Raw genomic sequence first — 55,793 nt, 5'->3', positions numbered from 1 at the left:
CCTTGTCGAAGAAACGCCGGACGGAGTTATCCTGCGCACCGTGGAGCAGGCGGTGGCAAAGGCGCAAGCAATCGCCAAGCGCTACGCACAACAGCCCGGCGCGTCGGTCGATGACTTTCTTGCCGTACGGCGCGAGGACAGCGGCGAATGACCCATGTCGTTCTCGATGTCTCGGCGATCCTCGCACTGTTGAAAGGCGAGCGCGGTGCCAGCAAGGTCGGCAGCGTGATTGCGGATGCCTCAGTGTGCGCGATCAATCAGGCGGAGGTCATCAGCCACTTTGTTCATCTAGGCGCGCCGCTTGACGACGTGCGGGCGATGCTGGCGGCCCTGCCCTATACCGTCGTCGCGGCGGATGATGCGCTCGCCTGGGATGCCGGTAACCTGCGCGCTGCCACCTCATCGGCCGGGTTGTCGCTGGGCGATCGCTTCTGCCTCGCTTTGGCCAAACGCCTCGGCGTCGCGGCGTACACCGCCGACAAAGCGTGGCGCGACATAGCAGGCGACGTGGCCGTGAAGATCGTGACTATCCGGTAGGTTGTGAGGTGCACACCGAACCGCCCCCATCTGCCGCACTTGAGGCGTGGCTCGATGCCAACGGGACGATCGAAGATCGCTACGGTCACCTCCTGCTCGAACAGATCAAGCCAATCGACAAGAGTCTGATCGACGCTCTTCGCCCGTATTTTGAGTCAGCTCATCTCGACGCGCGCGAACATTTTCATAAGCAGGTCGGCATCGACCTTCACCCGGACGCTGGGGCGGCGGGAGCCCATGCCTGCTATCCAGACTGCCTGCCGGCCGTCGCCCGGCGTGGCCTATTTGGCGAAGTAGTCGCCGGCTTGGTAACCCAGGCCTATGCAGAGGAACTCGTCGGCGAGCATCAGTGGTCGGTCCCGATCTTCCTTTTCCGCTTCCATGCCGATGTGGAGAGCTATCTGTGGGACCTTCGCTACGATCCATCCCGCAAGCGCCAGGTATTCGGTCGCTTCGGTTCCGACTTCGTCGGGGTACGGCTCGACGCGGCCGGGAACGTGGTCCGGGTCATCGTCGGGGAAGCAAAGTGGCGCGCCTCCCTTACCAACTCGGCCGTCGCCGCCCTCCTCCATGGCGAGAAGAACCTGAAAGATCCGACTACGGGCAAGAATGTCCACAACGGTCGTGGCATTTGGTTTGAGGTGAATCGGGATAGCGTCGTTCCGAAGGGCTTGCGTCAGCTGCAGCGCCTGCTGGAGCTGCGGGATCCCGTGAATCATGCGACCGCCATTGCGTCCATGGACGCCGCGATCACCGCGACCGTACCCACGCTTGCTCGGACGAACCTCGTTGTGATCGCCGGCAACGCCGCAGCGACCCGCAAGAAACTGAATGTGCTGATCCCGTGGAAGAAGCCGCCGGCAGACTACACCGCCCCGCATGACTTGCAGGTTGTCGAGTTGATCCTTGAAGGCGGTGAGGCGCTGATCGACGGGCTGTATACCTCTATGTGGAAGCCCTGACGCCATGTCCGAAGAGATGCGGCGTGCCGTCGCAGAGCAAGTTCGCACTTCGCTGGCCATCGAAAACGCGTTATCCCGCCCACAGGCTCGCGCCTTCGTGCGTTGCTTGCAGACGACCTGGCAGGTTCCCACGATCCATTGGTCGGCGCGTGAGTCTGAGAGTCAGCTGAGTGACGCGCGCCGTCTTCTTCATGCGGCGCACATTTTCCGCACAGTGGATGGGCCGACGTGCCCTGGCGCTATCGACTGCTATCGCCGCACGGGCGAACTGCTTGAGTGGTTGGCGCGGGCAGATGACGGCCTGCGCACGATCGTACCAATCGAATTGCTCGCGGCCGGTGCCTACCAACTTGGCGGTTTGCCGGCGATGGCAGCCGGCTTGCTCGCCCAGGTGCCGTCCGATCAGGATGGGGTCAGCCTGCTCGCTGCCTTCCTGCGCGCCGACTTCGACGATGTCATCGCGCGCGCCGCTAATTTCTGGAGCGAGCACCCACATCTCACCCAGCCTGACCAGGGAACGTTGCTCGCAACCGCGCTCCTCGAATCCGACGAAGCCGGCGAGGATGGCGATCGCGTCACCTGGTACTTCACCATCGAATTAGTTCGCACTGTCGGCCTCATCGCCGACTGCCTCCGCCGCGGTGACGATCCACGCCTGGATCGCGCAATGGCCAAGTTGCGCGCGCTCGACGAGATGGCAGCTCGGACCTTCAGCGACGATGCAGCGCTCGTTCTTTCCCTGATCCGGGATGTGGCCGATCGCTTCGTTGCCGCCTCCATCTACAAACCCCTGCGCGCATTAGCTGTGCTCCGGCCAGAGCGGCTTTCCAAGCTCACCGATTACGCGCGTGACCAATTCAGTCGCGGGCGCGGTATCCTTTGGACATCGCAGCTGCAGGGACTGGAACGGCTACTACGCGACGACTCCTTCGCGCTTTGCACGCCGACCGGATCAGGCAAGACGTTGGTGGCCAACATGGCGATCGTCAAAGAATTGCTCCTGCGTGCGGAGCCCGCAGCGATCGGACCGTTGGCGCTTTATATCGTTCCCTCTCGCGCGCTGGCGAACGAGGTCGAGGCGAAACTGACCTCGGAGCTTGGTCGAGAGTGCCTGATTACGGGTCTGTATGGTGGCGCCGACTGGGGCATCACGGATGCCTGGCTGACGACCGACCGTCCGGTGGTGCTTATCGCTACGGTCGAGAAGGCTGACGCGTTGATGCGCTATCTCGGGCCCATCCTCATAGCGCGCATCAAACTCCTCATTATTGACGAAGCCCATCAGGTCGTACCCGACGCTGACGAGTCCACCCGCGTAAGCTTCGCGGAGCATAGCAATCGGGCCATCCGGCTCGAGACGCTGGTTTCGCGTATCGTCGCGCGACAGCCGGAGGTCGTACGCATCGCGCTCACCGCCGTTGCAGGGGGGGGCCGCACAGCCCGTTGCGCGCTGGATCGAAGGCCGCGGGGATGCTCAGGCCGTTGGCGTCCGCTATCGCAGCACCCGCCAGGTTATCGGGGTGCTGGAGACCGCAACGAACGCATCAGGTCGTATCCTGCTCGACCTCATGAACGGCCGCCCGCTTTACCTCCGGGGCGAGGAAGACCCGGTGTATCTTCCCCTCCGCGTTGCACCGATGCCTCAGCTTCGCTCGCAGTGGCGCAACAGCCTCAATCGCTTCAACACGTTGAGCGTTTTGTGGACCGCCCTGCATCTCGTAGAGGAGGATCAGCGCATCCTGATCTCGGTCGCGCAAGAGCCCGAACAAACGATGCGCTGGTACAAAGAAGCGCTTGAGCTGCCAGCTTGGCAGGCGATCGTCAATTTTACGCCGCCCCGGGGCCGCCGTGGTGAGCGCTTTGACGAGGCGCGAGCCGCTTGTCAGGACTATTGTGGAGCCGATAGCTTCGAGCTTTTCCTGTTGGAACGGGGAATTGCCACCAGCCACGGTCAGATGCCGCAGCGTCTCCGTCGGTTGATGGTGGAGATGATCGATCAGCGTATTTGCCCGATAACGGTCGCGACGGCGACATTGACGGAGGGTGTGAATCTTCCGTTCGATCTCATATTTTTGACCTCACTGAAGCGCACATCGTGGGATCCAGTCGAGGAGGAGCAGATCATCGCTCCGCTTAGTACGGCGGAGTTTCGCAATCTTGCCGGACGCGCTGGGCGACCTGGTGCATCGCGAGGGATTGAAGGACTGACCCTGGTCGCTCTGCCCCGCCAAATTTCAACCACTGCCACTGCGAGCCGCCCCATACAGCGTCGTCAGCTGGCAACCTTGAGTACGGAATACGACCAGCTGCGTGATGCGCTTGTAATAGAAGAGCGTGATGCCGATAGTGTGCCCAGCCCCCTGGCGATGCTGCTGGAACTGATCTGGGATCGCGCGCATCGGCTGCTGCAGGTATCGCCAGACGACTTCCTCAACTGGCTCGAGGCGACGGCGCCCACGACCGTCAGCGCAGCAGCCGGCACTGGAGCGACCGACCCTCGTGCCCGACTTGCGGATGCCATGGATGAGCTTGATGGCTTGGCGTTGGCGGCCGTGGAGGAACTTCAGCAAAGCGATACTGCTGCAATGTCGCGCGCGCAGATCGAGGCACATCTGAAAAGCGTTTGGGAGCGCACGTTCAGCGCAACAGCAACCGCCCAAGAAGCATGGCTTGAACAAGCATTTATTCGTCGCGGTTCCGGCGTAGTCACCCAGCTCTACCCTGACCGTGCCGAACGCACTCGCCTCTACCAATTTGGCTTCACACCGGTGATTGGTCGCCGGTTCGAGGGAGTAGCGACCGCGATACTTGCGGAAATCAGCAAGGCGGTAAACTACGGGACCGCTAGTCCAGAAGAACGGATCGACGTGTTCGAGCGGATCGGCGATCTCATCAAGGACGATCGCGGCTACGGTTTCCGCGTCCGCCGGACCGATACCGATGAGCGTCTGCTTGACCGCTGGAATGACGTCCTTGGGTGGTGCCTCAACGAACCTGATGTAACACCCCCTGCCCCCGATCAACTGCGATCTTGGCAGCGTTTCGTCGCCGACAACCTCGAATACCGTCTTGGTATGGCGTTGGGAGCCGTCGTTGCGCAGGCTTGGTCGCTGGGGGCAGCCGATCCGTTAGCCATCCCTAGCTTGAGTGATTGGAAGGCTACGACCGGTCTTCCGTGGTTCGGCTTTTGGGCACGGGAACTCCTACGCTGGGGTACGCACGATCCATTCATCGCCTTCTGTCTATCTCAGGGTTTGGCGAAGACACGGGATGAAGGCGCGAACCGCCGCGCCGACTTTAATCGCTGGCTGACATCTGCTGAACCAGCCCTCGAACCGGACGCGTTCATCGATCCGCAGCGCTTCCTCGAGTGGCAGAGGTCACTCGCCAGGAAGGCCACCGAGGACAAGCCGACTGCGCAGTTTGACGCCGTGCTGACCGGCACCAACGGACAACGCGGGCACTATGCCGTGGTACCCGTACTGCGGGATAATGAGGTTGTTTGGATCGACCCAGCGGGCTTTGAGCTTGCGATCACTCCGTCGGCACATACACTTAGCCGAAAAGCACGCCGGAGCGACTACGCGCTCAACACCGGTTCGGCTAACCCCACCGTGTCACGGCGCTTTCGTCCGGCGTAGTCCCTCGCGGCGTTCCCTAAGAAGCCAAACTTAGCAAATCGACCCAGCCAGTCTTTTGGGCATACCTCTGAAAGACTGGAGCGCGCTCAGTCTCGTTTCCGTCAAACGACGTTCAAAAAGGACTGGACATAACAAGACCGTTCATCAAGCACTGAGGTACGTTCGTCCGGGCCTATCTCCGCGCATCGATCGCTGAACAGGACGCCAACCGCGCTCGCGCCGCGCTGGATGCGTTCGCCGCCTCACATGGCCTCCGGATCGCAGCGCGCTATGTCGAACACGAGAGCGGCACTCGCCTAGCCCGACCGGAGCTTTTTTGACTACCGGACGGGCTGGACAACGACATCGGTCTAGCGGCCCACTGGACCCAACGTGCGCCGCAAGAGCATTGACGAAGCGTGGCGTCCTGCGGGCGTGGCCCAGCCTTGCCGTGATCCTGCGTTGAGCGCCGCGCCTCGATGCAGACTGTGGGACTTACACGAAAAACTTGGTAGCGCTGCATCATGCCAAAGGTAATCATCGCCGATAACGTCAGGCTGCCTCTCGCCGAGCTTTTCGGCGGAAGGCTCAAACAGCGTCGCCTTGCTCACAACATGACGCAAGCCCAACTCGCCGAGCGGACCGGCAGCACGGCCGCCTACATTTCGCAGGTCGAGCGCGCACAGGCCAATCCGACGCTCGATCTCATGGCGAAGATTGCCGAAGTTCTCGACACCGATGTGTGGGATTTGCTTCGTCCGAACAACGACTAGGAACCTAATCACTCCGAATTAATCGCTTCTTGCATCCAAACACGGCGTTGTTCCTTTTACGCTGGCCTCCTAAATCCAATTGGGTAGCAATCGACTGCTTCGAGCAACCGGACAAAGCGGTATCTGGTCTATCGTATGGAGTGTCGGCGTGAGCGATGGTAAAGCGATGCGACGTCGCTTCGGTCTGAGGATCGCGGCGCTGGCAGATCGATCCGGGCTCTCTGTTGAAGTCCTGGCGGCGCGGGCGACACTTTCCGTGCAGCGCATCAAGGATATCATGGGCGCGACGTCAGACTGCGTGACGTTACGCGAGATGACGCTGCTTTCTAATATCCTCATCACCCCCGTCGCTGATCTTCTTGCTCCTTCTGACCCGGTCGGGATCGTACCGTTCGAGAAAGTTGAACAAGGTGGAGCGCGACACGCGTAGCTCCTGGGCGACATCGGTTGCCGTCGCCCCCGGTGACTCCAGCCTCGATTTGATCGCAGGCAGATCATCTGGGTCGAGAAGCCGTTTGCGCCCCCGCGACGCTGTCTCGGGATGTGTTTTTAACCCGTGCAAATAACGATGGTGCCCATCAAGGGCGCGGATCAGCGCGTGAAGCTTGTCGTCAGGTGCGGGTTCGATGACAACGCCCGCCGCTACGATCTCGAACGCGATGCCGCGGCGGAGCATCCGGTCGATAAGGCGGATCAACGTCGGGGTGGAAAGTGTGATACACGACAGATCATAAACCACGACCCTGTCGCCGGCCTCAAGTTGGAGACCGCTGCGTGCGAGCAGATCGCCCAGCTTGTTGAAGCTCTGACGGCCCGCAACGACGATGAGCGCCTCGGAGTTCATGGCGGCCTTCTGATCGTCGATCGTCGCCGATCCTTGGCATTCCGCGAGGAACGCGACGACTTTTCCCACCCCTGCCCTCCTCTCGATGAACGGCGCCAGCGCCACCGTGTGCCGGGCGCGAATTCTGTAGGTCAACCATAGGCTCCGAGCAACACGGTGCGCGTCGAAGACCGGCCTGACCACGCAACCGCCGGCACCCAGGAAGGCCGTTAAAGCGACTCTGCCGAATTTCCATCTTGCGTCATTTTCGTTTTAGAGTTTATTTGGACTGCACCAGATGGACGGAGCATCATGCTTCCAGCGGCACTCACAGCGAAGGCAATCCAGCTCTGCGCAGCCATGGTTGGACCCGCTCAGCCAATCTCGGCGGGGTCCTTTCCGGTTGCCGTGATCAGCGGCGCTACCTTGCTGCGAGAGCCGCAGAACCTCGCGGATGCGGAAGCGACGGTACGCGACCTTCTCGCCCTCAGGGCCGACTTCACCGCGGGTCCGCTCCAGATCGCGGGGCGCCATTTTACGACCTTCGGGGTCACTCCATCGACGGTGTTTGATCCATGCAGTCTCGCGCGTGTCGGCGATGGCGGCCGCGGATCGCCGCTCGCCGGTACCGAAAGCGTATCAGATGTGGTCAGCCTGCTTCGCAAGGCGTTCGGCGCCCGCGTCACCGATACGATCCGACCGGCGAATGCGACATATGGGGCCCGCTACAGCTGGCACAAAGTCGGACAAGCCGTCGACTTCGTGCCGGCTGGCGGCGTCGGGACGATCGATCGTTGCCGGATCCGGGCACTGATGGCCCAGCACGGCATCCGGATCATCGAGCTCCTTGGCCCAGGCGATCAAGGGCATTCCAATCACTGGCACGTCGCGTTCGCCCGCCCGGGACAGACCATAGACCGGACGCAGCACATCGAGGACGGCGAAGACTGGTTCTTGGACGTCGCGCGGAACGGTAGCGGGCAGCAACCCGCCGGAACCAGGCAGCTGGACGCGGTCCCCGAGGGGTCGGTTGCCGAGCCGAGACCTGCGGCGTGGGACGTCTTCGCGACGACCGGTCCTCGTTCGCTTCAAGGAGGTGGATGATGCTGGCACGGACTCTCAAGACGATCTCGCAGAGCGCAGCGGGCGTCGTGATCCCCCTTGCCGGCGTGTTGGCGATCGCGGTGCCACAGCCGGCACGCGCGTCCGACTGGGGTTGTCAGGTCGTTCTGTGTCTCGCGACACCGGGCTCGCCGACGACCTATCCCGCCTGTGTGCCACCAATTACGAAGCTCTGGCAGCATCTCGCGATCGGTGGCGTGTTCCCCAGCTGCATCGGCGTCGGCATCCGGACGCGTCAAACGAAACATGGCTACAGCCTCACCGTCTCTAAGTCAGATGGAACGACGGCACGCTACCAGCTCGACACGCGCTACCAGACGGTGACGTCCCAATGAGCTACGACGTACCGGTGTCAATCGGCGTCCAAAAAGGACCCCCTATCGGCGTGCAAAAGGGACCCCCTTCGTCGAGCAGCGTAACGGGTATGACGGGCGCACTGTTCGTGCTGGTTGCGGCGTAGGGCGGGCGTAGCCCGACCGGAGGCGCAACCAGCACGAAGCGTTCTCTGCCGGTGCCCCAGGCTTCAGCTTCGATGTTTGAAGCGCCAGCTGTCGTTGCCGGTTTCGACGATGTCGCAATGGTGGGTAATGCGGTCGAGCAGCGCGGTGGTCATCTTGGGGTCGCCAAAGACGGTCGGCCACTCACCAAAGGCCAGGTTGGTGGTGACGATGACCGAGGTCTTCTCGTAGAGCTTGCTGACGAGGTGGAAGAGCAGTTGACCGCCCGAGCGTGCAAACGGCAGGTAGCCAAGCTCGTCGAGCACCACGAGATCGAGGCGCGAAAGCTGGGCCGCCAGCGTGCCGGCCTTGCCGAGGCGCGTTTCCTCCTCGAGCCGGTTCACCAGGTCCACTGTGTTGAAGTAGCGTCCGCGGGCGCCGGCTCGTACCACATTGGCAGTGATGGCGGTGGCGAGATGCGTCTTGCCGGTACCCGTTCCACCGACCAGCACGACGTTGCGTTGGCCCGGAAGAAACGAGCCGCTGTACAGCGAGCGCACCAGTCCCTCGTTGATGGGAGTGTCGCCGAAGACGAAGGCGTCTAGGTCCTTCACCGCGGGTAACCTGGCGGCCGACATCCGGTAACGGACCGAGGCTGCATGGCGGTGCGTCGCCTCGGCACGCAGCAGGTCGGTCAGGACCTCCATGGTCGTGCGCTTGCGCTGGAGACCGGTAGTGACCGCCTCGTCGAAGGCGCCAGCCATGCCCTTCAGCCCCAACTCGGCCATGGCCGTCATCATCTCATGCCGCTGCATGGAGACCTCGCAGGCTGTCATAGCGGTTGCAGTCGGCACGGGGCGGATGGCGCAGCGCCAGATCTTCTGGCGTGACAATAGTCAGCGGTCGCGGCGGTTCGCGCCGGCGGGCCAGGATGTTGACGATGACGTCGTCGCTGGCGACGCCGGCCAGCAATGCTTCGCGCACGGCCACTTCTACCGCCTCCAGCCCGTCGTCGAGCACCGCTGCCAGCACCCGCACGAACCGCCGGTCGGCATCGTCGCCGGTGCCAAGCTTGCGCCGCAGTCGTGCCAGCGCAGGCGGCAACTCCCAGCCCTGGAACGGTGCGCCGTTGCGCAGGGCACCCGGCTTGGTCACCAGCACCGGCAGATAGTGCCACGGGTCGTAGATGGTCCGGTCGCGGCCGAAGAACCGGGGATGGTCGGCGACGACTTCACCGTCGCAGCGCACGACGATGCGGTCGGCATAGGCGCGGACCTGGACGGCACGTCGCACCACCCTGGCAGAAACGGAATAGCGGTTGCGGTCGAAGCTGATGAGGCATGTGCCGCTTACCGCATGCTCGCTCTCGTGGAAGCCGTCGAAGGGTGCGACAACAGGCTGGAGCACCGCCCGTTCTGCTGCCCATGCCTGGGCGACCGTCAGCTCCTTCTGCTCGGGATGCTGGTGCAACTCTGCCCAGCGCCGACACTCCGCCTCCAGCCAGCCGTTCAACTCCTCGAGGCCGGTAAATCGCAGGCGCGGCTGGAAGAAGCGACCGCGTGCGGTCTGCACCTGGTTCTCGACCTGACCTTTCTCCCAGCCCGACGCCGGCGAGCAGGCGGTCGGCTCGACCATGTAATGGTTGGCCATGACCAGGAAGCGACGGTTGAAGACCCGCTCCTTGCCGGTGAACACGCTCGTCACCGCCGTCTTCATGTTGTCGTAGATGCCGCGCGTCGGCACGCCTCCGAAGAAAGCAAACGCCCGTGCATGCGCGTCGAACAGCATCTCCTGTGTTTCGCGGGGATAGGCTCGCACATACATGGCCCGCGACGCGCACAGCCGCACATGCGCGACCTTCACGCGCATCGGCTTGCCCGAGATCTCCACGTCCTCGTGGTTCCAGTCGAACTGATACGCCTCGCCCGGTCGGAACAGCAGCGGGATGAACGCCGGCGCATTCATCACGTCGCGCCGCCGCGCTTGCCGCCAGCGGGCGGCATAGCGGCGCACCGCATCGTAAGACCCGTCGAACCCCTCGCGCAGCAGCAGGTCATGGATACGCGTGAGCCGCAGCTTCTCCCGCCGGGGCCGTGCCTCATCCTCCTCCAGCAACGCATCCAGTCGCGCCTGAAACGGCCCCAGCTTCGGCAGCGGCTGCACCTCTCGCCGATAACCCATGTCCGCTTCCGGCGCCCGGATCGCCTTGCGCACCACCTTGCGCGACAGGTGCAGGTCCCGCGCTATCGCCTTGATGGCCTTGCCCGACGCGTGCTCGCGCCGGATCCTCAACACCGTCTCCAATACCAGCATCCCGATCTCGCCGCCTGACACACCGCCAAGCGAACAGCCTAGAACACCAGGATGAGGGGTCCCTTTTCGACGCCGATCACCCCGCTAACGGGGTCCCTTTTCCACGCCGATCCACAACGTACCGGCCATCATCGCCTTGGCGAAAGCCTGCGCTCCCGAGATCGCGACCGAAGCGATCGTGCCGCTCGTCCTCACCGAGAGCGGCGGCGAGCCGTTGCAGATAAACGTGAACAAGGGTCCCCGTGTTCGCGCAAGAACAGTTCCGGAGGGAGCGGCGCTGGTACGCCGCTATATCGCGGCGGGCTACACGGTCGACGTCGGCCTCGCCCAGATCAACTCAGCAAATTTCACCCGTCTCGGCGTGACGATCGAGAGCGTGTTTGAGCCATGCAATAATCTTCGTCTTGCCTCGGTGATCCTGCAGCGCAGCTACGACACCGCCGCCCGGCATTATTCGGGGTTGGACGCGATCTCTGCGACGTACTCGATGTACAACACCGGGTCCCTCACCCGTGGTCTACGCAACGGCTATGCAGGCCGCGTCTGGTCAGCCGCGGTGAACCTGGGGTCCATTGAAACCGCTCCAGCCCTGCCAGGAGTTGACACTGCTGCGGCGACACGCGCGGCTTCGGCGGCACACCCAACGCTGACAGCCCAAGACCAATGGGTCGTCGGCCCGCTTTCGCCTACCACAGTCACGGTGTTCAAATGAGCGGCGCCAACAGCATCGTCCGGGACGACCGAATGCCTGTGGTTCCAGCCGAGCCGGCCGGCTTCGAGCTACCACCGGCCCTGGCCGGGCGATACGACGTTCGTGTCGTTGACGGTGCCGATGGCGAGCAGCGGATCGGTCTCTTCCGGCCCACTGATCGCGATGGACCCTCGATCGAGATCACGAACGATCGCATCGTTGCGCGAAGTGAGGACGCCGAGACGGTGGCCGCCCTCGTGACAATCGCGCAGCATAGCGGCTGGGATCGCATCGCGGTCGACGGGTCGCCGGAGTTTCGGCAGGCCGTTTGGGAGGCCGCGACCCGCGAAGGACTTAGGGTCAGTGGCTACGATCCCAGCTTCAACGAGCAAGAGCGCGTGGAGCAGGCCAGACGCGCATCGAAGGAGCGCCGCGAGCGCGACGCTCAGCAGGGAGCCGCTGCCCCGCCGCGCATTGACATTGTCGGCGAAACACATCCCAAGGCAGCGATGACTCCGCCGGAGGCGGATGGCCGCGGCGCGCTGCGCGACGATGACGGAAACGCGTTATCGAGCGGCGACCGAAAGCTCCTCCTCACGGTCAGCCGGCATATCGAGGACCGCAAAAGTCTCGATGCGCCCCTGCGTCCAGGCATGGATGCTTTCGATCGCGACGTTCGATCGGAGCGCCTCGATCATAATCGCGAGGCAGTAAACACGTCTCTGGAGCGCGCCCTCGAGAGCCCAACGCTGGCTGCGGCGTTCGAGCAGGTGGGATACGGGCCGGACCGGTTGCGCTCACTGGACATGGTCGACGAAAGCCATGGCGAAATCGCCGACGCGATCGCTCGCGTGCGATCGGGGATGCACCGCGAAACCCCTCATCTAGAGGCAAGCGAGCCACAGCGCGCCACCAGCGCCATTGCCGATGAACTAGAAGACGCCGCCCGCACGAAGCATTCGGCCGCCGGCAGCGGAACGCTGATCGACCGAGAGCCGACTGTCGGGGAACGTCAGGACCGCGACGCGAGTGCGAGACAGCGCGAGAGCGAAGAACTGGCGGAGATCTTTCTGAACGGGACCATCGATCGCGTCTCGGCCGATCCACGGCTCGCCGGCGCGCGCGAGGCACAGGCCGCGATGGAGCTCCATATCGGCGAGGTCTTCGGCGGTGATGCGGGCCGCATGGCAACCGCTAACCTCGAAAGCCGACAGATGATTTCGGACGTGCTGCGGCGGGGGTTCGAGGTTTCAGTGCGTGAGCCGACCCCGGTTCGACAGGTCGAGCCGATCCAGATCCGATCCGACATGGAGCGGTAGAGCTAGCGATGGAGACCCCTATGAAGTTTACGTCGAACATGGGCAGGCTGATGTCCGATCGTCGTGCCCGGCAACTGATCGGCGTCGCCGGCATGATTGCTCTCGCCGCGATCGCGCAGCCGGCACTTGCCCAGAGTAGCGGAACCGCAATCGAAGGCGGGCTCAACACCATCAAGGACTGGATGGTTACGGTTGCCGGCGTCGTCGGTGTGATCGCGGTCATGGCAGTCGGTTATGCGAAACTAACGGGCCGCATGGACTGGGGACGCGCCGTCACCGTGCTGATCGGCATTGGCATCATCTTCTCGGCGACGACGATCGTCGGCTGGATGAGCTCGGGTGGCTGAAGCCGACAAATTGGCGGAAGATAAGGTCTTCCTCGCCTTGACCAGGCCGTCGGTCTTCATGGGACTGCCGCTCGAGGCGATCATGCCGATCATCATGGTCTGCATGGTCCTGTGGGGGATCATGCATAACCCGTTCTATCCCCTGGCATTGTTCGGCGCGCTCTACTTCCCGGCGCGGATGGTCGTCCACTACGACTACAATGCCTTTCGGTTGTGGGGCCTTTGGTTCCAGACGGTTTTCCTGTCGAAGAACCGGAAGTTCTGGGGTGGCGGGAGCTATTCTCCCGTCCGCCTCGGGAAGGCCGTTAGACGCAAGCAGTTCGGCAATGACTGACACCCGGCTGCAGCACAAGCGCGTTGCCGTGCGCGAGACGGACGACGTCAAGTTCATCCCCTACACCCGGCACGTCGACGACACAGTCGTAGCCCTCGAAGACGGCTCGCTGATGCGACTATATCGCGTCGACGGACGGCCCTTCGAGACGAGCGATATCGCCGACCTCAACACCTGGCACACCAAGCTCAACATCACCTGGCGATCGATCGGTGACGATCGTGTCGCATTGTGGACGCATCTCGTTCGAACAGCGACCGATCCGGTCCTCGGCGGTGACTTCCATTCGGATTTCGCCCGGCGGCTGCAAGATCGCTACTCTGAGGCGTTGAGGGAGAAGGTCCTCTACCACAACGAGTTCTATGTTGCGGTCATCGTGCGGCCATCGAGCATGGCCGGCGACCAGGTAGCGCGCTTCTTTGGACGACGGAGTAGCCCCGACGAACTCGACACGCGCGCGTTGGCGATCATGGCGGACAAGTGCCGCGACTTTGAAACGCTGCTGGCGGACGCCGCCCCCGAGCCACTGTCACTCTATGAACATGACGGCATCCTGTTCTCGAAGCCCATGGAGGTGCTGCACTTCATTCTGACGGGCGACCGCATCCGCGTGCCCCTGCTGGATGGCCGTCTGGGACAGGCGCTGTACCAATCCCGCGTGGTGTTCGGCCGGGAAGCGGCCGAGATCCGGCTGCCGCACAAGTCGCATTATCTCGGGATGTTCGGCGTCCGCGAGTATGTCGCGAGCACGCGAACAGGGCAGTTCAACAGCCTGCTCAAGCTCGATTTCCCCTTTGTGCTGACGCAGAGCTTCGCCCCGCTGGTAAAACAGGCCGCTAGCGAGCGCTTTTCCAAGAAATACAAGCAGATGACGTCGTCGGATGATGCCGGCGTCAGCCAAGCGATCGAGCTTCTGGACGGCCAGGACGAACTCATGGCGAACAGGTTCGTCATGGGTGAGCATCACCTGTCGATCTCGGTAATCGACGACGATCCGAAACGGCTGCTCGAGCGGCTATCGATCGCGCGCTCGGCCGCGGCGGATACCGGGATGGTCATGGCGCGCGAAGATGTCGCGCTCGAGGCGGCGTTCTGGGCACAGCTGCCGGGCAATTTTCGAATGCGGGCACGTCCAGCGGTGATCAACAGTCGCAATTTTGCTGCGTTGAGCCCTTTCTACACGTTTCCTGCAGGACGCCGATCGGGCAACCATTGGGGTGAGGCGGTCACGCTGCTTAAGACGCGCGCCGGGTCGTCCTTCTGGTTCAACTTTCATCGCGCCGACATCGGGCACACGCTGATTATCGGCCCGACCGGTGCGGGGAAGACCGTGCTGCAGAACTTCCTTCAGGCGCAGCTCGAAAAGACCGGCGCACGGCAGATATTCTTCGACAAGGACCGCGGCGCCGAAATTTTTGTCCGAGCCTGTGGAGGCACCTACCTGACGTTGCGCAATGGCGAGCCAACCGGCTTTGCGCCGCTAAAGGGGTTGCCACCTACTGCGGAGAATATCGCCTTCCTCCGTCAATTCGTCCGCGTGCTAGTTCGTCGTGAGAACCGGCCACTCACGGTTGCCGAAGACCGTCTCATCGATGACGGCATCGACGCCGTCATGCGGCTTCCCTCATCCGCTCGCTCAATGGGCGCGCTGCGCGAGATGCTCGGCTACGCGGACGCCGAGGGGATCGGCGCCAGGCTCGAGCGGTGGTGCCAAGGCGGATCGCTAGGCTGGGCCTTTGACGGCCTGGTCGACGAGGTATCGTTGTCGGCACGGTTCGTCGGCTTCGACATGACGCAATTCCTCGAGAACCCGGAGATCCGCACGCCTACTATGCTCTACCTGTTTCACCGGGTGAACGAGCTGCTCGATGGACAGCGGGTCGTCGTCGATATCGACGAGTTTTGGAAAGCGCTGCAGGACGAAGCCTTTCGATCGTTCGCGCAGGACGGACTGAAGACCTTCCGCAAGCGCAACGCGTTCATGGTCTTCGGCACGCAGTCACCCGCGGACGCGCTGCGCTCTCCGATCGCCCATTCGATCATTGAGCAGACGGCGACCAAGATCCTCCTGCCCAACTCGGATGCGAAGCGTTCCGATTATTGCGACGGGCTGGGACTGACGGAAGCGGAGTTCCGGCTGATCCGCGAGGATCTGACGCCGGAGAGCCGCTGCTTTCTCGTCAAGCAGGGCCACACCTCCATCGTTGCCAAGCTCGACCTCGGCGGCATGCCAGATGAGCTGAAAGTCCTGTCCGGACGGGCAGAGACCCTGATCGCCATGGATGAAGCGATCGCCGTCGCCGGCGACCATCCAAACGACTGGCTGCCACTATTCTACGTTAACGAGAGGAAAAGCTGACATGCGGATCAAACGGACCTTGCTCGGCCTCGCAGCATCGGTCGGGGTGATCGGACTCGCCGCGCCCGTCGCGGCGCAGGGCATCCCGGTGTTCGACACGACGACGTATCTCCAAGCGTTGCAGACCGCCCGTCAAACCCTGACCATCGTCGACCAAGGAAGGCAGCAGATCCAGACGGCCGCCAACCAGTTACAGTCGCTGCAGAAGCTCACCAACATGAGCGAGATCGCCTCGACCCTGAACCTGCCTCAGGTGCGCAACCTCCTCCCCGACGCCAATACCGACGCAGCAACGTTGCTATCCGGCAACCTTTCGAGGCTGGGGCCGCTCGGCAACCTCGCCTCGAATATCCAGGCAAGGTACCGTCTTTCAGGAACCGGATCGTCCGACGCGGACGCAGCCTATGATCTGGCGTTGCGAAACGCCACGGGGGCCGCAGCGACGACCGCGGCACTCGGCGAAAACACCCTGAACGTGACCCAAGCACGGACCCAGGGCCTCGATCAGCTCCGCCAGCAATTGGCGAGCGCCCGCGATCCGAAGGATGTCATGGACCTGCAGGCGCGCATCGCGGTCGAACAGGCGCAGCTCCAGAACGATATGCTCAAGATGCAGGCGGTCCAGATGGCCCAAGCCGGTGCGGCAAATCTGGCCGCAAGTGCTGCGCTGGTATCCGCAGGCCGCAACGAGTCAGCGTTCTTCGAGGCCAACACGATCCGGAGGTAACATGCGTCGGTTCATTTCATTATGTGGGCTACTGACCGTCTGCGCGTGCCAACAGCAAGTCTCCATTCCCACCGCCAAGCAACTTATCGCCGATCGATCGCTGCTGACCGAGTGGCAGGGCAAATGTGACACTGGCGAATACAGCCAGCTTTCGCCGGCGCGAAAGGCCGAGTTCTGCGCGACCACGCAGGAGGCCACCATCTCCGTCGCACAGATGCAGGCGGGCAAGAAGGATTCGGATTTCTTCAAGGCGAACACGCTGAGGAAGTGATGCTCGTGCGGTGTCGGTTCGCAATATCAGGACGGGTTTAGCATGGCCGCTCCCAACATCATGACGTTGTTCACGACCATGTATGGGTACGTGGAGAGTGCCATTGCCGGTGCCGTCGCGACCTTCGGTTCGGGCCTTGTGAGCTTCGTCGCGGCGCCGCTTGCACTTGCGGCCACGATCTACTTCCTGTTGCTCGGCTTCGCTGTCCTGCGGGGTGCTATCCAGGCGCCACTCCGGGAGCTCGTGTTCCAAGCTGGAAAGGTCGGCTTCGCGCTCGCGGCGGCCAGCGCGGTCGGCTATACGACCTTTGTCGTCAACATCGCGACCGACCTGCCAGCCCAGATCATCGCGGCAGGGTCGGGGACGCCAGTCACCAATCCGGGCACGACGTTCGATACCTATGTTGCCGACACCGGCAAACTCGGTCAGCGAATGGTCGACGCGAATACAAAGGTCCAGGCGCAGGCTTCGCGCGGCCTGACTGACTTCCGGACGCCGCTCATTCAGCTGACGTGTTCATTGGTCACCTATATCTGCATCGCAATCCTATACGTCTTTGCGTTTCTGTCGGCGTCGATTGGTTTCTGCATCGTCATCTTCGCCACGCTGTCCGTTTCGATCTGCGTTGCGCTCGCGCCACTTGCTCTTGCCTGCTTACTGTTCAACTCCTCGCGGTGGCTGTTCGATGGCTGGTTGAAGCAGACCACCAACTTCGTTCTCCTGATGGTCATCATGGCGATCATGACGAAATTCATCACCGGCCTGCAGGAGGCCGCGATGGACGGCATCCTGGGTTCAATTGGCGACGGTACCATCTTTGTCACCACCGAGAATACGTATCTGACACTCAGCGCCGGGGTCATGGTCGTGGCGACGATCTCCTGCTCAGCGATCTATATCGTCGGCTCGATCTTCTTTTTTCAGTCCCCCGCCATCGCCTCGGGGATCGCCGGCGGCGCCTCGTCCAGCGGCCATGGCTTTCTGATGACGGGTGCGAACATGATGGCCAATCGCCTGATGTTCCGGCGCGCGACCCAGGCTGCCACTCCAGCCAATCGGGCGGCGAGCGGCGGTTCGATCAATCGCGCGGCATGACCATAGCGATGAGCATCGTCCAGATCGGATCCAGGCCGCTGGATCCAGCATCACCAGCATTGGAGATCGTATGAGAGGCTTAGCCCTGGTGGCGATCGGCACGATCGCGCTTAGCGGATGTGCCGGCGCGCAACTCAAGAAGCCGGCGGTCTGCGACGGCAAGCATCGACGGCCAGCGAACGCCTACGGCAGCGTTCTTCCGACGCTGCCGATCCCCGTGCCTGTATCGCAAGCGGCGGCACGATCAATGATCGCCCCGCCATCCGGCTCCGCGCCACCGCAACAGCCTGCGTCTGCCCCCGAGATCCCGACGCTACGAGGCTCGGGCACGCCTTCCTCATCGTCGGGCCGCGAGATCCTAGGTCCGGCGGCCAAGCCCCGCCTGTCAAACCGGATCGTCGCTCGATCCTACCTTCCATGCTGATCAGGGGGACGACGCCATGCCGGCGGTGAAGGCCGAGAAGAAGGACGAGTATTTTCAGACGTCACGGACCTGGGAATACGATCGCTTCCGCGCTGCCGCAGGACGCGAGAAGCTCGCTTGGATCATCGCGGCAGTCGCGGTGGTATTGGCGATTGTCGCGGTGGCCGCCGTCGCGATGCTGACCCCGCTCAAGACGGTTGATCCGTTCGTGATCCGCGTCGACCGATCCTCGGGTGAAACCCAGATCGTCACGGCCCTGAAGGGACCGCAGCCCCGCACCTACGATGAGGCGGTCAATCGCTACTTCATCGCGCAATACGTCCGGCTACGGGAGGGCTGGCTCAACGATGCAGCACGCGAAAATGCCTATGCCGTCATGCTGATGAGCGATCAGAACGAAGCACAGCGTTATCTGAACAGCGTCCAGTCAAGCAACAGGAATGCACCGTCCAATATTTATGGTGACAAAGGCTTCGTATCGATTTCGATCCGGTCGATCAGCTTCCTCAGCCAGACCGTCGCGCAGGTCCGCTATTCCAAGATCATTACCTACGGACAGAGCGCTCCCATCGCACAGAATTGGAACGCCATCCTGACCTTCAAATTCACGACAGCCCCCGAGCATGAGAAAGATCGCAACATCAATCCGCTCGGCTTCCAGGTCGTCAACTATCGCTCTGATCCGGAGGCGTGACATGAACGAGCCATCGAACTCCCGGGTGAACCCGGATCGTGTCGTCGTCCCGTTCCTTCCGGCGCTGCGTCGGAGGGTCGAGGAGCGGCTGTCGCCTTCGATGAGCAAGCTGACCGTGACGAAAGCGGGCGCGACGAGCCGGTTCTGGCGAGGGATTGGAAGGATATGGCATCGGCTAGTCGCCTTCTCAGCGGTCGGGCTCATCGCGTCGACGATGATCCCTCGTCCCGCGACCGCCTCTGAGGTCCCTCGCCCGGGGTCGAAGGACACCCGGTTGCGAGACGTCAATTACGATCCCGATCAGGTTGTCTCGATCGTCGGCAGTTTCCGCCATGCCATCGAGATCCGATTTGGACCCGGTGAGACGATCACGCAGGCGGCGCTCGGGGATACGGTATCGTGGCAGATCGCGCCGGTCGCCAACATCGTGTTCCTGAAGCCCCGGGAACGCGCCGGGCCCACCAATTTGATTGTCGTCACCAATGCGGCAGGCGTGGCTCGCACCTATCACTTCAATCTCTCGTTGGGGACGGCCGGCACGATGTACGGCGTCCGCTTTCGTTATCTGCGCGAGGAGCGCGCGGTCGCCGCTTTGCAGGCTCAGGTCGCAGAGGCGCAGGCCGCCAAGGCGATCGAGTCTGGTATTACCACAGCGGCGCTCGACCATGCCGTGATCGAGGGTCAGCGGAACCTGAACTATACGGTGCAGGGCGACGTGGCACTGCAGCCTAGCGAGGTATCGGACAACGGTGAGTTCACTGTTCTGCGATATCCGGGTCATGCCGACGTTCCGTCGATCTTCGCGGTCGACGTCGATGGTACCGAAACCATCGTTCCCTACGACGTGCGCGAGGATTTCGTCGTGATCCATGCGGTGTATCGGGAGTTGCGGCTCCGTCGCGGCACCGCCGTACTGTGCATCTTCAACGAGGCCCCTCCCCGCAACGTCCGGGGTGACCGGACCGGCACCGTGTCCAACGTCGTCGAGCGCAAGGTGAAGGACCAATAGCATGGCCGAGACCATCATCGATCGTGGCGGGTCGATCGGCCCCGAGCCGATCGCATCGCAACAGCCGGACACCATGGTGGCGCGTAGCGGCGGCTGGGGGAATATTGCCCTTCTGAGCGCTGGGATAGGGCTTGTCGGCGCAATTAGCGGCATAGCCATCGGGTACGGTGCCTTTCATCGACCGGTGAACGCGACCAACGCTGCCGCGCCTGCGAAAGCTAGCGATCGCAGCGTTGACGAGGTGATGGCCAATCCAAATGTCCAGCGCGCCGCGCTCGCCAATCAGCTCGGCCAACCTGGCGCTCCCGCAACCGATATCTTCGGTCGTCCCATCACGCCGGCGACACCGACGGTCGACGCGAGCGGCAATGCGAATCCTGCGGCGGGTGTCGTGGCGAACCAGGGTCCGACCGCAAGTGGCCAACAGACGCCCGCTCAGCGCCGCGCGGAACAGGCAAGGATCATGGCGGATGCAGCGCGCCGATCGCCGATCATGGCGTTCGGTGCGACGGGTCCGACCCCCGAAACATCCGGATCGGCAAATGACGCGACGAGAGCTTCGCAGGATCCCGGTGGGGTCCAAGATGGCAGCGACCTCCAGACCGGGCGGTCGATGGTCGCTCGTCGTGATGTCGGCGCGAGCGGCTTCAATGACCAAGGCGAAGGCACTGCAACGGCAAAGGGCGCTACGGACCTCGGCGACCAGCTGAGCCATTCCGGCATTCAGACGGTGCGCGCGACGATGGTGGGCGACCGCAGTCTCCTCCTCAGCGCCGGAACCGTCATCCCTTGCACGCTGCAGACGGCGATAAACTCGACGCAGGCGGGCTTTGTGTCATGCGTCATCAATCACGACGTCTTCTCGGAAAACGGCCGCATCGTGCTGCTCGACAAAGGCACGAAGGTGCTCGGCCAGTATGCAGGCGGGATCACGCAAGGTCAGGCGCGCCTTTTCGTTCTCTGGACCCGGGCACTCACCCCTCGCGGCGTCGCGATCAACCTTGGTTCGCCGGCGTCTGACAGTCTTGGGCGCGCGGGATTGCCGGGCGGGGTTGATACACAATTCTGGTCCCGCTTCGGCCTTGGCCTCGTTATTTCGGTCTTGGAGGACGCCTCCAACATCGCGAGCCGGGCGGTTCAAGGGGAAGGAACCTATTCGACGCAGGTTCCGGGCAACACCGCCAATACCGTTCTTCAACAGACGATGCAGATCAGGCCCGTCTTGAAGAAGAACCAAGGCGATACGGCGGCTATTTTCGTCGCGAAGGATTTTGACTTTCGGTCGGTCTACGAAGTGCGCCTGAGGCGCTGATATGGCGTCGGGTTCAGCCTCGCTGCTCTACGCTCATAACGCGGCGCCGATCATTCGCCATCTGGAGCGCGCCGACGTCACAGAACTCGTCATCAACGAGCCCGGCCTGATTGGACTGGAAACTCGCGCGGGTTGGGAGTGGCACGAGGAGCCTTCGCTCGACAGTTCGTCTTTGATGACGCTCTCGCGGCTCATCGCCGGCTGCACCAAACAGGATGTCAGCGCTGAGTATCCGATCGTATCATCGGTCCTTCCAGGCGGTGAACGAGCGCAGGTCGTCGTTCCACCCGCAGTCGAGCAAGGCTTCATCTCGATCACGGTACGCAAAGCATCCGGTGTCTCGATGGACCTCGACGATTTCGATCGGGCCGGTCTTTTCAGTGAGGTGCGTGCCAAAGGGCTTCACGAGGAGATCGATGCGGCGTTGCTCGCGCGGCGCGCGGCCGGTGATTGGAAGGCGTTCTTCCGACTGGCCGTGGAAGCGAAGAAGAACATTCTGATTTCCGGCGCCACAGGATCGGGCAAGACCAGCTTTTCGAAGGGGCTCATCAAGCTGATCCCCGACCATGAGCGGATCCTGACGATCGAGGATACGCGCGAGCTGGTCGTGCCGCAGCGCAACCGCGTCCACATGATGTACGCCAAGGACGGCAAGGGGCTGCAGAAGGTCGGGGCAAAAGAGTTGCTGGAGTCTGCCCTTCGCATGCGCCCTGATCGCATCCTCCTCCAGGAGCTGCGCGATGGAACGGCGTTCTTCTACCTAAGGAACGTCAACAGCGGTCATCCCGGATCGATCACCACCGTCCACGCCAATACGGCCGAGGGCGCGCTCGAGCAGCTCACGCTCCTGGTGAAGGAGTCGGACGGCGGAAGCGACCTCGACCGCCATGACATCAGAGCATTGCTGCGGTCGCTGGTGGACATCGTCGTGCAAATGGACCGGCTGCCCCCGCGAGACGGGCAGCCTGCGCGCTATCGCATGACGGAGGTGTGGTTCGATCCGGCGGGTAAGCCGCGAGACTGAGGAGGGTCGCGCGTGAGCGGCAAGTGGGTCCGGAGCAGCGAAGGGTCGCAACCCGGCGCAATCATCTTTCTAACGGTGATCGGCCTTGCGTTCAGCGCGGCGATCGGAGCCGTCGCAGTCCTCTGCCGCGCGCATCTTCTCAGTGCCAAGACACCGTGGCTGAAGGTCCCGGCGGCCCTGTGGTCGATGCGTGCCTATCCGATCATCTACAAGCCGTTCATCGTCGGTTTCGGGATCGGACTGGTGCTCACCGGATTTCTGATCGCGTCTTCGCTCTTCCGGCGGCAGACCCTCCATGGCGAGGCGCGCTGGGCGCGGCCGGGCGAGGTTCGCAAGGGCAAGCTGCTCGGCAAGGCAGGCATCGTCCTGGGCAAGTTCGGCGGAAAGGTGATGCGCTTCGACGGATCCGAGCACGTGCTGCTCGAGGCTCCGACCAGGGCTGGCAAGGGCGTTGGCGTCATCATTCCCAACCTGCTCGACTGGCCCGACTCCCTAGTAGTTCTCGATATTAAGCAGGAGAATTGGGACAACACGGCCGGCTATCGCCTGAAGGAGCTGGGCCAGCGTGTCGTCCTGTTCAACCCGCTTGATCCATCCGGACGGACGGCTCGCTACAATCCGCTCAGTTATATCGATCGTCGCAATCCGGTCGAGGTGATCAACGAACTGCAGAAAATCGCGGTCATGCTGTTCCCCGATCCGCTGACCGGCGACAAGTTCTGGGCCGAGGGGGCACGTACGGCGTTTCTTGGCGTCACGGCCTATATCGCTGCGACGGCCGACGATGGCGAAGACGCGCTCCCCTTCACGTTCGGTGAAGTCTACCGGCAGTTCGCAGCTGGCGACGCGCAGCGACGGTTCCCGAAGATCATCGAGCAGCGCAAAGCGACCGGGAAGCCGCTGTCTGGGGGCTGCGAATCTGCCATCCGTGATTACACGTCGTCGTCGGCGAACACGTTCACGGGGCTTCGTCAGTCGGTGACGGCCAAGGTCAATGCGTGGCTGAACCCCTATGTCGATGCCGCCACTTCGGAAAGCGACTTCGATCTGCGCGACTTCCGAGATGAGCGTATCTCGCTGTATCTCGGTGTCTCGCCCGACGACCTCGATCGCGCCGCGCCGATCTACGGCTTGCTGTTCCAGCAGCTCGTCGACCTGAATGTGCGCGAACTGCCAAAGGGAGATCGGCACCGGGTGAAGGTGCTTCTCGCGCTCGACGAATTCGCCAGCCTCGGCAAGTGCTCCGTCCTGGCGAACGCCTTCAGCTACGTCGCCGGCTATGGTCTCCGGCTGCTTCCGGCCTTCCAATCGATCGAGCAGATCCAAGGCGTCTACGGCGACAAGGTGGCGGCCGACATCGAACGCAATTGTGCCGTGCGGCTCATCCTCCGCCCGGCAGGGCTGTCCGATGCGAAGAATATCTCCGAGCAGCTTGGCACGTACACGTTCAAATCACGATCGCGCTCGATAGGGACCTGGGGAGGCGGGGGTGGCTCCACGTCGCTGTCCGATCAGCGCCGCCCGTTGATGCTTCCCCAGGAGGTTGAAATGTTGCCAGAGGACGATCTCATTGTCTTTCGGCGTGGCATGTATGCGACCTATGGCAAGAAGGTTCGATACTATGCCGAGAAGAAGCTCGCGGCACGCACACGGATCGCGCCACCTGCCATGCCGATGATCCGGCTCGATCCCGCGGTGGCCCGCAATAGCTTGAGGGTCATTCAGGCAAGCGAGTCCGGCGCGGAGGACGCTGCTGCGATTGCCGCTTCCGGCCTCGCGTCGCCGAATTCAACCCATGGGAGCTCTGATCAACGGCGTACCTTGCTCAGTCGTACCGCCGTGGACGCAGCCTTGGCTGTGCCTCCAAGCGCACGAACAAAGGAGCTGTTCGATCATCTGATCGCACTCAACATTCGGGTCGCTTAGTTTCTCGGCAATCGCCGATGGCCAGATAATTAGACCCTCAAAGATCAGCATGGGCGACGCGATCCCACACGCGGTCATTCACGACTTTTCTTCGGCCCGAGCTTCTTCATGACCGCGGGCCAGGTCAGCGATTACACCGGTGCGGCGGCGCTGCTCGACGACCCGCACAAGGGCGCAGTGGCTGCTCAGTGATCGCGGCTATGACGCCGTCGGGTCAGGAATGCTCTTAACGCCAAGGGCATTAAACCCGGCATCCCGCGTCGAAGGTCGGGTAAAGAGTCGCTCAGATACGACTAAGCCGCATCGAGATCATGTTCGGCCGTCTGAAGGACTGGCGCCGTGTCGGCTCCCGCTACGATCGGTGCCCAAACGCCTTTTTCTCCGACGTCGCCTCGCGGCCACCATCATCTCCTGGCTGCGATCAACGAGTCCAGACCCTAGCTACTCCCCCCAGCTAGGTCGATAGGACGCCAAGTCGCACCGTTTCGCTTCGCGAACCGTGAAAAGCTTTCCGGAGTGTGACGCTCGATCACGTTGGCTTCATAGTCGACTACAACGAAGATTGGGTCTGCGGCGTTCGGGACCACGTCGCCCACGGCAAGCAAATAGGAATGCGTCAGCCCCCCGTAGAACTGCATGGTGATCATGACACAGCCAGGTTTTTCGCCCTCCGGTGTCTTGGTGGCGACCAGGAGCAGATGATGGTGTGCGAGCACCGGGAAAGCTTCGGTAAATTTCTTGGCTTCCTCGATCGAAAGCTGAACGACGCTGCCAGTTCCGTAGCGCGCATAGTCTCGGGCGCTGGCAAATGCTGGCGTCCGAACAGCTGCGTCTCCAAACAGATGAGCACAGACGTTTACGCCTATTTTGACCAGCACTCTGTCATAGGCAACGGGATCCATGGTCTGGCGAAGATGGATTCCGGGCGTGTCGGTACTGATTGAGGTGGCGTCAGCGGGGACGACGAGCTTCGGGTGGTTTTGACGGATTAGGGTTAGCAGGCTGGCGACAGCCTCGACATCTTCCGCCCGGCAAGTCATCGCCCCCCTGCCCCTACGAAAGACACGCGCGGTAAGAGTTCCGGTTGTTTCGGTATTTGGGTACTCGAGCGGCTCGAGCCAGACGGCCCCGCGCGGCGCTGCTGCGGCGCTGTCGACCTCGCCCGGCTGGTAAGCGACGCCGTCCCAGCGCAAGAAAGTCAGACGGTAACGCACCTCGACACCGTCCCGCAGCTTTTCACAAAGCGTAAGCAGGTCGGCGAGTGCCCCAGATCGCGAATCAACTCGTTCGCCGACGCCGCGTCGGTCGCGCTGACAGTCATCCGTTCGGGCGGTACGTAGTTCACTTGCGGCCAAACCATTGACTGGCCTCCGCTGCCAAGCTCCTGTTCAAGAAGCAGACCGGACTGTGGATCATCAAAGTAACTGACCGGCGCGTAAATAGAGGGCGCGGCAGTCCTTTTGCCCCGCTTTCGTGACCGGGTCTGCTTGAACAAGCGGGCGATCGCCAGAGGAGAGGCGCGCATTACCTTCGTTTCCATGGGAGAGAAAACGTCAGTATTGCAGACCCCGCAGACGACATCCTTCAGCAACCACTTGCCGTCGTCACCGCCCATGCCCGCCGGGACGACGTGCTCTTCAGTATAAGGGCCGTCGGAAGGACAGTAGATGCAGGTCACGCTTGATCTCCGTGGTGAGCAAAGCTTGTCGGTCGTTCCGTGCAGTCTCGCCTGCCGTGCCGACAACGCTTACATCCAGACAGCGCAACCGATTGAGATCCGTTTCAACACCCAAGCGCTCAGCCCGACAACGCCATCTCGATCCTGTCTTCGCTCCAGTAGGGATCGATGAACGGACACTCGTAGCTCGGGCCGACATGATCGAGCTTAGCGGAGGCGAAGAAGCCTCTGGCGGCATCGTGGAGCGTTTCGGGAATAATTAGGAACGCCGGTTCCGTCTCTGCAAACGGTAGGTCGCCGACGTGTCGCCACTCGCGCTCCCACTCGAAAAGGTAGGTCGAGACACCATAGGTGCCGGGCAAGTCCACAAAGGGCGCCAAATTCCAGACCGGAGCGGCCGGATCGCCGGCTGCGCTATGGACCAGGGCATTGATCGCCTGCGCCTGCGGCGTATCCTTATAGGCATAGAGGATCGGCCCGCCGCCTCGCTCGACCAGAAACTCCTTGCGAAAGCCGATCCCGTGCTGACCTCGCGCGTCAGCCAGGCGCTTGAAGTGATGAAGCGGCACCTCACTAAAACAGACCGAGCGCTTGGCGTGCGGAAGATGGCGTCCGGCACCGAACGCCTTCATCGCGACAATGCGCCGCTCGTACAGGATCGCAATTGCGTTATCATAGGCCGATTTGAACTTAGACTCCTTGGCGAAGTGGACTACGTATTTGGACATGTCCTTCCATGCAGGATCAATTGTGCCGATCAGCGGCATCGCAGGGGCCATGGGCTAGGCGAACCGGAGCGGCATCGTGCAACTGCCATGGCTTACCAAGCTCCTCGCGCGACGGTCGCCGGCAGCCGCAGGTCACGAACCAGCCCGTCATTGCTGCCGATCGTCAGCGATGGCTTCTGCTTACCTCGACGCGTGCCGAACCATGTTTCAGCGATGTGGATAATATCGGTGTTGATAGGCCGGTCTAGGACGTGATCGATCAAGCGCTCGCTCAGCTCCGGATCGGGCATCGTAAAGTAGTCGCCGGCCTTCTTTAGCTGGTTGAGGTCGGGTGCTTCATCGGATAGCCGCTTCTGCAACATTCGGCGTGGAATGGCCACTTCCTGCTGCACGTCCTGGAACGCTTCTTGGTACAAGGGAGACATGAAGTCGATCACGTGGGTCTCGGTTTGGACCCACATGTGGAAGCCGTCTTCGTCGAACTCTACGGTACCTCCCCCATCCCGCCCGAAGAACATGACCTTCTCGGGTTCGACGCATAGCGCAAAACCTCCGGCTACCGCCCTGGCCGGTATCTTGTAATGCTTGTTCAAGATTAAGGCGCCGATGCAGGCAAAGAGCGTGCACGCCTTGCCGGGATTGCCCTCGTCCTTGATCGTGCCGTGGATCACCTGATGGATGCGGTTGAACTCGGATAACGGAAGCAGAAAAGTGCTCATACAGTCTTATATGTGATCGCCCCAGGCCAGTGCCTAGAGCTGACGGCTTCCTGCGGCACTGACGAGAACCGGCAGATTTCGAGAAGCGGGTGTTTTGGTTCAGTCCGACCGATCTCACAACGCTGGCTGCCTCTACTTTACAGGCGGCCTGAGTTGGCTAGCGTGGCCCGGGAGGGGAATGGCTTGGCACCTGAGATAGATAGTGATGACTTCGCACGGCGCTTCGCGCTGCGACCTGGTCAGCTCATGTGGTTTCTGGGCGCGGGTGCGTCTGTCTCTGCGGGCGTGCCCACCGCATGGGACATGATCTGGCAGTTCAAGCAGATCCTCTATGCGGCGCAGCGGCGGGTGCCGCTTTCGACCATCGCCGACACCGGCAATCCGAGTGTGCGTGCGTTGCTCGACGCCCATGTCAGCGGATCGGGCAGCTTACCAGTCCCCGGTGCTCCGGACGAATATGCGGCGCTATTCGAAGCAGCTTATCCCGCCGAGAAGGACCGTCGAACGTTCATCGATGGCATGATCGGCGGCGCAAAGCCTGCTTATGGCCACCTAGCGCTCGCTGCCCTGCTAAAGGCGGGGCATGCTCACCTGATCTGGACCACCAACTTCGATCACCTCGTCGCGGATGCCTGCGCACAAACCTATGGCACCACCAAGTCGCTCAGCGTCGTGGCCCTTGATGCGCCTGATCTGGCAGCCGAGCAGATTGCAGCGCAGCAATGGCCTATCGAGGTCAAGCTGCACGGCGATTTCCGGTCCCGCCGGCTCAAGAACACACCCGACGAGCTCAGGCAGCAGGATGCACAGCTCAGAGAGGTGCTCGTCGATTCCTGCCGCCGATCCGGTCTGGTCGTCGGGGGGTATAGCGGACGCGATGCGTCCATTATGGATGCGCTCGAGGCAGCACTCGAACGCCCCGGCGCCTTCCCGGGAGGCTTGTTTTGGCTGCATCGCGGCGAGGAGCCACCCTTCGAACGCGTCAACCAGCTGCTCGAACGCGCCCAGGCGGTTGGCGTCGACAGCGGGCTGGTCCGTATCGAGAATTTGGACGAAGCGCTTCGCGATCTCGTGCGTCTGTTGCCTGACCTCGACTCGACAGCGCTCGACAGCCTGGGTCAGAAGCAACGCTGGTGGACAGCCGCCCCGGCGCTGACCGGCAAACATAACTGGCCTCTCGTCCGACTAAATGGGATCGAGGTCGAATCCATACCGACAAACGCCCGCCGCGTCGTTTGTGGAATTGGTGGGGCGGCAGACGTCCGGGATGCAATACTCGCGGCGAAGGCTGATCTGATTGCTACCCGCACCAGCGGGGGAGTCATTGGGTTCGGCTCGGACCAGGAGTTTCGCCGCGTCTTCGCCCCCTACGATATCACGGACTTTGATCTGTCCGTCTTTGAGGATCGGCGACTGCGTTACGATTCCGGTGAACGAGGCCTGCTGCGAGAGGCGCTGGTTCGTGGGCTGTGCAGTGTACATGGGCTTGATGCCCAGCGGCGGCGCAACGTCCATATCCTGGCACCGCACGACCCGGCAGATGAGCATTGGGGGTCGCTGCGCAGCTTGGTGGGACCGCTCCAAGGTCGGATCGACGGCGGCAAGGTACGATGGCGGGAGGGAGTAGCGGTCCGCTTGGATTGGGCGGACGACCGCTTGTGGCTCTTGGTTGAGCCCCGGATCGATACGGACGACGATGGCTCAACCGCAAGCCGGGCCAAGGCGGCCGACTTTGCGCGCGAGCGAACAGCGCGCCGCTACAACCGGGATGCGGATAAGCTCATCGATTTCTGGACGGGACTGTTTGCCGGAGAGAATGTGCGGGCACTGGGGATTGGAGATGGGATCGACGCTTCGTTCGCCGTCGGGCGACGAACCGCGTTCTCGTTCAGGGTGACGCCATGAGCAGCGAAATTTCGCCCCACGTCTGGTATCCGGAGCCGGAACTCCTCTTCCATCCTGAGCGCAGCGGCGATCGAGATATTCATCCGCTACGCGGCCTCAAGAGGTTTGGTCCCTTTTCCGCCTCGCAGGTGCCCAGTCCCATTCGGGTTGCCACCATTGCGCCGGCCGGAGAGTCCACCCGCCTGTTCGGCTTCATGCAAGAGCTCCACCGGACGTTTTCGCCACGTGAACGAACCGATTATCTTCCCGAGTGGCCGGGCTTCTCGGCCGTGTTCAACACGCGGGTAACCGCGGCACCGGCCAAGTGCCGTGTCGAACTTGAGCCGGCACTGGACGCCGATCTCGCCGCGAGCCCGGCGCCGCATACTCTGCTGGCCGACCGCCTTATCCAAGCAGTTCGCTGCTTGGAGGCGTTTCGCACGGAGTTCGACGTTCTGTTCGTCTACCTGCCCGATCGCTGGGAGGCCGCCTTCTTCGGCCACGACGATGACTTCGACCTGCACGACTATCTGAAGGCCTTTGCAGCAATTCGCGGGATGCCGATCCAGATCGTGCGTGAAGGGCGCGCGCTCTCCTATTCATGTCGAGCGAGCGTGATGTGGCGTATCGGCCTCGCAATCTATGCCAAGGCTGGCGGCATTCCTTGGAAGTTGGCTGACACCAAGGCGGAAACGGCCTTCATCGGCATTTCCTATGCCGTTCGTAATGACGACAGCGGTAGTCCACGTTTCGTAACCTGCTGCAGTCAGGTTTTCGATGAGGACGGCGCCGGATTAGAATTTATCGCGTTTGATACCAATGAAATTCAGGTACAACGGGAGAACCCGTTTTTGTCTCGTGCCGAGATGTTCCGAGTGATCACGCGGTCGCTCGAACTCTACAGGCGACGACACGGGGGACGCTCACCTCGACGCGTGATGATCCACAAGACCACCGAATTCAAAAGCGACGAGATCGCTGGTTGCTTCGAAGCGCTACCGGTCTGCGAAGCGGTCGATCTCATCCAAGTCGTTGATGAGGTCGGGTGGCGTGGTGTCTGGTGGGAGCAGGACCCCAACAATCCACGCCGCAATCAGGCCGCCGCATATCCGGTCAAACGGGGAACGCTGGTACAGCTCGGCCCACGAGACGCGCTGCTTTGGATACACGGCGCGGTAGACGGCTTGGGCAAGCGGCCGCACCTTCAGGGCGGGCGGGGAACTCCCAAGCCGATCCGGCTTGTGCGCCACGCCGGACATGGCTCGTGGGATGACACGGCTATGGCGGCATTGGCGCTTTCCAAGATGAATTGGAACAACGACGGACTCTACGATCCCCTACCCGTGACCATGAGCTACGCCAAGGTCCTAGCGCGGGTTCTTAAACGAATGCCCCGCTTGGGGAGTACCCCGTTTCAGTTCCGCTTCTTCATGTGACGCGCTCATTGACATGTGGCGCACGGCTTCAGCGTCTCTTCCTCAGATTGTACGTGATTCAAAGCTATCGATCACGGAGTATTTCTTCCCTCGCGCCGACGTTCTTCGGATCAGATGCCAACTCAGGTCTGTCGCCGACACTCAGGCGATCTGAAATCGTCTGATGCAACGCAGCCAATCCGCTTGCTAGGCTCTGCTCAGGCAGCGCAACACCCTCCCGCCTTGCCGCCGCCATGATGTCCATCGCACCAGCGAGCTCCGGCTCAGCGTAGAGCATTGCGCCCTCCCCCGCTTGCCACACCTCGACCAGCGCCTCGGACCGCGCGCGCTGCGCCTCGGCCGATCGGTCCGCCGCTATTGTCGAGCGCGGCAATGGCGGCATCACAGCACCTCGACGCTCCAGTTCGTCGCGGGTGATCGCAGCCAACTTGTATCGCAGACGGCGGCCTGCGCGATCGTCTGTCGGTGACGGGCGGTACTGGCTAATCAGAAGAGCGGTCAGCGCCGCAGTATCGACCGTCCGCGCCTTCTCCCGCCAATCCACGATGGCGCGGCGGGTTGAAGTGCGGTCTGCGGGTTGGCTGATGACGAAGAGCTCGAGCAGCGGATCGTCGAGGACATCGGCCGGCAATGGAGCGGCGTTGCCAGCGGCCGCGGCATGCGCCCAGCCCGCGACCTGCGCAACACGGGCGAACCCCTCCCCCATCTCGCCCCGGGTCTCGGAGACTTCGGACGCGAGATGCTCGAGATTAGGCTGGAGGTCCGTCGCGATGGCCTGCGCAGCATCGATGGTCTCGAGCCTTGCAAGGATGTCGGCCTGATTTGCTTCGAGGCGCTTGCTGCGTTCGCCGATCTCTTCGACCTGGTCCTGCATCAGTGTCAGCGCGTCAAGAATGGCGGCTAGGGCGGCAGTCTGACTGACATCGCTCATCGCGTCGGCCCTCCCCTACCAGGGCTTCGATCCCGCTCCCGCTCGCGGGCCATCCGCGCGCGTTCTCGCTCCTGAACCTGACGCATTACCTCGTCGATATCGGTCGGTGCGGTTGCCGGATCGTGGCGGGTGATTGGTGTCCGAGTTTCCTCCTTCTGCCGCTCGGGGTCGACGGGTTCGGGCGAGCGGACCGCATCCGTCTGATCGCGAAGACGACGTGCCTCGATCCGGTCCCTCATCGCGCTGGACCGGGCGATCGCGGCGGCGATCGGGTCCGCTGGCGCATCGCTTGCCTCCGCTTCGAGTCCACCAAGTCGGGTGTCCAACGCCCGCAGCACGCGGAGCGTATGGGCGGCCTGGATGGAGTTCGGTTCGGGGTCGGGCAGAACCTCGACGAACCGTTGCAGGCTTTTCGCGACCGTCTGGTTGACGACCGACGGGGTGGCACTGAGCTCGGCGATCGACTGCAGATAGGCGTCCCTGACGACGGCCTGTTGCTCGGTAAGGATAGCCCGAACCGGATCGGCTGTGGTCGCGTTCGCGAAGCGTTGTGCGCGCGCGAGGCGGTTCGTGTCGAGCCGCGGTACCTGGCCGTTTGCTCGCACTTTCCTGGCAGCGATCGGCTCATGCTTGGGGTCTACCCCCCTCGCCTTCGCCGGCGTCGCATTCGCCTCTATGCCGCGGTCGCGCAGCTTCTGGGCGAAGCGCTGGCGGTAGCGGAAGAGGTCGTCACGGGTGGGGTGAAAACGTCGACCATCATGGTCGCGCCGTGCGAAGGTCAGGTGAACGTGCGGATGATCCCGGTCAATGTGGAGCGACGCGACCCAGGACCGGTTCGCGAATTCCTCCCGCGCGAAATCCAGCGCGGCCGCCTTGAGGCGTTCGGGATCGGTACCCGATGGCATCGAAAGGATCATCGATAGCGACGTCGCGCCCTTGCGGCGGGCATCGTCGCCCATCTCCCATTCCTGCCAATCCTGCGCGAGCTCCTGCATGGCGCGTCCGTCACGGAGCACCTCCTCGTCGCTCGTATACAGCGCCAATTGCTTGTCGGTGCCGTGACCAAGGCGACTGATGTAGGCGAAATTGGCGAGCACGTGCCCGCTGCCATGCTGACGTCCCGTGATGCGAACGAGGACCTCGGGGACCCGGCGTGCGGTTCGGTCCATCGTCGCGATAGCGCGACGACTGACGGCGCCTTGGGCGCCCGCACCGAATGCCTGCTTCGTCGCATAAGGTTGGCGACCGCCACCCGGTCGGCTCGTGGCCTTCGGGAACATGGAGGCGACCGCGAGCCTCAGCATTGTTCCGCCCTGCTTTGCTGGTGGAGGCGACCCGCCCCCGCTGCCGAGCCTCTGCTTCTTCGCTGGCGCGAAGATCCCCGCCATCGTGTCGAGCGTGCCCGGCGACAGGTTGAGGCTCACGCGCGCGGTGCTCCGAACGCGCCGGTCCAATACGCGACTTCGCCCCCGACATAGGCGGACAGGCTGCGCCGAGTGGCGTGCAGAACGATCTTCAGGTCGGCGCACGTCTCCAGAAAGGGTTCCGCAATCCGCGCGATGTCGAGGCTGCTCTCGGGCTGGTTGGCGGCATTCATGGCATGGACCGCCTGGTTGATGTTGCGGCCGATCAGAAGGATCTGCTTGCGGACTTTTCCGACCTCCTCCTTCATGGCCGGGCATAGCCGGAGCTGCGCGGCCTTGTCCCAGAGCTGCCAGCGCAGGGCGCGTTTGATCCACTCGTTGCGGGACAGGCCGAGCGGCGCGCCAACAATATCGATCGCCTCGATCTCGCGCCGGTTGAGGCGGACCGTCACCCGGACCTGCTCGTCTGAATGACCCTCGTGATCGAGCCTACCTGCCGCCCCCGCGATGGGCAGGTCATCATGTTCCGACGCAAGCACCGTGCGCGTGAGGATCTGCGCGATCCAGGCGCTCCGGGTCTGGCCATGGGCGGCCGCGACGCGGTCGATCTCCGCGATCAGATCGTCCTTGAGCCGAAGACTGATCACCACTTTCAAAGCCCCGTGCAGCGGTGCCATCGAGCCAATGTATTACATTGGTGCCAGATGGCATATCCTGCCATCCCTCATAATTGATCCACCCTCGTACAAAAACCAATTAGATGGAGTGAAATCACTCCAGACGCGGAGTGGGCTGTATTGCCGAGGTTATTGCAAGCACATGGACGCCTGATATGTTCGACAGTCGAACGGCCTTGGCAGTCGTCATTGATGCCGGTCCGGTATCGACACCGTCGATCTGGACAAGATCAATACCCTGATACCTAGTAATCTTGGAGAGGGTCGGCCATGTTTGTGCTGTCCACGAATTGCAGCACAAGAGAGAACGCCACATGCCTCGTGCGAAATCCAACACCGGTGATCTGGCGGCCATCGCGGCGAGACGCGAGGCGCTGCTTGCCGAACTGGCGCGCGTCGACGAGCAGGCGAAGCAAGCGACGGAAGCGGCCCGTGACGCCGGTCGTCCTGTCCTTCTGGCCGCGCTCGAGCGGGTCAAGATCGCTGCCATCGAGAAGTCCGACGCCCGCACGATCGCAGCGGCGCTCGCCTCCCATGGCGGCAAGGCAGTGGCTGAACGACTGGCCGCGCTCTCGGGCTGATCGGTCGGCCGGGGCGAGCGTATTCTGGAGGATCGCATGTCCGACCAACGGCGTGTCAGCGGCAGCCGTTCGCGGATCCGATCGCGCGAAGGGAACAGGGCATCAGAGCGGCGTTCCCGCGACCCCCTCCCCCTCTCCGCTTGCCGGCGACCAGTCCCCGGAGCTCGGATAGCTGTCGTGAACGGTCGCTCGACGGATCGTCGGTAGCACACCCGTCGTAGCGGATGCCGTTCCCGCGATCGCACCAGTCCGTCGCAGCGAGGACGGCACCGGCTCCCGGCAACCAAGGCTCCTCGGCCGCTAGCCTCGCGCCTTTCACCAGCCCCATCGCGGTCGCAACGGGTACGATGGCGGGACATGGGCGATCGTGCGGAGTCGCTGACGTTGCCTAGATCATGACGACCAGGCGATCCGATCGAGGCTATCGGCAGATAGCGAGCTCCGTTGCCGCTGGTCCGCTTCCCAACGGCCGCTGACCCGCGTTTGGCGTGCACGCGCAAGCCCCAACGCGACGCTACCTGACACAGGAACGGTCACCCTGCGGCCGATCAATCACACCGATTCGTCGCTCGGCATGAGGAGCGACGGGGATGGTCCCTGGCGGTCAGCCCCCCTCCCCTTCCGGCCGGTGTATGACGCCGGCTGTGCTGGCGGAGTGCCATCGACGGGGCGGTCGCGATCATGGCCGGGAGACTTACCCCCTCCCCTCCCCGGTCAGCTTGTCGTCACTTCCCGGCTTTTGCCTTCCGCGCCTCTTCGGTCAGGGCCAAGTCAAGGAGAAGCGTCATTGCCTCACCCTTTGAAACGCGGTTGCGCCAGACGAAGTCCTCGAAGCGAGCACGATCCTCGGGACGGCACCGGACGTGCACCGCGTCGGTAAAGGTCGGCTGCCGGACCTTGGGCGCCGGCCGCTGCGCCGGTGCGGGAGCCGGCTTTTCGGAGCGAAAGCCCAGCCCCTCCCCTGCTGATTTGGCTGCGGCCAGCTGTTCAGCGGTGGGGACCGGAATGTCATCATCAGCGGCGAAGCTGGTGATCGATCGACGCGATGCCGCAGGCTTCTCGCTCATGCGCCCAGTCCTTCCTTGAGCAGCGTCACTACGTCGAACGCGAAGGCGTTAGCGTTCGCCTTCGCGCTGTCGAGTGAACCGACATCCGCCGCAGTCATGTCGTCCAGCGTACCGCCCATACTGAACAGGCCGCGGAATGCACCGCGCTCGGCGATAGCGGTCGAGATCATCGGGACGTCTGCATCTTCCAGATTGCCGACGACGGCTTTCAGGTCACGCGGCCACAGCCTCGTCGAAGCAGGCGTCCGCGTCAGAACCGCGGCAAAGGGCAAGGGGCGCTGGCGCGCGGTACCGGCATTGCGAATCGCCTTGAACGCGCGCGCAGCTTCCATGGCGTCGAGTTCGGAGCCCTGGATCGGGACAAGGGCGAGATGCGACATCATCAGTGCGTTGGTCGCCCGCGCGCTGGCCTTCCCTTCCAGGTCGACGATGACATAGTCGGCGCGTTTACGCGCCGCGTCGATCGTACTGATGATCTCGTCCTCATCGATCTCGGGTACCACCTCGATATTGTCAGGCTTCCCGTCCTTCGCCGCCCAGCGTGACAGCGGGAAATTCGGGTCGGCGTCGATCATCACGACGCTCGACCCTTTCGAAGCGAGAACCGTCGCGAGAATGAGCGAGGTAGTGGTCTTCCCCACCCCGCCCTTCGGGGACAGCATCGATATCACCGGCAACAGATGTCTCCTCAGGTTGATCGGCGGATGTGCACATGTGACGCACCAACCACGCCGCGAACGTGTGACCAAAGTTGCACAAGCCCCCATTGGTGACAAGTGCGCGATGGTCGCTTGCGCACTTTATTGACATGTAAGCCGTGTGAACATGGGCACCGCGTGAGCATTGCGGGCGTTGGATGGCTGGCAATGGGTCAGGCACCGGACGCGGCTTGCACTCGCGTCCGACAAGCGACCACAGTGCCGCGTTCCCGACAGCATCGCCCTGTGCGCCAGGGGACCGCCTTCGCTCGGCGATCGGACGGCACGTTCAAGCGCCACGTGTGAGCATGCTCACATTGAGTACATGCTCACGAGGAAACTCGCAGAGGCACTCGCCCTCCCCTGCCCTCACGCCTGCTTAGGACGACCAGCGTCTATTCCACGCAACCGCGTTCAGCCAGCGATGGGAGTTGACCGAGTTTCGCCGACCGAGCAATCAGCGCAACCAAACCGCCGAGGCGTTGTCCGATCGCCTTTCGCGACCGGCGACGTCAGCGATCCCAGTGCAGCCTTGGTGTGGTCGTAAGCTCACCGCGGCGACATGTTCACACCGCACTCATGTACACATGGCTCTGATGTTCACCCTGGTCACACGTTCACATAGCTAGGACGTTCACCTTGGCGACATGCTCACCGCCTGAATATGTTCACCTCGATACCCGTGGAACGGCCTCGCCACATCATTGGCCATCCTGTCACCGCCCGCACCCGAACCGCGCGGCGCTGCCGCGGGGAGGGGGGGCAGGTCGTCGGCGCTCTGCTGGTGAGTGCAGCTACCTGGGACGAATAGGCTCCTGTACTGGCGAGAGGCGCAACCGCGCTTCAGCCGCGACGATCCTCCTTGAACCTGTCGACAATGCGCCCATGTTCACGCTGTGAACGTTTGCGCGCGCCGTTGTGCGTATCACCGCCCCGCGAGAAGACCCTGCGGCAGAGAGCAAGCTGGACCGAATTCCTACCGGCTCGCGGCTACTTGGTCGCGAGGTTTATACGTTCACCGCGCTGACATGTTCACGCCGTGCACACGTCCCAACCTTCAAAATGCTCACACCGTGAACGTTAGCCATGTGCTCACTCGGTGCACATTGTACACTTTGCGCACATGGTCGTCGGAGGCATGGTGCACCGGCTTGCCTCGGTGGCGGCCACGTCGCCGGCCGGAATGGTCGCTGCGCCCAGGCAATAACCAACGGTCGCCCTGACCATCTAGCCGCACACCAGCCAGACATACGACGCCGATCGCAGAATGGCGTCGCCCACCAGCAGCGTTGCGTCGGCCGGAAACGACGGCCGATAGCTTTGGCCGCGCCGGATCCAGAGGCCATCCAAGCTCGGCAGGGTTGACAAGGGGAGGTCGCCCAAATGCGATGCCGCGTCATGCGCGCCGACTTTGCGAGCCAAAGATGCGCCGAAAGAAGCTGACGAACGCTCGGCAGGTGCCGCCGCACAATTTCGACCTCGATGTCGCGCGGCCGCTTTGCCACTACACCTCTGCTCCGTGCAGCCGGCGGCCAGGAAGCCGGCGGCGTGCCCCGCGGGGCACGCCGTCGCTTCGGAACCGGGTGTTGGAAACCAAGAGTGAGCTTGGCGCGAACGCCTTTAGCCGGGCGGCCTGGACATACGCGTCCGCCACCCGGTCAATCGAACCGGCTCTCACTCTTCGGGGTTTCCACGCCCCGGCCCGCGTCTCCGCAGGCGCCTCATCCTTACCGAACGGCTGCACCGCGGCGCAACCCGCCATTGTCCCGCTATTCTGTGGTATCTCTTGAAGAAGCCTTCTCCCTTGGGCCAGCGCCCGCCGCGATCGCCTAGAGACCGACGACAGGGAGAGAAAATCGCGAGGATCCCCCCTCAAGGTCTGACGGCTCACTCCTCCCAGAGCGGCTTGGGATTGCGGCGACGCTTGGCCTTTGATGGCCGGGGGAGGGGGGATGCCGCATCGAGCTCCCGATTGATTGCCGCCAGGTCCGAACGCCACGCCTGGATACGAGCCGATTGGTCATGCATGGAAAGCCTCCGTCTGTTCGAGTGAAGACGAGGTGCCGCTGGACGGTCGGTTGGGGCCGGGGTCCAGGACTGCGCCAGCAGCCGCGCGAGCGGGGCGTGGGGGAGCCGATTGTCTCGGCCCTGGAGCGCCAGCGGAACGGGCCGGGAGAATTGGGGGAACCGCGCATCCTTGACGCCGACCCCGGCCGGCCGTCACACTGGGGAGACGTCGACGACAGCCTCTTCTTTTCTTCCCGTTGGACGCGGCGATCCGCGAGCAAGCGACATGCCCCAACGAGGTAACGAGCCCAAGACGGCCCCGATATGACGCGGCCGTGCAGGTGCAGCTTCGCCGGGTTGACCGAGCGCGGTCACGGCATCGCTGCGTGGGTCACCATGATCGATGGCGACAGCTCCCCTGACCATCGCGATCCTCGGCCTGGCGCCTCTCGCCGGATCGGACGCACTGGGCGCGCTGCCAGCACCGGACCCCGGCGGCAGGACCGCCGGAGCCCGACCGATCAGCGCTCGTCGGCGCGCATGATCGTCAGGACGCGTACCGTCACGGATGGGTCTGAGGGGTCTTCCGAGCCGGCGGACAGGTCGGCGTTGTAATAGTCGATCTTCCACATGCAGGCTGCGCCTTCAAAGTCGAACGTGCCGAGGTCGTGTTCGCCATAAGGGTCGTTCGCGCGCGTGAAGGCGTCATAGCCCCGGATCGCTCGGAGGAGTTCGGCGCGCTTGCGGAAGTTGCGGAAGATGCCAACGTCGCCGATCAGTTCGGCGATCCCGCTGGTCATCATGACCCGGTCGGTGCCGGGCTGGGTGATGTGATCGCGCAGCCGGTCGTTGAGGCGCGCGATCGCGCTGGCGGCATCGGCGGTACTTGCAGGCCGGGGGGTGGCATCGGACATGACGGTCTCCTTGACGCTCGAGCCCCGGTGATCGGGACCTTTCGACACGCGGCAGGACCGCCGGGGCATAGCCGCCCGGCGCACCCGAAGGGTCGAAACGGCAGTGGAGAAGCCCGCGCCAGCGGGCTTGCGCCGGGCTGCGCCTCGGCGAGGACGTGCGCGCCAGGAAAGTCCCGGATGATCGCCGGAAGAGAGTAGGGGGCCGCCCTGCCAAGCCGCCCCACCATGCTGGACGAAAGCGGAGCCGACCCGCTATCCTTCATCGATGGAGACCGGCGCCGACATCATCGCCCTGTGGCCCCGCTGGCTGGAAAACGTCGGCGAGATGCGTCGGATGAACGCGCTCGTTCGCGTACGCTGCGCGGTCTGCGGGACGATACTGCGCGTCGACCTCGACGACATCGTTGCCCGCCATGGCGTGGGCTATTCGCTGGTCGACAAGCTGGAGCGCTGCCGAATGGTCGGCTGTGCGGGCTCGACCTTCTATCTCGCATCGCGGACCTACGGGCAGGCCTGGACGGCGCTGCTGCGCGATCCGGCGTTGCTCGGGAGCTTCGCGACGTTGCCACCGGTCCGTACCGCGCTCGGTTGACGGCCCACAGCGATGTGCACCAACTACCGCCGCACCAAGGGCTTCGATCAAGTCTGCGAGGAGTTCTACGAGACGCGCATCCCCGTACGCTTTCCCGAGCGTCATCAGGCACCCAATCTGGAGCCGCAGCCCGAGGTTCGTCCCACCAATCGCGCGGTCGTCTTGCGCGCGCAGGAGGACGGGGTTGCGCTGACCTGGATGCGCTGGGGATTGATCCCCTTCTTCCATAAGGGGCCGGTCAGCGGCTGGAAGGCTGCGACGTTCAATGCCCGTGCCGAGGGCGTGAAGACGGCGCCGTCGTTTCGCGATGCCTTCAAGCGACGCCGCTGCCTCATCGCTGCCGAAGGGTGGGTCGAGTGGAAGGGGGAGGGCAAGCCGAAACCCAAATTCTACGTCGCTCCGCGGGACGGCGCACCGATCTGCTTCGCCGGCCTGTGGGATCGGGCGAGGACGCAGGACGCGGGCGAGATCGAGAGCTTCACGATGGTGACGCAGCCGCCGGGCGCGCTGAGTGATCTCCATGACCGCGCGCCGGTTGTGTTGCGGCAGGAGGATTGGGCGCGTTGGCTCGATCTGGAGGCGCCGGTCGATGACCTGCTGACGACCGAGCCCGCCGATCTCTATAGCATCCGGCCGTTTCACGAGGTCACCGGCGGCCTGCTCTGAGGCCGTCAGGTGGTCAGCCGTCGGCCTCGTCGATCAGCTTCTGCACGCGGGCGATGGGGGTATCGTCGATCGGTCGGATCGTCTCGTCGCATCCCGGACAATCGATCGTCCGCGCGAGGCGAAGCGTCTTGAACGCGATGTTGAGTGTCCGACCGCACGCCGGGCATTCGGTTTGCGCGGCGATGTCATCGAGCTCGTGCGCCATCGCGCGACGATAGCCGGGATCAGCGGATCTGGTGAGCCGGTGAACCGCTCCACCGGGCCCGGGCGGGTTCGATGCCCGCCCGGGCCCTTGGTCGAGACGGGGAGGGGAGGGGGGCCTTTCAGCCCCCGGGATGTCAGGCAAAAGGGTCGTATTCGTTGACGATGATGTGCGAGCTGTCGTGATCTTCGGCGGTGATGACGGCGTATTGGGTGCCGATGGCGATGACCATGGTGGCGACCATGAGGCTGCGGGCGAGGCTGAGGGCGGATTTGCGGGCGATCCAGATGTCGTTGAACATGTCCGAGGCTCCTGTGAAGCCGACGGGGTTCATCCCCGCTCGACAGGCGCCCGACAGGACGGGGAGGGGCCGCGATCACTTTTCGCCGGCACGGCAAAAAGCCGTAGCGAAGCGCCCGGACCCTTCACGGGTTGATCGTACAAGGACCCGCACCGGCCCAAGGATTGCGCCTCCAAGAGCGGGGTGAACCTCGTCGGCCGGGAGCGTCGTGGCTGAAGCACTGGGCCGCCCTCGACGTTCACCACGTCGGCGATCCGGTCGCTCCCTTTCCTCGCGCGCCCACTCCGCGTGCCGCGATGGCAAGACCAGTGCTATGCGCCAGCGATCCTATTGCGCTCGACAGGCACAGCGCGCCGGTTGCCTGCGATCGGCCCCGTTGTGCGCCACTGCCTTCGTCAGCTGATCGTCACCCGGATGGGCCGAGACCCGTCAGGGGCTCGGTGGAGCGTCAAGCGGAATAGAGCGGCGGTCCCGGCGACAGCCGGGAGACGTCGACGATGTGTTCTGCTACGGGGACTGGAACAGCAGCGTCATACCTGCGGTGCGTTGCCGGTCGAGGTCGGATACTGATCCTTCGCACCGGGCAAGGGGAGGGGGTACCGCCGGCATGGGTGCCCCACCCGCCTGCAAAGCATCGATCAGTCGAAGCCCTCGCGCGGCGGCTGCGCGCTCGGCGGGACGTAGGTGGCATTCTTGACCGTCTCCTCCTGACGCAAAACCCAGTCGAGCGGACCGGTAGGCCAGAAGCGGGCCGGCGCGATGACGCGGCCATCGAACTCAAGCGGCGTCGCGTAGCGGGTGGCGACAGCGGCGAGCACGTTCAGGATGATGAGCGTCAGCAGCAGCCAGAGCAGGCTGCAGAGTGCTGTCCGGCCCATGCCGGTTGCGCCTCCGAACCAACCCAGGCCGCTCGTCATCGTGACCGCGAGGCCCTGCGCGGCGAGAAGGCCGACAATCCCCGCCGGCACCATCAGCTTGAGACGCAGGATCGCCGACCAGAATAGTCCGGCGATGAGGTGGGGCAGCAGCAACACGCCGATGCCGATGGCGATGAGCCGCGCATCGTCGGGAAGCGCTGCAAGGAAGGCAGGATCGAAACGCATCAGCGCAGCAGCCAGGACAAGCCCTGTGCCACGGCAGCGCGGGCACGTTCGCGCTTGCCGACAGGCGGGGGCGGTGCGGGAGCGGGATCTGCGTCAGGAAGGACGGAGGTCAGCGCCTGCTCTGAATAGTTCAGCACCAGCATGTTTCGGATACGCGCGGCGGGGAGGTAGATGGCGCCGCCAACCGGCTTTGCCTCCTCCACCACCAGTCCGGCAGCGACCGACGCGCCCGCATCGTCGCGCCGCATCATCGAGCCCCAGCTGCGCGGCAAGCTGAGATGACCCTTCTCCTTGGGTTTGCCGCCGATCATGTAGATGAAGCGATTGGGCTCCGACAGGGTCAGCGCCTTGATCTCGCCGTCGTCCGACAGACGGATATCGGCGATCCCTCCCGCGTAGCCGAGGCCGCGACCGTCTTCGACCGCGTCGGTGAGGACATAGGCGAGCTGGAAATAGCCATGGTTCGTCGGATCGATGATGTGCTGGAATGCCCAGCCCTGGGTGTGGCTGTCGAGCCCGTCGAGCACCAGCGCCAATCCCCTGTGCCGGATCATGACGGCGACGAGATAGGACAGAAAGATGAGGATGAAGGCAAACTCGATCAGGCCGAGCGGCTCGCCCGGGCCGAGGTCGCGGGCATTGGGACCTGAGGTCGGGCGGATCATCAAACCGGCGACGACGCGATAAGGCGAGACCAGCCCAGGTCGTTCGGGCCCGCTGAGAATTGCGACGATCCCGTCGCATACGATCGCACCGAACAGATGCGCCGCGAGGCTGATGCCACCCGCCAGCGCGAGGCTGTTGAGCGCGGTAAGCGGTTGATCGGGCCGTCGTACGCCGTGGCGTCGGCCCAGATTGTTCCAGAAGATAAGCCCGGTGATGCCCGGGAGCAGCCACAGCAGTGCGGTAAGAAGGGAAAAGGTGAGGCTCAATGCGAGACGTTCAGCGTCGCGTGGTCTCGTTATTGGTTACCGCCTGGGGCGCGTCGACTGCGGTGCCTTCGCGACGGGTGCGTTCGGTCTGCGCCTGCGACAGGCGCCGAGCGAGCTGGAAATAGCCACCCGCGGCGGCGGCTGCGCGACCGATCGCGCGCTGCTGCCTGACGTTCGTGACGAGCATTGCATCATCTCCCGGCCGAGGGGTCTTGGCCGCTTGTGGTCAACATAACGCTCGAAACGGTAAAAAGGTAGAGTGCGGGATCACGTCATCGGCGCGAGCACGGTCCTTCGACCTGCCACTTGGGCATCGTGTCTCAACCGACAAAGGTTAGGAAGGGATGCCTGGCGCGAGGCAGCACGAAAGAGCCCGGGAGCCGAAGCTCCCGGGCCGCCCGCCCCGATCAGAAGGGGATGTCGTCGTCCTCATTGTCCTGCGCGGCGCCCTGCTGCTGCTGGCGGGACTTGCCGTAGGAGAGGAAGGTGACCTCGTCGGCGATAATTTCGACGCCGAACCGCTCGATGTCCTGTTGGTCGGTCCAGCGGGTGTAGTGGATCCGACCGCGCACCATCACCTTCTGGCCCTTCTCGACATATTCGGCGACGGTCTTGGCGACACCGTTGAAGCAGGTGATCCGGTGCCATTCGGTATCCTCGAGTCGGCGGCCGTTTTCCTTGAGGACCTTGCCCTCACTGTCGCGCTTCGGCCGCGAGGTCGCGAGGCTGAAGCTGGTGATCTTGGTGCCGCCCTGGGTGGTGCGGGTCTCGGGGGCGGCGCCGACGTTGCCGGCGAGGATGACGAGGTTCTGCATGTCGAGGTTCCTTTGTCCTGCTCGAGGGTTCGTTCCCTCGGCTGAACACCGTCAAAGACGGCCAGGCCGGTGGCTCCACCGGAGCGCGCAGACGCGAAGGGAAACCCCATGGCGAGGAGTGGTGCGGGCAGCCGCGAAGCGGCAACTCGGTCCGAAGCCATGCGGGTTGGAGCCGATGGACGGCCGGCTTAGGTCGTTCAGTGAGGAGAGGGGATGGACCCTCTTCAGGCAGTCGAGCGGAACCACGATATTCGTGAAACCGCATCCGGCCTGCGACCTCGCTGCCACCCCCGCCCCGGATTCGGGCGGCACCTTCGATCGTCGTTCCCCCACTGACCTGCGCTGCAATCGCATCGAGGGCTGGAGCGATCGAACGGTTGCGGGCCGAACCGGAGCAGCACCATCATCCTTCATACCAATGCATGTCGAGGCACGTTGCCGACAGGGGACGTCAGGGGCGAGCAGGGGGGCGCGGCTGCGACACCGACCCTCCCAACGCCACAGGCATACGCGCCTTGGCCGAACCGCGCCCGAAGTCGAGAATGTTCCCTATACAACGACGCTCCGCGCAGCCTGGGGCGATCGAGCAACGAACGCGGACGTCTGATACCTCCTCTCGACAGGGGGTGGGAAGCCTGGTGCCGACCCCACGCGACGCCGGCTTCTCCGACGTCGGCGGCAGCCCGGTCTCTCCTATGAGCCCCGCCGATCAGTTGCGAGCAGACCTCAATACCCGGACCCGGGTTCGCCGAGCGGTCGGGCAGGCGACCTCCGCTCGACGATCCCCTGATCCGATGAACGGCTCGATCGCGCGGCCGAACCGGTCGGCGCGTGTCGAGGGGCGACAACCAACCGGCCGATGGCGCGCTCGCGCCCGCCGTCCGCAATCAGGCCGGCGTGACGGCGCCCTTCGCGCGGCGGGGCTTGCGCGCCGGCACGGCCGACGCCGCGGTCGTCTCGGCCGGTGTCTTGGGCTTGCGACCGAGGCCGATCTTCTTCGCCATGGCACGCCGCGCCTCGCTGTAGGCGGGCGCGACCATCGGATAGTCGGGCTTCAGCTTGTAGCGTGCGCGATACTCATCCGGGGTCAGGCCGTGCGTGGAGAGGTGCCGGCGCAAGGTCCGATAGGGCTTTCCGTCGATCATCGAGATGATGCGATCGGGTGAGGCCAGGGATTTGCGCACGGTGACGGCAGGAGCGTGATCGACCGCAGTGACTTCGACGGCGTCCTCTGAGGCTTCGCCGCTGACCAATTGCGTGATCGACGCGTAAATCGCTGTCAGAAAGGCGGGCACGGCCTCCGGATCGGCGCGCGTGTTCGGGTTCGATAGCCAGGCTGCGGTCACTTCGGTGGCGAGTTCGATCGTGTTCACAGTCTCGGTCATCCTGTCCCTTTCCGTCGTCCACCACAGGGTGGATGCGACGATCACGCAGCGCGCTCGGAAGAGATAATAGCATTGGTGCAGCGACGTGCCACTGATAACCGCTGATAACCGCTGTTGCGTGCGATGCGATGTCGATCGCGGAAAAGCGAAACGCCAAGGCTGCCGGACACCGCCAGGAAATGGGGACCAGCCCCCTCATAGCGAGGACCGCCGGCGCACCGGCGGTCCCGTCGTCGATCAGGCGCGACTGACCTCGCGCTTCTGATCGAGCGCGGCCGGGGGCGTCCCGAGCGGTCCCCGGCGGTCGACGACGCGGACGCCCGCTTTCTTGGCATCGATGACGAGGCGCTCGGTCACGCCATTGCCCTGAAAGGCGATGAGATAGCGCGGGCGGAGCGACAGCATCTGCTCGTTGCGACGAAAACCGGCGCGATCGCCGAGCTTGCGGTCGAGACCGAATCGAACCTGCTGGACGCCGTGCTGCTCGGCCCAGGACGCCGCGATGCGCTCGATCCCCTTCATGTCGCCGCCATGGACGAGGTACATGTCCCCGACCCGCTCGCGGACGGCGTTGAGCGTGCGCAGGAGATTGTCGCCGAACGTCTTCATGTCCCCGTCGCAGGTGAACGTCAGCCGGCCGCCGGCGAAGACGACGGGGGTTCCGACCGCGGTGTTGGCATCGCGGACGCGCTCACGCCGCGCGCGCAAGAACGCCTGACCATCGACGATTGCCGAGGTAACCCCCAGTGAGATGCGATTGCCGGTGGCGGGCACCCAGGATCGACCGGTCTCGCGCATGTAATGCGCCGCGGCAGTGTCGCGCATCTGCTCGTAGCAGCCGGCCGCCTCCTCGATCTTCTTCGCGAGCTCGACCTTCTCCTCAAGGTTCGTGCTGTTGATCTCGGAGCCGTCCTGCTCGGCGATCAGCAGTCTGATCTCGTCGGTAAGACGATCGATGGTGGCGTGCTTCTTCGCGGCCGCGCGGTGGAACAGGTTCACCAGGCCCCAGCCCAATTCCTCGATGTCGCGCTCCAGGGACGTGTTGAAGAGGGTCGCGAAGAGGTCGCTCCAGATCGCTGTCGTGGTCTGATCGAGGGCCTCGCTCGGGGGCGGTGCCATCCCGGGCAGTTCGTCGGAGCGCGGCTCGAGGTGGCCCAGTTCGAGAGCGGCGAGCGCCGCGGCGAGGGAAGTAGTCATGGCGACAGCCTTTCATTGCAGAGGCCGGCGGCCTTTTCCGCCGGATGCGCACCTCCTGGGACGCCGCAGCAGAGCCCGACGCACCGCCGCTTCGCGGCGGGGAACCCGCGAAAGTCGGGGTGGCGCGGGCAGCCGCGGTACGCGGCAACACGGCCCGGCTTTCGCGGGTTGCGGGGGGATCGCGGGGGCCTATGTGCCGCATCCCTCCGGCGAAAAGGGCGCACGCGGAAGGTCCGCGAAAGGATGCTCGTCACGATCCCCTTCGACGTCATCGCCACGACTGGCCAGCGATGCCGCGCCATGTCGCGTCCGGTAGGAGCATCTCCCCGGCATCGTCGCGACCTAGCGAGGTGACTGGCCGCCTGGGCCCTCTTGCTCCTGCTGCGTCAGCGAGAGTGGCTGCGGATAGAACTACACATCACTGCGGGGTCCGCCCCGCCAGATCCTCGGTCGGCGTGCTCCCGACCCGACAGCGAGTGGCGACGGTGGGAGATCCCTTCGACCGTAAGGGCGAGCCGCGACAAAAGAGCAGACGCATGCCGGCGCGCGCGGCACAGCCCCGCTAGTGCGCCGACGATCAGCCCTGTTGCCCGCGCCGTTCGTGCTTACGCGGACCTCGTGATCTCTCCCAAATCGGGCCGCTACGCGACCGCGCGCAACCCCGATCCGGGCGGCACCAAGGGCGGTCCGTTCGAACGCTGGGACGCGGAGGCGAATGAGCGAAAAGACTTGGGCGCGTCGATCGAGCCGTCACTGCAAGTCGGCTCGCAGGTACGGCGGTGAACCACGGGGCCGATGGCGGGCACAAGGCTTACCTGAACGTCGCAGGGGCGCAACGATGCTGCCTCACTGCGGATCGTGCGATAGATGCACGGCGACCGACGTCCCGAGGCTGGAGTAGCGGCTGCTGGCATTACCGGACGATCTCCCTTAGCCTGATGTAACTTGTGGAGACGCAGGTCGGGGCGTGGAAACCTCGTGAGTGAGGGTCTGCTGACCATGCAGGGCGGCGCGTGAGCGTCGACCTCGCCGTGCGTCTGCCTGCCAGGCACGCGATATTTCCCCGACCCTGTATTTGGGCCGAATTGGCGCGCTTCACGGACACGCCGATCTCGCGCTCAACGCTGGGACGCGGAGAGTGTGTTGGACGACACCAACGGTCACGAGGCCGGACAGGACGATACAGCGCTGCGGCGCGCCAGGGTGCAGCACCTGCTTCAAGAAGCACAGTCGCTTCTGCTCGAAGCCGGAGCGAGATCCGCAAGCGTCTATCTTGAGCGCGCGATGGCGTGCATCGATGTCGACGTAGCGGATGACCCCACGCAGATCGCCGTTGCCGCAGCGATCATGCCGGGTGAATCCGCGCTGCGCCGTGCGATGGGCGGTGCCTTGACGATTGTCGGCACCCTATTGGCACGCAACGATATCGTCGCACTCGACGAATTCGGCCGGTTGCTCGCGCTGTTCGCCGATGTGTCAGCGGTAGAGGACCCGGCAATGGGGTCCATCATCGATGGCTGGAGCGCGACGATCCGCCATGCCGCAGGCGAGGTCGAGCGCCCGATGAATGCGTAACGGTCAGCGCAGGGCGCGGCGCAAGCGACCTGGCTGATGGGAGTGCTCACCCTTGGCCGACGGCATAAGTGAGACACGATGCGTCCCCGATCGCCCCAGTTGCTCTCCTAGGGACAGGACAACCGCCTTGAGGCGAGCGCTCGCGGAGCGCGTCGGCGGCACGATTGAAGTCCTCAAGCCAATTGCCGATCGGGACACGCTCGTCGACGGGGAGGGCGGCCTGCGCTTCTTGAAAGGCGATGAGGTCCGTCGGTGCTTCGCCAATGATCCGGTCGATCTCGTCGGGCGGCAGCAAGCCGCGCTCACGAATGAACTCGGTGATGCTGCCGGGGCGCGGCGTTGCTCCACGACGACCGAGCACGGGACGCCGCCAGAGCCCGTCGACATTGCGCAGCCGGGGCTTCGCCCGCGCTTCCATGAGAACGATGATCCGCAGTTCCGGGATGGCGAGTTCCATCACCTCGTCGGCCTTGATGCTGCCGCAGAAGAAGCAGCTCGACTTCGGTGGCAATGGCAAACCGGCGGCAGCGATCCGTCGCTCGCATGCCGAACGATCCCATCCCCATTCGCGCAGTGGATAGCGATAGGCATAGCGCGGATCCTCGCACTCCACGGCGTGTGCGTAGCGCTGCGTGTCCCGCGGCGACGCGTCGTATCCGATCATCTTGATCACGCGTTCGCCAGCGTCCCAACATCGCCGTGCAGGCTCCCAGTCCGCAGTCCAAGCATCCTGGGCGCTTGCCTTCCACTTCTGTGAACAGGATCCCCGATTGAAGACCACCGACGGGAGCGTTGCGTTGGTCAGCATGTTCTCGGCGATCGTTGCATAGGGCGGCCAATGCTTGAAGTTGCGCGGCTGATAGCGAACGATCTCCGATGCGATGCCACGCTCGGCCATCCAGGCACGAAAGAGCGGAATGAAGGCATAGGTGCCGCGCTTCTCCGAGCCCGGATCGGCGAACAGGACCATGTCGATCGGCTCCTCTCGCCCGGCGAGTTCGATGATCATCGCGGTCGAGTCGACACCGGCACCCCATGCCACGACGACAGGTGGCCGGGTCATGGGAACTTTGCTCCAGCTGCCGTGAAGGTGACGTCGTTCGCCTCGAGCGCCGCGTCGACCTGATGATCGGCGGTCTGGAAGTCGTATTCGGCTTCGAGCCGGCGATAAAGCCAGCGCGCAAGGTCACGAAGCGCCTCCGTGACATCGTCCTCAGCAGTCGGGGTCCCATCTTGTCCGTTCGGGCCGTCACGTTCGACGCTGATCGTCATCGAATATTCGTGACAGTAGCGACCCGTCTGCCGGATGGTGCCTTGCAACTGATACAGGTTGCGGCGCTGGATGGCGGCGAGCGCGTCGACGATGCGGTGAAGTTCAGGGTCGACAGGCGCATAGGAGCGAATGGCGGCGCTCGACCCGCGCGCGTACCGATACTCGCCTTCGAAACTCGCGCCGTCGCCCTGACTGGCGAAGCCGGAAAAAAGGATGCGCGGCGCCGCCCGGGTTCCTCCTCCGTAGAGCCGGACCGGGCGGGTCGCGATCTCGACGCCGACGATGGCGCACACGTTCTCGAAGTCTTCGAAGACGCTCTCATGCCAATCGTCGGGAACCAGGTGATGGCGCGCCCAGGCACGCGCGGTGTCGCGGGCTGGCGGCTCAAGTTCCGCCGGTCGGAAGACCCGGGTGATGACCAGTTCAGGCATATCGTTCTCCTGACGCCGGATGCGACCGGCGATTGCATCGGCAAGAGGGTCAGGCGGCAGCCTCCAACGATGGCGGAAGCGCCCCGATCGACAGCGTGAGACGGCGCGCAAACGCGGGGGCGTCGAGCAATTCGGCGATGGGTGCGCAAAAAACCCTGCTCGACGGCTCGCCGCCACGGCAGCGATGGAAGGTGATCTCGCTGTCGGGCAGGAAGCTGCGCGGAACGACGCGGATGCCGATGTCGGGATGACGCAACTCGGTGACACCGTCGTCGTCATCGTCGCCGTCGATCGTCTGGACCCGGGCCTCGCCGGCGCCGAGCCCGATTTCGGCAGCAAGCTGTGCCACGGCGCGACGCGCTTGCGCATGGAAGGCGCGTTTGGCGGCGGGATCCCCGCCCACATGGTGTCCCGCGATCTCGAGAAGCGCTGGCGACGCCTCGATCGACGCCCGATCGATGACGCATCGCAGGCGTAGCGCTTCATCAGGACCCGCCATCGGCCGGATCACGCTGGCCAGGTTGCGGCTGAGAAGCAGGATTGCGGCGTCCTGCGCGATCGGCTTGCCGGCGCGGCGACAGTCGTCAGCGGCGGTGATGAGGGCGTGCAGCGCTGCGGGGAAGGTTTCCAGGCCCGAAGGATGAAGGGCTTGATGATGACGATAGGTCGTGTCGTAGAACATGGTTCAGCCTCCTGAGCGCGGATGCGCTCGCAAAGGCCGAAGGCGTCCTCTCCTCTTGTGCCGGCGGGTTCAACGCAGCCGGATGGGCGGCACGACGAAGTTCGCACCCTCGAAATACGCCAGCGCGGCCTCGAACGTGGCGAGGCGCTGAAGATGGTCTTCACCGATGACGACATAATCGTCCTCGTCGCATGGAAAGCGTGTTGGCTCGCCGCTCCCGGTGAAGACGAGGCGCTCAGCACCCCATTGTCCGGGGCAGGCGCCTGACCACCGGACGAAGGGCAGCGTCTCCCGAACGCAGAATGCCTCGAGCGCCTCGAACGCGCCGCGGGCGACTTCATGGGCCTTGAGGGTGAGGGACTTGCCGTCGACGAGCTCGGCGAGATGGAAGGGCGCGCCGTCCCAATCGGTCGAAAGGCCCTCGTGCCGAACGATGGACTCGAGTTCGGGCAGGGTGCTGCGATCGAGGACACCGCCGATCGTGATGGAGGCAGAAACGCGGTCAGTCATGGGACATCCTTTCTTGTGGGAGAGATGGGCGTCATGCCGTCCGGCCTGGGAAAGGGGGCGGTCGACCGGCGCAGAGTTCGATACGAGGCATTCATGCTATGGTGGGCCGGCCGGGTCGCCGAAGGCACCGGCGGGCAACCGCCAGGGATTCATCACGATCGGAAGGCGCCAGTGCTCGTCCTCGGCCTGGGAAAGCTCGTCGGGATGAACGAGCGCGGCAGAATAGGGGGAGCCACGATCCGCACGTGTTTCGACGTCAGCCGCGCGGTGGATGGTCTTGCCGCTGGCCGCCTCGCGCACCTTCACGCGCTGGAACGCGCGAGGGAAGACGTGACGCACGGTCGCCCATTGATCGGGCGAGCCGAAGATGCACGTTCGACACGACAGACGTCCCCAGCCAAGCGTGTACGCAGGGTGCGGACGGATCGACGAATCCGCAATTGCCTCCCAGACCCGTGCCTCGGTCCAGCCGTGGACGGGGCGCCAATGATCGACTGTGCGTCGCCTGCTCGACGTGCGATGCGGTTCAAAAGCCAGGTAATGCGCGCGGCAGGGGCTTTCGGCGGCGCGCTCGCCCGTCACGACCAGCGTGGCTCCATCGAGGAACCGGTCCTGGTTCCGGATGGCGGCCGCCAGGACATCGATCTTCAGCGATGGGCTGCACCAGCGAACACGAAGGTCAGCGCTGGTCTGCGGGAACAGACCGCGCGTGCCGATCGGGCCATTGCCCCCGGCGCGGCCGATACCGTCCGGGGTCTCGAACACGACCGGTGCGGTGGGTGCGCCCGACCGCTCGAGTTCGCGTGCAAAGCCACCCTCACGCCACGAGAAATAGACGCGAAGCCCAAGATGCTCGGCGATCGCGCGGACATATCCGGCGGTGCAGGGCCAATCCATAAAGCTCGCGCCGCCACCATCGACGTCATGATGATGGAGCTCGATCGCGTCCGCCGGCACGCCGAGGTGAAGGAGATGGAGAAGGGCGGCAAGGCTGTCCTTGCCACCGCTGAACGCCACGACGATGCGCCGGTAGGCGCGGAGGTCCGGACTGTCGGGCACGATCACGCCGCTTCACGATAAGGCTCGTCGGCATGGTCGAGGCGTCCGAGCCCGGTTGCACGTAGCAGAAATCCTGCTGCGGCTTCGGCCTTCGCCGCCGCGGTCATGATCGCCCGGGGCTCGCGTCGCAGCACGCGCAGTAATCGCGAGGTATCGATAATGTGAAGGAACGCGGCTTTAGCGTCTGAAATCCGCAGAATTCCGCCGTTATCTGATGGTCTTTGCTTCGCATTATTTCACGACAAACCTCTGCGGTCGTTTGACCAGCAGAGGAGCCTTCGATGCCGAATACCGATTGCGAACTGATCGCCGAACTCAAAGTCGCACTGATCAGCCAACGATACAGCCCGGTGGTGGCCGGGAACTACTGCGCCTATGCACGCGTGTTCCTCGACTATCTTGCCCTGCGGCGCATCCCGATCAACGAGGTGACCGAGGCGCAGGTGGCGCACTACCTACACCATGCGATCGCGATGTTCCGCAAACGCCATGGTCGGTCGCCGGGGCCGTACTGGCACTCCATTCCGCGCTCTGGAATCCACGCATTGCTGCGGCTTGCACAGGGCCAGTGGCCGCCCGCGCCGAAAGCAACCTGTGCAGCAGATGCGCTGCGCTTTGCGATCTGCGACGAATACGAGACCTGGCTGCGCGAGGAACGGGGCCTTGCGGAGCCCAGTATCTACGCATTGATGTGGGAGGGCCGGAACTTCCTCGCCTGGCAGCTTGATCGATGCGGCGTCGACAGCCTGATGGAAATGGCCGTCGGCGACATCGACCGTTACATGGAAACGCGCACCCCCCACCAGACGCGCAAATCAGTGAAGGATGTCGCGGAGCGGCTTCGCTCGATCCTCCGCTATCTGCACCGCACGGGTCGCACCGCGATCGACTTGTCGCCGCACGTAATCGCCCCATTGCTTTACGCCTACGAGGGGGTGCCCTCGATCCTTGAGCGGGACCAGATCGCTGCTGTCCTGCGAGTTGCAGGGCAGGACAAAACGCCTATTGGGCTGCGGGACCATGCGATCCTACAACTGCTCGCAACTTATGGCCTGAGGTCGAGCGAGATCCGCAACCTGCGGATCGAAGACATCGACTGGCGCGCGGAAGCGATCCGCATCAGACACACCAAGACCCGGGCCTGTTCGTACCTGCCCCTGATGGCGCCGGTAGGCGAAGCGGTGCTCGCCTATCTGCGCGCCGGACGGCCCGAGACCGACGCCCGGGAAGTCTTCATCCGCACGCGCGCGCCCTATCGCAAGCTCGGGATGCTGGCCAGCGCGGTGCGGCGGCGGCTTCATGACGCCGGGGTCGAGCCGCCAGGCAAGAGTGGTCCGCACATCTTCCGCCATGCGCGCGCAGTCGAAATGCTGCGCTCCGCGGTGCCGCAGAAAATCATCGGAGACATGCTCGGACACCGTTCGGCCGAGTCCACCGCTCCCTACCTCAAACTGGCCACCGAGGACCTCAGGGATATCGCGCTCTGCGTGCCGGGACGGGAGGTGCGGTCATGACGATCTGGCCCGATCCCGAGCGGCAGTTGGTCGAGCGCTATGTGGCCGACCTTGATCTGCGCAGACCGAAGACCCGCACCGTGTACAAGCAGGCGCTCAACAGCTTCCAGGACGAGGTCGAGCGCCACGCCGAACTCGACCAGGACGTGCTGGTGGCCTGGCTTCAGGCGTCGTCAACCCGATGGGCTGCGACGACGCGGCTGCACCGCACCCGCATCATCGACCGGTTCCTCGATCATCTTCTGGAAATCGGAGCGATCGAACGCAATCCCGTCGGCGACCTGCGCGATGCATGCAATATCAAGCAGTGCATGCCCGTGTGGCGCGCCTTGGCGTCGCCCGATCCGAACCAGGCCCTTGCCGCGTTGTATCAGCCCAAACCGTTCGGCAGCGTCCTGGGCGCAATGATGGCCGAGCACGTCGATCTGATGCGGAGCCGCGGCTACAAATACACCGCGCAGCCCGTATGGCTTGTCCGGTTCGACAGGTTCCTGCAACTGAACCCGGTCCTGCAAGATGAACCGATAGGTGTGATGCTCGAACACTGGGCAAGCGCCAAGTCGACTGCCAACCATCCCGCCGAATGCGAGAGGCTGAAGCGCGTCCTGGCGAAAATCCTCCGGCACCGGGACCCGTCGATCCCGCCGCGTCGTCCGGACTCGCGGCCGATCAAGCAAGTGGCGAAGCAGTACCGCAAGCCCCACATCTACTCCCCCGCCGATGTCCGGCGGATGCTCGATATTGCCCGAACCTATCCCTCCCCGCGAGCGCCGCTTCGCCCGTTGAGCATCCATACCATGCTCATGATGGCCTATTGCGCGGGGCTGCGGTGCGGCGAGGTAGCCCGTCTCGATCTTGGCGATGTCGACCTGGATAACGGCACGATCACGGTGCGGCAGACCAAGTTCTTCAAGACCAGAATCCTGCCTCTGTCCAACAGCGTAATGGTCGAACTTCGGGCCTATATCGATGCCCGGCGGCGGGCCGGAGCATCGCAAGAGCCGCGCTCCGGACTGTTCTGGCACGAGCAGGGCAGTGCCCGATACTCGTCCCAGGCCGTCGCCTGGCTGCTGGTCGACGTCATCCGCCGGGCCGGGCTGAAGCCGCCGCGCGGCGTCACCGGACCGCGCCTGCATGACCTGCGCCACTCGATGGTCGTGAACCGCATCCTCGAATGGTATCGCGCCGGCATCAACCCGCAGGAGCGCTTGCCGTTCCTTGCGACCTACCTCGGCCATCGGGATATCAACTCCACGCTGGTCTACATCACGGTCACGCAGGAGTTGCTGCACCACGCCAACGAGCGGTTCCGAGCGGTGGGCGCACAATGCCTCAGCCTGGGGCAGGAGGCGCAGCCATGAGCAAGACCGACCCGTTCCCGAGCCTGCTGCGCGCGTTCTTCTACGAATGGCTGGTCGAGCAGCGCAACGCGTCCATCCATACGGTTCGATCATACCGCGATACCTGGCGGCTGTACCTGCGGTTCGTCGCGCAGCGTGCTGGAAAGAAGGTGGCGGTGATCACGCTGGCCGATCTGACCGCCAGCGAGGTCGCCGCGTTCCTGAGCCATGCCGAACACGACCGCGGCGGCACGATCGGCACGCGCAACTGCCGACTTGCCGCGATCCGCAGCTTCTTCCACTTCGTGGCCACCAAGTATCCCCCATCGATCGCGCAATGCGTCGAAATCCTCAACATCCCGATCAAGCGCGCGCCGGTATCGGAGCCCTGCTACCTCGATCCGGCGGAAGTGACGGCGATCCTCGCTCAGCCCGACCGTTCTACGATCGAGGGTATGCGCGACCATGCGCTGCTCTCGTTCCTCTACAACAGCGGCGCACGAATACAGGAAGCGCTCGATCTGTGCCCCGAAGCGATCCGGTTCGAAAGCCCGAGCTGCGTGCGCCTGACCGGCAAGGGCCGAAAGGAACGCATCTGCCCGCTCTGGCCGGAAACGGTCCTGCTGCTGAGTAAGCTGCTCGAGCGACAGCCACGGGCGCCGGACCAGAGGCTGTTCGTCAACCGTTATGGCGAACCGCTCAGTGCCTCGGGTGTCCGGTTCAAGCTTGCCGCCTACGTGAGGGCTGCGGCAGAAACCACGCCGACGCTGCGTGCCAAGCATGTGACGCCGCACGCCTTCCGGCACGCCACCGCCGTGCACCTCATCTCGGCGGGCGTCGACGTCACGGTCATCCGCAGTTGGCTCGGCCATGTGAGCCTCGACACGACCAACCACTATGCGAGGGCCAATCTGGAAACGAAACGGAAGGCATTGGAACAGGTTGCCGTTCCGACCACACCCGGCGGCAAGCCATCCTGGAAGCGCGATACAAGCGTACTCGCCTGGCTCGACACGCTCTGAATAATGCGAAGGAATGTTGGCCGGAAACCGCAGACATCAGCCAATCTGGCCGCGTTCCTTCACATTATCGATACCTCGCGATTACTGAAGTTATGCTCACCTCGCCATAATTGAAGCCAGTGCTCGATATACGCGGCATGGTCTTCGCGTTCCTCGACCTTGAAACCGACAATCGCGCCGATGAAGGATGCGCCCAGCTCGGCCACGAGTTCGTCCCTCGCATAGTCGGCGCGGCTCGTTGAAATCAGGGTTTTTCGGTTGAGGCGGCTTTCATGCCCTGCATGATGCACGGCCTCATGTTAGGTCCTGCCCACAGGATGTCCTTTCTGTCCTTTCAGGGCTATCCAGAAGGACACCCTGCACAGGCCCCACTCTCCTTCTTCGCCGAATG

At 63.7% G+C, this 55,793-nt stretch carries 57 protein-coding genes and 2 pseudogenes (1 of these 59 running past the window's edge); 32 read left to right on the top strand and 27 right to left on the bottom strand.

Going from position 1 to position 55,793, the window contains the following annotated elements:
* From GGQ89_RS13680 to GGQ89_RS13655, 6 genes and pseudogenes are all read left to right on the top strand, one after another.
* Nucleotides 1-151: the 3' portion of an AbrB/MazE/SpoVT family DNA-binding domain-containing protein gene (locus tag GGQ89_RS13680; protein ID WP_043061471.1), read on the top strand. The gene continues 92 nt to the left of window position 1, outside the view; the window shows 151 of its 243 coding nt (coding positions 93-243); its start codon lies off the left edge, out of view; it ends in the stop codon at nt 149-151.
* Nucleotides 148-537 carry a type II toxin-antitoxin system VapC family toxin gene (locus tag GGQ89_RS13675; RefSeq protein ID WP_043061472.1) on the top strand — a complete coding sequence of 130 codons (390 nt, stop codon included), beginning with the start codon at nt 148-150 and terminating at the stop codon, nt 535-537. Before GGQ89_RS13680 ends, GGQ89_RS13675 begins: the two co-directional genes overlap by 4 nt.
* Before the next feature lie 8 nt (nt 538-545).
* Nucleotides 546-1,499, top strand: a complete 954-nt coding sequence (locus GGQ89_RS13670) for a hypothetical protein (protein WP_043061473.1) — start codon at nt 546-548, stop codon at nt 1,497-1,499.
* 4 nt (nt 1,500-1,503) lie between these two features.
* The gene (locus GGQ89_RS20065; RefSeq protein ID WP_232479914.1) at nt 1,504-3,297 is read left to right on the top strand and encodes a DEAD/DEAH box helicase; all 1,794 of its coding nucleotides are present in this window, start codon (nt 1,504-1,506) and stop codon (nt 3,295-3,297) included.
* A 2,025-nt stretch (nt 3,298-5,322) separates the two neighbouring features.
* A pseudogene (locus tag GGQ89_RS20060) lies at nt 5,323-5,460 on the top strand (recombinase family protein); the annotation flags it as partial.
* Nucleotides 5,461-5,643: 183 nt separating this feature from the next.
* Nucleotides 5,644-5,892: a helix-turn-helix domain-containing protein gene (locus tag GGQ89_RS13655; protein WP_043061479.1), complete on the top strand. Its 249-nt coding sequence runs from the start codon at nt 5,644-5,646 to the stop codon at nt 5,890-5,892.
* A gap of 304 nt (nt 5,893-6,196) precedes the next feature.
* On the opposite strand, the gene GGQ89_RS13650 is transcribed toward GGQ89_RS13655, so the two are convergent.
* Entirely contained in the window at nt 6,197-6,871 is a 675-nt protein-coding gene (locus GGQ89_RS13650; RefSeq protein ID WP_240456340.1) for a Hin recombinase, read from the bottom strand.
* A 252-nt stretch (nt 6,872-7,123) separates the two neighbouring features.
* Here GGQ89_RS13650 and GGQ89_RS13645 point away from each other — a divergent pair, with 252 nt between their 5' ends.
* Nucleotides 7,124-7,819, top strand: coding sequence for a muramidase (locus tag GGQ89_RS13645; protein WP_052814290.1), 696 nt, complete (start codon nt 7,124-7,126; stop codon nt 7,817-7,819).
* Nucleotides 7,819-8,172, top strand: a complete 354-nt coding sequence (locus GGQ89_RS13640) for a hypothetical protein (protein ID WP_043061496.1) — start codon at nt 7,819-7,821, stop codon at nt 8,170-8,172. Before GGQ89_RS13645 ends, GGQ89_RS13640 begins: the two co-directional genes overlap by 1 nt.
* Before the next feature lie 188 nt (nt 8,173-8,360).
* On the opposite strand, the gene istB is transcribed toward GGQ89_RS13640, so the two are convergent.
* A complete protein-coding gene (istB, locus tag GGQ89_RS13635; RefSeq protein ID WP_062127353.1) occupies nt 8,361-9,089 on the bottom strand; it encodes an IS21-like element helper ATPase IstB in 729 nt (242 codons plus the stop codon).
* Complete coding sequence (istA, locus tag GGQ89_RS13630) at nt 9,076-10,587, bottom strand: IS21 family transposase (RefSeq protein ID WP_184106155.1); 1,512 nt, start codon at nt 10,585-10,587, stop codon at nt 9,076-9,078. The genes istB and istA overlap by 14 nt, the downstream gene beginning before the upstream one ends.
* A 136-nt stretch (nt 10,588-10,723) precedes the next feature.
* On the opposite strand from istA, the gene GGQ89_RS13625 reads away from it, so the two are divergent.
* The 14 genes and pseudogenes from GGQ89_RS13625 to GGQ89_RS13560 form a co-directional block, all read left to right on the top strand.
* Nucleotides 10,724-11,299, top strand: coding sequence for a lytic transglycosylase domain-containing protein (locus GGQ89_RS13625; RefSeq protein ID WP_221238965.1), 576 nt, complete (start codon nt 10,724-10,726; stop codon nt 11,297-11,299).
* Nucleotides 11,296-12,597: an LPD7 domain-containing protein gene (locus GGQ89_RS13620; protein ID WP_061780302.1), complete on the top strand. Its 1,302-nt coding sequence runs from the start codon at nt 11,296-11,298 to the stop codon at nt 12,595-12,597. The genes GGQ89_RS13625 and GGQ89_RS13620 overlap by 4 nt, the downstream gene beginning before the upstream one ends.
* 20 nt (nt 12,598-12,617) lie before the next feature.
* Nucleotides 12,618-12,944, top strand: a complete 327-nt coding sequence (locus tag GGQ89_RS13615; RefSeq protein WP_052814291.1) for a TrbC/VirB2 family protein — start codon at nt 12,618-12,620, stop codon at nt 12,942-12,944.
* Nucleotides 12,937-13,278: a VirB3 family type IV secretion system protein gene (locus GGQ89_RS13610; RefSeq protein ID WP_082049400.1), complete on the top strand. Its 342-nt coding sequence runs from the start codon at nt 12,937-12,939 to the stop codon at nt 13,276-13,278. The genes GGQ89_RS13615 and GGQ89_RS13610 overlap by 8 nt, the downstream gene beginning before the upstream one ends.
* On the top strand, nt 13,271-15,637 hold the full coding sequence (locus tag GGQ89_RS13605; protein ID WP_043061483.1) for a VirB4 family type IV secretion/conjugal transfer ATPase: 2,367 nt from the start codon (nt 13,271-13,273) through the stop codon (nt 15,635-15,637). Before GGQ89_RS13610 ends, GGQ89_RS13605 begins: the two co-directional genes overlap by 8 nt.
* 1 nt (nt 15,638) lies before the next feature.
* Complete coding sequence (locus GGQ89_RS13600) at nt 15,639-16,364, top strand: TrbJ/VirB5 family protein (RefSeq protein WP_043061484.1); 726 nt, start codon at nt 15,639-15,641, stop codon at nt 16,362-16,364.
* A gap of 1 nt (nt 16,365) precedes the next feature.
* Nucleotides 16,366-16,635, top strand: a complete 270-nt coding sequence (locus tag GGQ89_RS13595; RefSeq protein WP_043061485.1) for a hypothetical protein — start codon at nt 16,366-16,368, stop codon at nt 16,633-16,635.
* 42 nt (nt 16,636-16,677) lie between these two features.
* Nucleotides 16,678-17,730 carry a TrbL/VirB6 family protein gene (locus tag GGQ89_RS13590; protein ID WP_240456342.1) on the top strand — a complete coding sequence of 351 codons (1,053 nt, stop codon included), beginning with the start codon at nt 16,678-16,680 and terminating at the stop codon, nt 17,728-17,730.
* A 440-nt stretch (nt 17,731-18,170) separates the two neighbouring features.
* The gene (locus GGQ89_RS13585) at nt 18,171-18,848 is read left to right on the top strand and encodes a VirB8 family type IV secretion system protein (RefSeq protein WP_043061486.1); all 678 of its coding nucleotides are present in this window, start codon (nt 18,171-18,173) and stop codon (nt 18,846-18,848) included.
* Between the two features lies 1 nt (nt 18,849).
* Nucleotides 18,850-19,857 (top strand): TrbG/VirB9 family P-type conjugative transfer protein, encoded by a 1,008-nt coding sequence (locus tag GGQ89_RS13580; protein WP_052814292.1) that lies wholly within the window; start codon nt 18,850-18,852, stop codon nt 19,855-19,857.
* Nucleotide 19,858: 1 nt separating this feature from the next.
* Nucleotides 19,859-21,169 carry a type IV secretion system protein VirB10 gene (gene virB10 / locus GGQ89_RS13575; protein WP_061780303.1) on the top strand — a complete coding sequence of 437 codons (1,311 nt, stop codon included), beginning with the start codon at nt 19,859-19,861 and terminating at the stop codon, nt 21,167-21,169.
* Nucleotide 21,170: 1 nt separating this feature from the next.
* Nucleotides 21,171-22,193 carry a P-type DNA transfer ATPase VirB11 gene (gene virB11 / locus GGQ89_RS13570; RefSeq protein ID WP_043061310.1) on the top strand — a complete coding sequence of 341 codons (1,023 nt, stop codon included), beginning with the start codon at nt 21,171-21,173 and terminating at the stop codon, nt 22,191-22,193.
* Between the two features lie 12 nt (nt 22,194-22,205).
* Nucleotides 22,206-24,119 (top strand): type IV secretory system conjugative DNA transfer family protein, encoded by a 1,914-nt coding sequence (locus GGQ89_RS13565; RefSeq protein WP_061780304.1) that lies wholly within the window; start codon nt 22,206-22,208, stop codon nt 24,117-24,119.
* A 102-nt stretch (nt 24,120-24,221) separates the two neighbouring features.
* A pseudogene (locus GGQ89_RS13560) lies at nt 24,222-24,585 on the top strand (transposase); the annotation flags it as partial.
* Here the strand turns inward: GGQ89_RS13560 and GGQ89_RS13555 are convergent.
* From GGQ89_RS13555 to GGQ89_RS13540, 4 genes are all read right to left on the bottom strand, one after another.
* Nucleotides 24,557-25,333 (bottom strand): hypothetical protein, encoded by a 777-nt coding sequence (locus tag GGQ89_RS13555; RefSeq protein WP_043061311.1) that lies wholly within the window; start codon nt 25,331-25,333, stop codon nt 24,557-24,559. The pseudogene GGQ89_RS13560 and the gene GGQ89_RS13555 sit on opposite strands and share 29 nt — an antisense overlap.
* Nucleotides 25,318-25,797, bottom strand: a complete 480-nt coding sequence (locus tag GGQ89_RS13550; protein WP_043061312.1) for a hypothetical protein — start codon at nt 25,795-25,797, stop codon at nt 25,318-25,320. The genes GGQ89_RS13555 and GGQ89_RS13550 overlap by 16 nt, the downstream gene beginning before the upstream one ends.
* Before the next feature lie 119 nt (nt 25,798-25,916).
* Nucleotides 25,917-26,564 (bottom strand): abortive infection system antitoxin AbiGi family protein, encoded by a 648-nt coding sequence (locus tag GGQ89_RS13545; protein ID WP_043061332.1) that lies wholly within the window; start codon nt 26,562-26,564, stop codon nt 25,917-25,919.
* Nucleotides 26,565-26,617: 53 nt separating this feature from the next.
* Entirely contained in the window at nt 26,618-27,244 is a 627-nt protein-coding gene (locus GGQ89_RS13540; RefSeq protein ID WP_043061313.1) for a DUF2026 family protein, read from the bottom strand.
* Between the two features lie 303 nt (nt 27,245-27,547).
* On the opposite strand from GGQ89_RS13540, the gene GGQ89_RS13535 reads away from it, so the two are divergent.
* Both GGQ89_RS13535 and GGQ89_RS13530 read left to right on the top strand, forming a co-directional pair.
* Complete coding sequence (locus GGQ89_RS13535; protein ID WP_206362708.1) at nt 27,548-29,149, top strand: SIR2 family protein; 1,602 nt, start codon at nt 27,548-27,550, stop codon at nt 29,147-29,149.
* Complete coding sequence (locus GGQ89_RS13530) at nt 29,146-30,564, top strand: argonaute/piwi family protein (RefSeq protein WP_043061314.1); 1,419 nt, start codon at nt 29,146-29,148, stop codon at nt 30,562-30,564. Before GGQ89_RS13535 ends, GGQ89_RS13530 begins: the two co-directional genes overlap by 4 nt.
* 64 nt (nt 30,565-30,628) lie before the next feature.
* Here GGQ89_RS13530 and GGQ89_RS13525 read toward each other — a convergent pair whose 3' ends face one another.
* From GGQ89_RS13525 to GGQ89_RS13515, 3 genes are read right to left on the bottom strand one after another with little or no spacing between them, the layout of a single operon-like run.
* Complete coding sequence (locus GGQ89_RS13525) at nt 30,629-31,495, bottom strand: hypothetical protein (protein ID WP_116462766.1); 867 nt, start codon at nt 31,493-31,495, stop codon at nt 30,629-30,631.
* Entirely contained in the window at nt 31,492-32,919 is a 1,428-nt protein-coding gene (locus tag GGQ89_RS13520; RefSeq protein WP_241769347.1) for a relaxase/mobilization nuclease domain-containing protein, read from the bottom strand. Before GGQ89_RS13520 ends, GGQ89_RS13525 begins: the two co-directional genes overlap by 4 nt.
* Entirely contained in the window at nt 32,916-33,506 is a 591-nt protein-coding gene (locus GGQ89_RS13515) for a hypothetical protein (RefSeq protein ID WP_338112283.1), read from the bottom strand. The genes GGQ89_RS13520 and GGQ89_RS13515 overlap by 4 nt, the downstream gene beginning before the upstream one ends.
* Before the next feature lie 344 nt (nt 33,507-33,850).
* Here GGQ89_RS13515 and GGQ89_RS13510 point away from each other — a divergent pair, with 344 nt between their 5' ends.
* The gene (locus GGQ89_RS13510) at nt 33,851-34,117 is read left to right on the top strand and encodes a hypothetical protein (protein WP_043061316.1); all 267 of its coding nucleotides are present in this window, start codon (nt 33,851-33,853) and stop codon (nt 34,115-34,117) included.
* Between the two features lie 725 nt (nt 34,118-34,842).
* On the opposite strand, the gene GGQ89_RS13505 is transcribed toward GGQ89_RS13510, so the two are convergent.
* The 3 genes from GGQ89_RS13505 to GGQ89_RS13495 all read right to left on the bottom strand — a co-directional run bounded on the left by GGQ89_RS13505 (nt 34,843) and on the right by GGQ89_RS13495 (nt 38,803).
* Nucleotides 34,843-35,184: a hypothetical protein gene (locus tag GGQ89_RS13505; protein WP_043061317.1), complete on the bottom strand. Its 342-nt coding sequence runs from the start codon at nt 35,182-35,184 to the stop codon at nt 34,843-34,845.
* Nucleotides 35,181-35,855, bottom strand: coding sequence for a ParA family protein (locus GGQ89_RS13500; protein ID WP_244885654.1), 675 nt, complete (start codon nt 35,853-35,855; stop codon nt 35,181-35,183). The genes GGQ89_RS13505 and GGQ89_RS13500 overlap by 4 nt, the downstream gene beginning before the upstream one ends.
* A 2,555-nt stretch (nt 35,856-38,410) precedes the next feature.
* On the bottom strand, nt 38,411-38,803 hold the full coding sequence (locus tag GGQ89_RS13495) for a DUF3768 domain-containing protein (RefSeq protein ID WP_061780325.1): 393 nt from the start codon (nt 38,801-38,803) through the stop codon (nt 38,411-38,413).
* 265 nt (nt 38,804-39,068) lie between these two features.
* Here GGQ89_RS13495 and GGQ89_RS13490 point away from each other — a divergent pair, with 265 nt between their 5' ends.
* Both GGQ89_RS13490 and GGQ89_RS13485 read left to right on the top strand, forming a co-directional pair.
* Complete coding sequence (locus tag GGQ89_RS13490) at nt 39,069-39,395, top strand: hypothetical protein (protein WP_043061319.1); 327 nt, start codon at nt 39,069-39,071, stop codon at nt 39,393-39,395.
* A gap of 12 nt (nt 39,396-39,407) precedes the next feature.
* Nucleotides 39,408-40,061: an SOS response-associated peptidase gene (locus tag GGQ89_RS13485; RefSeq protein ID WP_052814254.1), complete on the top strand. Its 654-nt coding sequence runs from the start codon at nt 39,408-39,410 to the stop codon at nt 40,059-40,061.
* Nucleotides 40,062-40,074: 13 nt separating this feature from the next.
* Here the strand turns inward: GGQ89_RS13485 and GGQ89_RS13480 are convergent, their stop codons facing one another.
* The 8 genes from GGQ89_RS13480 to GGQ89_RS13445 all read right to left on the bottom strand — a co-directional run bounded on the left by GGQ89_RS13480 (nt 40,075) and on the right by GGQ89_RS13445 (nt 45,996).
* The gene (locus GGQ89_RS13480) at nt 40,075-40,266 is read right to left on the bottom strand and encodes a hypothetical protein (RefSeq protein WP_043061320.1); all 192 of its coding nucleotides are present in this window, start codon (nt 40,264-40,266) and stop codon (nt 40,075-40,077) included.
* A gap of 133 nt (nt 40,267-40,399) precedes the next feature.
* Nucleotides 40,400-40,564 (bottom strand): hypothetical protein, encoded by a 165-nt coding sequence (locus GGQ89_RS13475; RefSeq protein WP_165800937.1) that lies wholly within the window; start codon nt 40,562-40,564, stop codon nt 40,400-40,402.
* Nucleotides 40,565-41,202: 638 nt separating this feature from the next.
* On the bottom strand, nt 41,203-41,667 hold the full coding sequence (locus tag GGQ89_RS13470) for a hypothetical protein (protein WP_043061321.1): 465 nt from the start codon (nt 41,665-41,667) through the stop codon (nt 41,203-41,205).
* Nucleotides 41,667-42,599 (bottom strand): hypothetical protein, encoded by a 933-nt coding sequence (locus GGQ89_RS13465; RefSeq protein WP_043061322.1) that lies wholly within the window; start codon nt 42,597-42,599, stop codon nt 41,667-41,669. Before GGQ89_RS13465 ends, GGQ89_RS13470 begins: the two co-directional genes overlap by 1 nt.
* Before the next feature lie 10 nt (nt 42,600-42,609).
* Nucleotides 42,610-42,786, bottom strand: a complete 177-nt coding sequence (locus tag GGQ89_RS13460) for a hypothetical protein (RefSeq protein WP_156477747.1) — start codon at nt 42,784-42,786, stop codon at nt 42,610-42,612.
* Between the two features lie 220 nt (nt 42,787-43,006).
* Entirely contained in the window at nt 43,007-43,414 is a 408-nt protein-coding gene (locus tag GGQ89_RS13455) for a single-stranded DNA-binding protein (RefSeq protein WP_043061323.1), read from the bottom strand.
* A gap of 887 nt (nt 43,415-44,301) precedes the next feature.
* Nucleotides 44,302-44,799, bottom strand: coding sequence for a Ros/MucR family transcriptional regulator (locus GGQ89_RS13450; RefSeq protein WP_043061324.1), 498 nt, complete (start codon nt 44,797-44,799; stop codon nt 44,302-44,304).
* A 237-nt stretch (nt 44,800-45,036) separates the two neighbouring features.
* Nucleotides 45,037-45,996 carry a DUF2493 domain-containing protein gene (locus GGQ89_RS13445; RefSeq protein WP_052814255.1) on the bottom strand — a complete coding sequence of 320 codons (960 nt, stop codon included), beginning with the start codon at nt 45,994-45,996 and terminating at the stop codon, nt 45,037-45,039.
* Between the two features lie 618 nt (nt 45,997-46,614).
* Between GGQ89_RS13445 and GGQ89_RS13440 the strand changes: the two genes are divergently transcribed.
* Nucleotides 46,615-46,779, top strand: coding sequence for a hypothetical protein (locus tag GGQ89_RS13440; protein ID WP_157846251.1), 165 nt, complete (start codon nt 46,615-46,617; stop codon nt 46,777-46,779).
* Between the two features lie 360 nt (nt 46,780-47,139).
* Entirely contained in the window at nt 47,140-47,571 is a 432-nt protein-coding gene (locus tag GGQ89_RS13435) for a hypothetical protein (protein WP_184106154.1), read from the top strand.
* 46 nt (nt 47,572-47,617) lie between these two features.
* On the opposite strand, the gene GGQ89_RS13430 is transcribed toward GGQ89_RS13435, so the two are convergent.
* From GGQ89_RS13430 to GGQ89_RS13410, 5 genes are all read right to left on the bottom strand, one after another.
* Nucleotides 47,618-48,634, bottom strand: a complete 1,017-nt coding sequence (locus tag GGQ89_RS13430) for a hypothetical protein (RefSeq protein ID WP_240456343.1) — start codon at nt 48,632-48,634, stop codon at nt 47,618-47,620.
* On the bottom strand, nt 48,631-49,275 hold the full coding sequence (locus GGQ89_RS13425; RefSeq protein ID WP_043061326.1) for a hypothetical protein: 645 nt from the start codon (nt 49,273-49,275) through the stop codon (nt 48,631-48,633). Before GGQ89_RS13425 ends, GGQ89_RS13430 begins: the two co-directional genes overlap by 4 nt.
* 49 nt (nt 49,276-49,324) lie before the next feature.
* Nucleotides 49,325-49,957: a hypothetical protein gene (locus tag GGQ89_RS13420; RefSeq protein WP_184106153.1), complete on the bottom strand. Its 633-nt coding sequence runs from the start codon at nt 49,955-49,957 to the stop codon at nt 49,325-49,327.
* A 69-nt stretch (nt 49,958-50,026) separates the two neighbouring features.
* Nucleotides 50,027-50,467 (bottom strand): hypothetical protein, encoded by a 441-nt coding sequence (locus tag GGQ89_RS13415; protein WP_043061328.1) that lies wholly within the window; start codon nt 50,465-50,467, stop codon nt 50,027-50,029.
* 96 nt (nt 50,468-50,563) lie between these two features.
* Nucleotides 50,564-51,526: a phosphoadenosine phosphosulfate reductase domain-containing protein gene (locus tag GGQ89_RS13410; RefSeq protein ID WP_241769350.1), complete on the bottom strand. Its 963-nt coding sequence runs from the start codon at nt 51,524-51,526 to the stop codon at nt 50,564-50,566.
* A gap of 281 nt (nt 51,527-51,807) precedes the next feature.
* Here GGQ89_RS13410 and GGQ89_RS13405 point away from each other — a divergent pair, with 281 nt between their 5' ends.
* From GGQ89_RS13405 to GGQ89_RS13395, 3 genes are read left to right on the top strand one after another with little or no spacing between them, the layout of a single operon-like run.
* Nucleotides 51,808-53,040 (top strand): site-specific integrase, encoded by a 1,233-nt coding sequence (locus GGQ89_RS13405; protein ID WP_067407072.1) that lies wholly within the window; start codon nt 51,808-51,810, stop codon nt 53,038-53,040.
* A complete protein-coding gene (locus GGQ89_RS13400; protein ID WP_043061577.1) occupies nt 53,037-54,401 on the top strand; it encodes a tyrosine-type recombinase/integrase in 1,365 nt (454 codons plus the stop codon). Before GGQ89_RS13405 ends, GGQ89_RS13400 begins: the two co-directional genes overlap by 4 nt.
* Nucleotides 54,398-55,402: a site-specific integrase gene (locus GGQ89_RS13395; RefSeq protein ID WP_182926528.1), complete on the top strand. Its 1,005-nt coding sequence runs from the start codon at nt 54,398-54,400 to the stop codon at nt 55,400-55,402. Before GGQ89_RS13400 ends, GGQ89_RS13395 begins: the two co-directional genes overlap by 4 nt.
* Before the next feature lie 59 nt (nt 55,403-55,461).
* Here the strand turns inward: GGQ89_RS13395 and GGQ89_RS13390 are convergent, their stop codons facing one another.
* Nucleotides 55,462-55,692: a zincin-like metallopeptidase domain-containing protein gene (locus GGQ89_RS13390; protein ID WP_338112254.1), complete on the bottom strand. Its 231-nt coding sequence runs from the start codon at nt 55,690-55,692 to the stop codon at nt 55,462-55,464.
* Nucleotides 55,693-55,793: the final 101 nt, after the last annotated feature.

This window comes from Sphingomonas yabuuchiae (assembly GCF_014199595.1).
Classification (GTDB): domain Bacteria; phylum Pseudomonadota; class Alphaproteobacteria; order Sphingomonadales; family Sphingomonadaceae; genus Sphingomonas; species Sphingomonas yabuuchiae.
The sequence above is the reverse complement of the archived record's forward strand: the minus strand, read 5'-3'. Positions and strand labels throughout refer to the sequence as shown.

Excerpts from the sequence above, each read along its gene's own strand:
- GGQ89_RS13675 (WP_043061472.1), top strand. The coding sequence starts at position 148 with ATGACCCATGTCGTTCTCGATGTCTCGGCGATCCTCGCACTGTTGAAA.
- GGQ89_RS20065 (WP_232479914.1), top strand. The coding sequence starts at position 1,504 with ATGTCCGAAGAGATGCGGCGTGCCGTCGCAGAGCAAGTTCGCACTTCG.
- GGQ89_RS13655 (WP_043061479.1), top strand. The coding sequence starts at position 5,644 with ATGCCAAAGGTAATCATCGCCGATAACGTCAGGCTGCCTCTCGCCGAG.
- GGQ89_RS13640 (WP_043061496.1), top strand. The coding sequence starts at position 7,819 with ATGCTGGCACGGACTCTCAAGACGATCTCGCAGAGCGCAGCGGGCGTC.
- istB (WP_062127353.1), bottom strand. The coding sequence starts at position 9,089 with ATGCAGCGGCATGAGATGATGACGGCCATGGCCGAGTTGGGGCTGAAG.
- istA (WP_184106155.1), bottom strand. The coding sequence starts at position 10,587 with ATGCTGGTATTGGAGACGGTGTTGAGGATCCGGCGCGAGCACGCGTCG.
- GGQ89_RS13620 (WP_061780302.1), top strand. The coding sequence starts at position 11,296 with ATGAGCGGCGCCAACAGCATCGTCCGGGACGACCGAATGCCTGTGGTT.
- GGQ89_RS13615 (WP_052814291.1), top strand. The coding sequence starts at position 12,618 with ATGAAGTTTACGTCGAACATGGGCAGGCTGATGTCCGATCGTCGTGCC.
- GGQ89_RS13605 (WP_043061483.1), top strand. The coding sequence starts at position 13,271 with ATGACTGACACCCGGCTGCAGCACAAGCGCGTTGCCGTGCGCGAGACG.
- GGQ89_RS13600 (WP_043061484.1), top strand. The coding sequence starts at position 15,639 with ATGCGGATCAAACGGACCTTGCTCGGCCTCGCAGCATCGGTCGGGGTG.
- GGQ89_RS13595 (WP_043061485.1), top strand. The coding sequence starts at position 16,366 with ATGCGTCGGTTCATTTCATTATGTGGGCTACTGACCGTCTGCGCGTGC.
- GGQ89_RS13590 (WP_240456342.1), top strand. The coding sequence starts at position 16,678 with ATGGCCGCTCCCAACATCATGACGTTGTTCACGACCATGTATGGGTAC.
- GGQ89_RS13585 (WP_043061486.1), top strand. The coding sequence starts at position 18,171 with ATGCCGGCGGTGAAGGCCGAGAAGAAGGACGAGTATTTTCAGACGTCA.
- GGQ89_RS13580 (WP_052814292.1), top strand. The coding sequence starts at position 18,850 with ATGAACGAGCCATCGAACTCCCGGGTGAACCCGGATCGTGTCGTCGTC.
- virB10 (WP_061780303.1), top strand. The coding sequence starts at position 19,859 with ATGGCCGAGACCATCATCGATCGTGGCGGGTCGATCGGCCCCGAGCCG.
- virB11 (WP_043061310.1), top strand. The coding sequence starts at position 21,171 with ATGGCGTCGGGTTCAGCCTCGCTGCTCTACGCTCATAACGCGGCGCCG.
- GGQ89_RS13545 (WP_043061332.1), bottom strand. The coding sequence starts at position 26,564 with ATGCCGCTGATCGGCACAATTGATCCTGCATGGAAGGACATGTCCAAA.
- GGQ89_RS13540 (WP_043061313.1), bottom strand. The coding sequence starts at position 27,244 with ATGAGCACTTTTCTGCTTCCGTTATCCGAGTTCAACCGCATCCATCAG.
- GGQ89_RS13535 (WP_206362708.1), top strand. The coding sequence starts at position 27,548 with ATGATCTGGCAGTTCAAGCAGATCCTCTATGCGGCGCAGCGGCGGGTG.
- GGQ89_RS13530 (WP_043061314.1), top strand. The coding sequence starts at position 29,146 with ATGAGCAGCGAAATTTCGCCCCACGTCTGGTATCCGGAGCCGGAACTC.
- GGQ89_RS13525 (WP_116462766.1), bottom strand. The coding sequence starts at position 31,495 with ATGAGCGATGTCAGTCAGACTGCCGCCCTAGCCGCCATTCTTGACGCG.
- GGQ89_RS13510 (WP_043061316.1), top strand. The coding sequence starts at position 33,851 with ATGCCTCGTGCGAAATCCAACACCGGTGATCTGGCGGCCATCGCGGCG.
- GGQ89_RS13505 (WP_043061317.1), bottom strand. The coding sequence starts at position 35,184 with ATGAGCGAGAAGCCTGCGGCATCGCGTCGATCGATCACCAGCTTCGCC.
- GGQ89_RS13495 (WP_061780325.1), bottom strand. The coding sequence starts at position 38,803 with ATGTCCGATGCCACCCCCCGGCCTGCAAGTACCGCCGATGCCGCCAGC.
- GGQ89_RS13490 (WP_043061319.1), top strand. The coding sequence starts at position 39,069 with ATGGAGACCGGCGCCGACATCATCGCCCTGTGGCCCCGCTGGCTGGAA.
- GGQ89_RS13485 (WP_052814254.1), top strand. The coding sequence starts at position 39,408 with ATGTGCACCAACTACCGCCGCACCAAGGGCTTCGATCAAGTCTGCGAG.
- GGQ89_RS13480 (WP_043061320.1), bottom strand. The coding sequence starts at position 40,266 with ATGGCGCACGAGCTCGATGACATCGCCGCGCAAACCGAATGCCCGGCG.
- GGQ89_RS13475 (WP_165800937.1), bottom strand. The coding sequence starts at position 40,564 with ATGTTCAACGACATCTGGATCGCCCGCAAATCCGCCCTCAGCCTCGCC.
- GGQ89_RS13470 (WP_043061321.1), bottom strand. The coding sequence starts at position 41,667 with ATGCGTTTCGATCCTGCCTTCCTTGCAGCGCTTCCCGACGATGCGCGG.
- GGQ89_RS13460 (WP_156477747.1), bottom strand. The coding sequence starts at position 42,786 with ATGCTCGTCACGAACGTCAGGCAGCAGCGCGCGATCGGTCGCGCAGCC.
- GGQ89_RS13455 (WP_043061323.1), bottom strand. The coding sequence starts at position 43,414 with ATGCAGAACCTCGTCATCCTCGCCGGCAACGTCGGCGCCGCCCCCGAG.
- GGQ89_RS13450 (WP_043061324.1), bottom strand. The coding sequence starts at position 44,799 with ATGACCGAGACTGTGAACACGATCGAACTCGCCACCGAAGTGACCGCA.
- GGQ89_RS13445 (WP_052814255.1), bottom strand. The coding sequence starts at position 45,996 with ATGACTACTTCCCTCGCCGCGGCGCTCGCCGCTCTCGAACTGGGCCAC.
- GGQ89_RS13430 (WP_240456343.1), bottom strand. The coding sequence starts at position 48,634 with ATGACCCGGCCACCTGTCGTCGTGGCATGGGGTGCCGGTGTCGACTCG.
- GGQ89_RS13425 (WP_043061326.1), bottom strand. The coding sequence starts at position 49,275 with ATGCCTGAACTGGTCATCACCCGGGTCTTCCGACCGGCGGAACTTGAG.
- GGQ89_RS13420 (WP_184106153.1), bottom strand. The coding sequence starts at position 49,957 with ATGTTCTACGACACGACCTATCGTCATCATCAAGCCCTTCATCCTTCG.
- GGQ89_RS13415 (WP_043061328.1), bottom strand. The coding sequence starts at position 50,467 with ATGACTGACCGCGTTTCTGCCTCCATCACGATCGGCGGTGTCCTCGAT.
- GGQ89_RS13405 (WP_067407072.1), top strand. The coding sequence starts at position 51,808 with ATGCCGAATACCGATTGCGAACTGATCGCCGAACTCAAAGTCGCACTG.
- GGQ89_RS13400 (WP_043061577.1), top strand. The coding sequence starts at position 53,037 with ATGACGATCTGGCCCGATCCCGAGCGGCAGTTGGTCGAGCGCTATGTG.
- GGQ89_RS13395 (WP_182926528.1), top strand. The coding sequence starts at position 54,398 with ATGAGCAAGACCGACCCGTTCCCGAGCCTGCTGCGCGCGTTCTTCTAC.